The sequence below is a fragment of the Ruegeria halocynthiae genome (assembly GCF_900106805.1).
GTDB classification, from domain to species: Bacteria; Pseudomonadota; Alphaproteobacteria; order Rhodobacterales; family Rhodobacteraceae; genus Ruegeria; species Ruegeria halocynthiae.
The window spans coordinates 56982-110985 of sequence record NZ_FNNP01000001.1 but is presented as its reverse complement, the minus strand read 5'-3'; the positions used below and the strand labels follow the sequence as shown (position 1 = coordinate 110985).

Here is a 54004-nt window from a genome sequence, read left to right as displayed (position 1 = left end):
CTGGAGGTCGTACTGGCCAGGAACGCCTGCCCCTCGCTGGCAGGCAGCGCCGGGGTTAGTCGCTGTTCGTTGATCCGAACCGCCCGCATTCCCCCGCATTGCCCCAAACGTCCAATGGCCGTGCGGGCGCGGTCAATAGCCAGAACTTCGACCCGGTCCACCCGCGCATCCTGCAGCGGCAGAACATCCCCCACCGAAAGCTCTGAAAGCGCGGTCAGCGGCAACGACATGCGGCTGATCACTGTGTTCAGTTCGGCACGTATCACGCCCGATGCCTGATCCAGATTCATCCCGGGTTGAGTGATCTCCGCCGCCTGTTCTTCGTCAGACAGCGGACGCTCGGGCAACAGGATACAGACCTCACCCTGTCGGGCACCGCAGGCAAGCTCGACCGTCAGATCGAACATACGATAGGCTTCATCCACCAGCGCAAGGATCAAAGAGCGCCGGTCCTCGGCGCGAGAGGCGAACTCGAACCCAGACAGGCTGGTCATATCGGCGGATGACTCGACCAGTTTCTGCGCCCGGCTAAGCGTATCCTCGACCAGAGGCGCAACCATCGCCGCGTCGGTATCCGTAAAGACCCGTTCGGGCGGCGGATCAGAGGTGACCATGGCAATCGTCTGCTGCTGCACAATGGCTGATACGCATCCAGGGTCCAGGCAGGCTGCGGCGATGCCGCCCTGATCCGAGGAAAACAGCAACAGTAACCAACCGCCTTTCAGCCGCCCGGCCATGTCTTCCTGCGTACGCACGGCCTGTTTGGCGCCAATAACCGACAGCGCCAGCCCCATGCCTTCGCCTGCGGCCCGAGCCAACCCCAGCCGCAGGGCGCGCAATATGGATCGGGGCGTTTCGGCGCCACCTTGTGCCGCCGAAAGCTTTCGTGCCAGTGCTGATACCGTCATGGCCCCATACCGCCGTTCTTCGATGTTATGACGATTGATCTAACCCGGCGGGGGTTACGAATGTCTTTATGACATCTTCATTGTGCGGCCTGACGGTAGGCCAGTGGCAGGCTGACGCGAAACGCAGCGCCCCCCTGGCCCGGCAAATAGGCAACCTCGCCACCGAGGCGCTGCATGATCTCGCGGCAGATCGCCAGCCCCAGCCCGGCCCCGCCCGCCTTGTCCGATCCGACCCGAGCGAATTTCTCGAACACCATCGATTGCGCCTCGGGCGGGATGCCACCACCATTGTCGATGAAATCAATCACCACCTGCCCGCCGACATCATGGGCGGAAATCGTCAGCGCGGGGTCATCCGCATCGCAGTATTTCTGGGCATTCGAGATCAGGTTGATGAACACCTGCCCCAGCCGGTCCAGATCGGTATGCAGAGGAATGCGTTCGCTGGCACGGACCCGCCGCACGCTGAGCTTGCGGTCCCCGCCCGCCAGCGCGCTTGAAACTGCGCGATCCAGCACCTCGGTCAGGGTCGCGTCACCCATGTTCAGACTAACCTGCCCGCTTTCCAAAACGCTCAGGTCCAACAGATCGTCCAGCAGCCGCGTCAGACGAAGCGCTTCGTCGTGAATGATCGCGGAATAGCGGGTCTGCTCATCCGCGCTCAGACCTTCAGTATCCCGCAGGATTTCCGAGAATGCCCGGATCGAGGTCATAGGCGTGCGCAACTCGTGGCTGACCTGACTGAGAAACGCGTCTTTCTGCATCGAGACCTGTGTCAGCTTTGCATTCGCTTCGCGCAACTGGCGCGCGGTGCGGCTGAGCTCGGTCGATTTCACCTCGAGCTGGCTGGAATATTCCAGCATCTGCGCGGATTCGTCGGCCACGGCCAGCAGATCCTCGACCGAGACAGACGCCCCGCCCACGATCTGGCCGATCATCGCATGGGCAGTCGCGGCACCGACCGAGCCGCTGAGTTCGCGTTCCAGCCGTTCCAGAAACTGCGGTGTGGGCTCGGGCAGACGTCCGGGGCGGCCATTCTGGCGCTCGGCTTCGGCCTGAAAGAATTCCTGCGCGGGAATGGTGCCCAGAATTCGCTGGGTCATGATCATCAGGTCTTCGCTTTGCGCCACCGAACCGGTCCAGCCACGCGCCGAGACCGAATGGTCAAAGACATTGACAAATTGCGCGCCTTGCAGGCGTTCCAGCGGGCTTGGGAAGCTGAGCATCGAGACCACGCAGAAGGCGACTGTGTTCAAAGACAGCGACCACATGACCGTGTGCACCATCGGGTCGATCCCTTCGATCCCAAACAGCGCCTGCGGGCGTAGCCACCCCCAGCCGAAGGGGCCGTGTTCGATCACCGAGGCGGGGATAATGCCGCCCTCCATTCCGGGGAGTAGCAAGGTGTAAATCCAAAGGACAAACCCCACGCTGAGCCCCACCAGCGCCCCTGTGCGCGTGGCACCGCGCCAGAACAGGCCGCCGACAAGCGCGGGCAGAATTTGGGAAATCCCGGCAAAAGCCACCAGCCCGATCGAGGTCAGAGCGGCGCCACCGCCCGAGAGCTGAAAGTAGAAATACCCCAGCGCCATGATCACCGCGATCGAGACTCGCCGTGCCATCAGAACGATGGTTCGGACATCACCGGATACCGACGCGGTGCCCTCCTGCGTGTTCAGCCAGATCGGCATGACCACATGGTTCGACACCATGGTCGACAGCGCCATGGCCGTGACGATCACCATCGACGTGGCAGACGAGAATCCGCCGATGAACGACAGCATCGCAAGCCAGTCATTGCCCTGTGACAGCGGAACCGTCAGCACGAACAGGTCGGGGTTCGACCCTTCGGGCATCAGATCCAGACCGACCACCGCAATGGGCACCACAAACAGGCTCATGAGCAGAAGATAGAGTGGGAAGGCCCAGGCAGCGGTGCGCAGGTGGCTTTCGTCATCATTCTCGACCACCATGACCTGAAACATCCGGGGTAGGCAGACAAAAGCCGCTGCCGAAAGGAAGATGAAGGTGGTCCAGCGCCCAGCATCCACGTGCCACTGCCCGATCTCGGAGGCGTCGATCTGGTCCATCATCGGCCCCAGACCACCCGCGACGCCCCAGACGACAAAGACGCCAACGGCCAGAAGGGCGAAGAGTTTCACCACAGATTCCAATGCAATAGCGGTGACAACACCGTGGTGGCGTTCATTGGCATCCAGATTGCGCGTGCCGAAGAGGATTGCAAAAACAGCCAATCCTGCAGCCACCCAGAACACGCTGGAGCCTTCGCGGTAGAGACCAGTCGGGTCAGCCTCGGCAAAGATCGAAAAGGACAGGGTGATCGACTGCAATTGCAGCGCGATATAGGGCGTGCCGCCCAGCACGGCCAAAATAGTCACGCAAACTGCCAGCGTGTTGGACTTGCCATAGCGCGACGAAATCAGGTCAGCGATTGACGTCACCCGCTGGCTGCGCCCGATGCGCACCAATTTGCGCAGGCCCCACCACCAGCTGACCATGACCAGCGTTGGGCCCAGATAGATGGTCACGAATTCCAACCCAGAACGCGCGGCGTTGCCGACGGCGCCATAGAAGGTCCAGGCGGTGCAATAGATCGACAGCGACAGGGTGTAGATCAGGGGTGAACGCAGCCACTTACCACCTCCGCGTGCTGCGAGACGATCAGCCGCAAAGGCGACCCCGAACAACAGCACCACATAGCCCAGACAGACCAGTATCAGGACGTTTAGCGTCGCCATGTCTCGGCCTCGGGTTCGGCGTTCTCGCGCGCGGCCATGCGTCGAGCAGCAATGCCAAAGATCACACTGATCAGGATCAGAACGCCCCAGCAGGCAAAGATGTAGAATATGGCTGAGGATAGCGGCAGCGCTTGGGCCCCTTCGCTTTCATCTGGCCACAGAAGCGGCAAAGCAAGCATCGCTGCGCCCAGAAAAGGCAGCAGCCGCGCTGCATCTGCAAGTCTGCGGCGACGGTAGCTTTGCCGTTCCAAGAATAGCGAGGGCCGAACCGGCGACGGCCGGTCTTTGCCTTCGCCCGGAGAGCTCATGACTGCGATGCCTGCGCGTGCAGGTCGCGCACCGCTGTCAGAACCTCGGTGTTTGAAAAGGGTTTGGTCATGAAACGGCTGACGCCGGCCTGTTCGGCCATCTCGCGGTCGCGGGATTGCCCGCGCGCGGTCAGCATTAGAACCGGCAGTGCCTTCATCTCATCATGTTCGCGCAGATCACGCAGCACATCCATCCCGCTTTTGCCCGGCAGCATCACATCCAGAATCACCAGATCGGGCCGGGCGGACAGAATTACCTGTACTGCATCCGTACCCTCGGCATGGGTATCCACCTGCCACCCTTCGCGCGTCAGCAGAAAACGGATCGCCTCGGTGATATTGGGCTCATCCTCGATCAACAGAACCTTACGGCTCATATTTGCATGTCCTCCCCATGACCGGTTGCGCGTTCGGCCACCCGTCCGGCCCAGCTTAAGCGCTGCGTCACGAAACTGTCAAAACCCTTCGCTCAGGATCGATGGTTCCCGCCGTGCGCTGCAATCGCGTTTTGGACATATGCGGCAACTGGCCCCGGCCTGCGCCGTATTCTCCGCTGGTCGCACCATGCCGTCGACCGGCGCCACCAGCATGGTCGACCGGTATACCGGTTCGGCCCCGAAGGCCTTTACCGGTTGCGGGGTCGCGATGGCGAAACATTCGAATTCGGCCGCTGTTCGGCCAAGTTGAACGATACGCTGGCGGATCGGCACCAATGGCCGGTTCAACGCCGTAAATAGTGGCCAGAGTGGACAGGCCTCACCATGGCGCGGCAGGGCAAACCCCGGCGCAGGTTTGTAAAACAGAACACTACCTGAGGCGTCGCAGATCACCAGCCCCGCCGGGCGCGCCAGCGTTCCCTCGGGCAGAAAGGCCAGCCGACGCAGTACCGTGGCCAGATCCACCGAAAAGGCTGCGGCCAGCGCCAGCGGGTCGGGGTCGGCCGCGTCAAGCGCGGCGCGCACCTGATCCAGCGGCATGGCCTGCGCGTCGGCAGCATAGAGGTCCAGCAACCCCAAGGCGACGGTTCTGGCAGCTGCGGAATCGAGCCCATCCAGCGGGGTTTCAGTCGCCGGATCACCAGATTCGAGTGCGGGGAAATGAAATCCCTGATTGGCAAAAAACGCCTCAACCGCGTCCAGAGGAATACCGCGCAGATCGCGCCGTCCGTCACTGTCATCCAGATAGGTCACCAGCGCCTTAGAGCTTTCCGCCAACCGTTCGGCATCCTGATGCAAGTTGCGATGGAAGCGGTCGCGCCATTCGGCTTCGATCTCTCCTGGTTCGGCCAGAATTGCGGCGGTCGAGCGGATGGCGGCGGCGGTTGACAGCACCTCGTGCATCGAGGCCGCCAAGTGCGGGTCATGGGTCAACCGGTCGGAAATGATTTCGACGGTGCGTTCCAAGGACACGACGCGGCGGTGCATCTGAGCCAGAACCCCGGACCAGCCGGGAAAGCGGCCGGCGAATTCCTCGAGCCCGTCCACCTCGGCCTTTTGACCCACCGCATCGGCCGCGGCCTCGCGCAGGGCCGAGATGAGCGTTTCTTCAATCCCCTGCGTCAGCAGCGACGGTTCTACCGACAAGGCACTTGCGATGTCGACCAGAAGCTTGCCGCCGATGCGCCGCCTATTGTGTTCGATCAGGTTCAGATACGAGGCCGAAATCCCCACCTGCCGCGCCAGTTCAGCCTGACGCAGCCCAGAGATTTGCCGCCTTTCGCGTATCCGGCTGCCGGTCAGGGTGTCGCGCATTGCGTCGGTATCCTTGGCTACTGCGACTGGATTTGCAGATTAACTGTGTATTTATTATCTGTTGCTGACAGGTTTTCAAAGAAGATTTACAACCTTAACAAACCCTGCCGCAAGAAACCCTTGCTTTCCAGCCCTGCGCCCTTCTCTTTCGGCACAATACCCGTCACCATAGGTATATGAGCGATCCCGCCTTCGAATACGCACCCATCGGGCTTGTCGAGCTTGAAAATCGGATTATCCGCCGCTGCAATCTGCAATTTGCACGCACTTTCGGCGGTGATGAGATTGATTACCGCAACATGCCCCTGCTGCATCTTTACCCATCAGTCGCCGATTGGGAGCGGATCGGTGCGCGCAGTCTGCAGGTGATGCGCGATACCGGGTGCTATACCGACGAACGGGTCATGCGGAGGCGCGACGGAGACCTTTTCTGGTGCCGCGCACGCGGTCGGTCGCTAACACCCGACGACCCGTTTCGTCACGGTATCTGGAGCTTTTCGGACATTTCGGAAGAACGCCCGCTTGTCGAATTGACCCCGCGCGAGCGCGAAGTGGCCATTCTGTCCTGCCGGGGCCTGTCCGCGAAAGAGATTGGCGCTGAACTAGGGCTGAGTTACCGCACGATCGAGGCCTATCGCGCCCGCCTGCTGGAGAAATACGGCGCCCGAAAGTTGCCCGAACTGGTGGCGAAACTATCGGGAACACCTCTTTAATCGCAACGGCACTCGAAATTAACGCAAAAACCCCCATTTAACAGGCTCAGTCGGCGCTTTTCATGACCGACCGCATAGCTTATAACCCTGCGTAATCAGACCAAGCCCGCAGGGAACAGACGGGCCAAAGGGGAACCTTCGAGGACACTCATGACAGATACCAAACACGAAGCGGATGTCGCGTTTATCAAGGCACTGGCTGAACTGCTGCGCGAAAATGACCTGACCGAACTGGAAGTCATGCGCGAATACGGCGACGACGACAGTCTGAATATCCGCGTGAGCCGTATGTCGCAGGCGGTTGCGGCACCGGTTCAGGTTGCCGTTCCTGCGGCGGCACCGATGGCAGCGCCTGCGGCAACCGTTGCCGAATCCCCCGCTGCGCAGGACGATCCGGCCAGCCATCCCGGCGCCGTGACCTCGCCCATGGTTGGCACCGTTTATATGCAGCCCGAACCGGGCGCGCCCTCATTCATCTCGGTCGGTGCATCGGTGTCCGAAGGCGATACGCTGCTGATCGTCGAAGCGATGAAGACCATGAACCACATCCACGCGCCCAAATCGGGCACCATCAAGCGCATTCTGGTGGGCGATGGTGACGCTGTTGAATTCGGCACGCCTCTGGTCATTGTTGAGTAAGGCGGGCCCATGTTCGACAAAATCCTGATTGCCAACCGAGGCGAGATCGCCCTGCGCGTGATCCGCGCCGCGCGCGAGATGGGCGTCAAGACGGTTGCTGTCCACTCCACCGCTGACAGCGACGCCATGCATGTACGCATGGCCGACGAATCGGTCTGCATCGGCCCTCCGCCCAGCCCGCAAAGCTATCTGTCTGTCCCCGCGATCATATCGGCCTGTGAAATCACCGGCGCGCAGGCAATCCATCCGGGCTATGGCTTTCTGTCCGAGAATGCCGAGTTCGTGCAGATTGTCGAAGATCACGGTATCACATTCATCGGCCCCACCGCCGAACATATCCGCGTGATGGGTGACAAGATCACTGCCAAGGACACGATGAAGGAACTGGGTGTTCCTTGCGTCCCCGGATCTGATGGCGGTGTTCCCACTCTGGCCGACGCCAAGCGTATCGGTGAGGAATTTGGCTATCCCGTCATCATCAAAGCCACCGCTGGCGGTGGCGGTCGCGGCATGAAGGTTGCAATGAGCGCTGACGAGATGGAAAGCGCCTTCATGACTGCGCGCGCCGAGGGCAAAGCTGCCTTTGGCAATGACGAGGTCTATATTGAGAAATATCTGACCACGCCGCGCCATATCGAGATTCAGGTCTTTGGCGATGGTAAGGGCAAAGCGGTGCATCTGGGCGAACGCGACTGTTCCCTGCAGCGCCGACACCAGAAGGTATTTGAAGAGGCTCCCGGTCCCTGCATCACCCCGGAAGAACGCGCCAGAATCGGTAAGGTCTGCGCCGACGCGGTGGCCAAGATCAACTATATCGGTGCAGGCACGATCGAGTTCCTGTATGAAAACGGCGAGTTCTATTTCATCGAAATGAACACCCGCCTGCAGGTGGAACACCCGGTGACCGAGGCCATCTTCGGTGTCGATCTGGTGCGCGAACAAATCCTTGTCGCTGCTGGTGAGCCGATGTCGTTCGGTCAGGACGATCTGGTTATCAACGGTCACGCCATCGAGGTTCGGATCAACGCGGAAAAGCTGCCCAATTTCTCGCCCTGCCCGGGCAAGATCTCGGCCTATCACGCGCCAGGTGGTCTGGGTGTTCGGATGGATTCGGCGCTCTATGATGGGTACTCGATCCCGCCTTATTATGACTCGCTGATCGGCAAGCTGATTGTGCAGGGCCGCGACCGGGATGAGGCGCTGGCGCGTTTGAACCGCGCGCTGGGTGAGTTGATCGTCGACGGCATCGATACCACTGTGCCGCTATTCCACGCGCTGCTGCAGGAACCTGACCTGCATAGCGGTGAATACAACATCCACTGGCTGGAGCACTGGCTTGCGGAGAACATGGCCCAATAAGAACACGGGATCGGAGGGCTGCGGCCTTCCGGTTCCGGGGCACCCGGCATGAGCCTTTCCCCTGAACTTTTGCTACACGGTTACTCCATCGGGATTTTCCCGATGGCCGAACACCGCGACGACCCGGAACTGTTCTGGGTCGATCCAAAGTTTCGCGGCGTGTTCCCGCTGGATGAGTTCCACATCTCACGCAGTCTGGCGCGGCGCATCCGGACCTGCGGATTCACCGTCACCATCAACAGCGACTTTGCGGGCGTCGTGGATGGTTGCGCCGACCGCGCAGATACCTGGATCAACCCCGAACTGCGCCGCCTGTATCAGCAGTTGCACGGGATCGACCGTGCGCACTCACTTGAAGTCTGGGATGGTGCCTCACTGATCGGTGGTGTCTATGGCGTGGTTCTGGGTGCCGCGTTTTTTGGCGAAAGCATGTTCTCTCGTCGAACGGATGCATCGAAGATCGCGCTTGCTTATCTCGTCGATCGATTGCGCCAAACTGGATTTACCCTGTTTGACACGCAGTTCCTGACAGCGCATCTGGCCTCACTGGGGGCCGTTGAAGTCCCGCGGGCGGTCTATCATGGCGCGTTGAAACAAGCACTTGAGGTCGATGCGGATTTCACTGCCGATCTGCAGCAGACCCCTCAGGGGGTTATACAGCGGATCACCCAGACGTCGTAACGCGCGTGGTCCAATGCATTCAGTGCCGGCGAGGTTGCAATCATCCAGCCATCAAACAGCTGCTGCGCCTTGCCCTGTTCCCAGATGGTCAGATAGGCGAAGGCATCACCTGTCGGGTTCTCGGCCGGATACCGGCAGTCGCCCATAGCGACATCGAGGCCAAACACCGTTGCGGTTTGACCGTTCTGCACCTCGATATCCACAGTCTGCCCATTGACCTTATCGAGCCCGCGCAACATGGCGCCGGGGCCGGACACGACCTTCTGCTGCGCTGATACTCCGGTCGCGGTGACCAGCAGCGCCACAAGAGCCGCGCGGATCATTCGCTGCCGTCCCCGGCCACAAACTTGACCAGCAACGAGATCAGGCTGACCGCACCCTGCGTATCCTCGATTTGATCCCCCGCCTCGAAGTAGAATGGCGAACCGCCGGGCATCAGTTCTACAAAGTTGCCGCCCAGCAGCCCTTCGGACGAGATCACGGCAGCACTGTCATCCGGGATAAGGATCCCATCTGCCACCGAGAACTGGGTATCCGCGCGATAGGTGTCAGAGTTCAGGGTGACATTCGTCACGGCCCCGATCTTGACGCCCGCCAGTCGTACATCAGTGCCGACGCCGACACCTTCCAACGAGCGGAAAGACGCGCCGAGTTCATATCCAGCACTGGATTGCGACAGGCCGGTGGACTGGCTTGCATAAACGCCAAACGCAATGGCGCAGGCCAGTACGGCCCCGCCGACAATGACTTCGGTCTTGGTGTGAGCAGACATCTATTCTTCGCCTATTCCGGGCTCCACGCCTCGTAATCTGTGCGTTCGACCGGATCGGCGCGACGCAGAGATCCCGCTGGTGCGTAGGCGAGCGCGGTTCCTGTCAGGTTTTCCTGATGTGGTTTTTCCCAAGACTTGTGGGCCAGGGGTTTATCGGTTGGAGGCTCGTCCCATGTACGGTGCAGCCAGCCATGCCAATCCGGATCGATCCGGCTGGCCTCGGCCTCGCCATTGAAAATCACCCAACGCTTGCTGTCGTCGGCAGTGCGGTAGAATACGTTGCCTTCGTCGTCTTCACCGACCTTGACGCCCTTGCGCGCGGTGAAAATCTGCGTGTTCAGGGTAGCTCCGTTCCACCAGGTTACGGCCCGCAAAAGACTGTTCAGGATTCCCATCGGCTGCCTCCGGCATTTCTATCCCCGCAGATATGGACCAAAGGCACGCCAAGGTCCAGTACTGCCGGCGCTGCCTGCGTCATTCCGGCAGAATAGCGGTAACTTCGATTTCGATCCGGTACTTCGGATCGATCAATCCGCATTCGATCATCGTCGCGGCAGGTGGATTGGCGCCAAAGGTCTCGGCCAGAACTGGCCAGCAGGGGTCGAATTCGGCGCGATCCGGCAGCATGTATGTGACGCGGACAACATCCGAGAACGATACACCCGCCTCGGCCAGCGCGTTCTCGATAATCGACAGTGCTGAACGGCATTGATCGACAACCGTTGCGCCCTGCCCGACGGTCCCTGCAACATGTACCCAGCCCCCGGCCACAACCGCGCGGCAGTAACCCACCTTGGCTTCGAATTCTCCACCTGACGAAATACGTTTTATTGTCATCGAGTCCTCAAACAAAAACGGCGCGGACAATGCCGCGCCGTGTGTGCATCAAACAATGCGGCTTACCCGGCCGAAGCCGATTCCGCCGCGTCCGCATATATGATCAGCGGCTGAGAATCCGAAAGCACGGCCTCTTCGTTGACCACAACTTCGGTCACATTCTTCATACCCGGCAGTTCGAACATCGTATCCAGCAGGATGTCTTCCAGAATCGAACGCAGCCCGCGTGCACCGGTCTTACGTTCGATGGCTTTCTTGGCGATCGCTTTCAGCGCATCCTCGGTAAAGGCAAGCTCAGCATCTTCCAGTTCGAACAGGCGCTGATACTGCTTGACCAAAGCGTTCTTGGGGCTGGTCAGAATGGTGACCAGCGCGTCTTCGTCCAAATCTTCGAGCGTTGCCAGAACCGGCAGGCGGCCAACAAACTCTGGGATCAGGCCGAATTTCAGAAGATCTTCTGGTTCCAGTTCCTGAAATATCTCGCCGACGCCACGCTCGTCATTACCCCGCACATCAGCCCCAAAGCCCATCGCCGAGCCCTTGCCGCGCTGTGCGATAATCTTGTCGAGACCTGCGAATGCGCCGCCACAGATGAACAGAATGTTGGTCGTATCGACCTGCAGGAATTCCTGCTGCGGATGCTTGCGCCCACCTTGCGGCGGAACGCTGGCCACAGTGCCTTCCATCAGCTTCAGCAGAGCCTGCTGCACACCCTCACCCGATACATCGCGCGTGATCGAGGGGTTTTCAGACTTACGCGTAATCTTGTCGACCTCATCAATATAGACGATGCCGCGCTGCGCACGCTCGACATTGTATTCACTGGACTGCAGCAGCTTGAGGATGATGTTTTCCACATCCTCGCCCACGTAACCGGCTTCGGTCAGCGTGGTCGCATCCGCCATCGTGAACGGCACATCAAGAATTCGCGCCAGCGTTTGCGCCAACAAGGTCTTGCCGCAACCGGTGGGGCCGATCAGCAGGATGTTGGACTTCGCCAGCTCAATATCACTGCCCGCTTTCTGGGCGTGGTTCAAACGCTTGTAGTGGTTGTGCACCGCAACTGACAGGACCCGCTTGGCGGTGGCCTGGCCGATCACGTAATCGTCCAAAACCTCGCAGATATCCTTGGGTGTTGGCACCCCATCCGAGGATTTCAGACCGCTGGCCTTGGTCTCTTCACGGATGATGTCCATGCAGAGTTCGACACATTCGTCGCAGATGAACACGGTCGGGCCTGCGATCAGCTTACGCACCTCATGCTGGCTTTTGCCGCAAAAGCTGCAGTAGAGCGTGTTCTTGCCGTCACCGCCTGAATTCGTCGCCATGCTTTACCCCTCGGGCTCCGTCTCAGCGGCCCCTCTTAGGACCGCGCTTGCCGTATATGCCTGCAGCTTAGGCCAGCACCCTGGCAGCTACAATCTCAAAATCGATCCCCACGCCTGACGCGCGAGGATTTGAACCTAGGCCTCGTCGCCATCCATCTTGGCGCGGTTCTCGACGATCTCGTCGATGTGACCCCATTCCTTGGCTTCTTCCGGGCTCATGAAATTGTCACGATCCAGCGCCTTTTCAACCGCTTTTTTGGTCTGTCCGGTATGACGTACATAGATGTCATACAGGCGATCCTTGAGTTTTTGCGTCTCGGCCGCATGAATCATGATGTCGCTGGCCTGACCCTGATACCCGCCGCTGGGCTGGTGAACCATGATCCGGCTGTTGGGCAGCGAGAAACGCATCCCCTTCTCGCCTCCGGCCAGCAGAACCGACCCCATCGAGGCCGCCTGACCGATCACCAATGTGGAACATTTCGGCTTGATATACTGCATTGTATCGTAAATCGACAAACCGCTGGTGACCACGCCACCCGGCGAGTTGATGTAGATCGAGATTTCCTTGTTCGGATTGTCCGCCTCAAGGTGCAGCAACTGGGCCACAACCAGATGGCTCATCCCGTCGTGGATCGGGCCGTTGATGAAAATGATCCGCTCTTTCAGAAGGCGCGAGAAAATATCATATGCGCGCTCGCCCCGGCTGGTCTGCTCGACGACCATGGGGACGAGAGTGTTCATATATGTATCAACTGGATCGAACATTCGGAACCTGCCTGTTTTGCAATGGATCGGGACATTACCCGAAGAGTAGTTACCCGAGTCTTAGTGCCGCCACTGGGGGGCTGCAAGGGGGGCCGCGCGATCCTGTACTTTCAAACGACCCGCGCCGGTCGATTGTGTCCTCTGAGGCGGTGCGAAAATCAGATTGCGCGGTTCATGGCCGTCGCATCACGCTATTTTGATCCATGCATATGGAAATACATGCATGAAAATTGTACGAAGGGCTCCCGCTTCAAGATGGCTTCAGGCTAATTCGGGATTCGGCGACAGTAACGAGGGTGTAAGATCATGGCTTTTCCGCAAATGACCGGGGATATGTCTCCTGGCGAACTTGACCGAATGGTCGAAAACGCAACACGGGCCTCGAACTTCCTCAAGGCCATCAGCCACGAAGGGCGCCTGATGATCCTGTGTCACCTCGTCTCTGGCGAGAAATCCGTGACCGAGCTGGAGCGGTTGCTGTCGGCGCGCCAGGCCGCCGTATCGCAGCAACTGTCGCGCCTCAGGCTTGAAGGGTTGGTTGTTCCCCGCCGCGAGGGCAAAGCGATCTACTACAGGCTGGCCGATGATCGGCCCGCCCGAATACTGGAAGTTGTTTACGAACTTTTCTGCGCCCAGGACCAAAGCTGATTGTTACCTTCGATCCTGAATACATGGGTCGCGCAAAACCTGTAGCTCTGCCCTGTGAAAGCTGCTAGTCAATTTGAAACAAGTACTTATGGAGCAAACGATGATCCGCACAATTCTGATTGGCCTGGCCCTGTTCACTCTGACCGCCTGCGAAACTGCAAAGGGCGCCGGCAAAGACATCGAAAACGCAGGCGACGCCATCCAGGGTGCTGCTGAGGACGTTCAGGAAAATATCTGAATGTAACGGGATATTGCGGCTGCGCAGCGCCCACCCGCAATATATAGTTGCCTCATGCACCCGGCACGCGTAATGTTGACGTACAGGTGCATAGACGCGGCATTGCATTTCTGACACTTAGACGGGGTTCTTTTGCGCAAGCGAAAGAACCCCGTTCTGGTCCGGAGGGTGGTGCGTGGTAGCCTGTATGAGCCTAGTGTTCTCAAAAGGAAAAGGCGTCAGGTGCTCAGACGCGGTCTTTGCATGCATCCTTGCGGACACTCCTGACGCCTTGCCGGTCCGATCCGCCCGAGGGACGTTTCAATCCAGTTGCCCGGCCCCCGAAGGAACCGGACGACTGCCACACGCGCTATGTCGCGTCGCAGCCCGCTCAGACCTTCTGAGAGGTTGATCATCTGCCTCGGACCGAAGCCCAAGCCACCTGATCCACCACCGGTAAGCCATTGCAACCAAGTACAAATCCTAAAATCTGCCTTCGTCGCCGCGACCCCCTTGGCCTTTGCGTACCGCCCCTGTTCCTAAGAACCGAAGCAGTGAAAGAACTTTTGCATCAGCGCCCTCATCCGGCAAGAAAATAGCACTGCAGCATGAAAATTTGACGGGGATAAGCTGTTGATATCCACCGGGAGAGCAATGTGGATAACCCGAGTTTTCGCGGCATCCCGCAGGCTTGAAAGAAGAAAAGTTCAAACCTCGATCGCAGGCTGAAATCCGCCCGGTTTCTGCACCCGCAAAGGCCGCGCACGCTGTGTTAGGGGTGCATTGTCCGGATCGTATGACACTCGGACCCGAGATCTTACGAATCGCATAACCGGAGATTCGCTGATGCGCTGTTCCATTTCCCAGGCCCGCGATCGCTTGGGTGAGCTGGTCACCCTCTCGCAAGACCCCCGTCAGGTGATCGTGCTGACCCGCTATGGCAAACCGCTGGCCGCGCTGGTTTCGATGGCCGAGGCAGAACGGATCTGGGATCTGCACAATGACGATCAGATCGGACGCAAACACCCGCTCAGCGGGCTGCGCGGGTGGTGGTCGAAGGGACAGGGCATTCCCGGAATGGAACCTGGGCCGGACGGCACCTATGGCACCGCGCGCGACGCCGCGCTGAAGGTCCGCGAGATCCAGATGACCCGTGCCGAGGAACGCCGCATCCTGAAACGCGGGGGTCTGGACCCTGTCGCGGGCGGTGAGATCGCCGCCCGGCCCGTCGCCTCCGTTTGGAGACGATTATTCATGAGAAGCGCTCCGACCCGAGCGGGGTAACCTACTACTCCTTGCCGCAGTCACAAATTCAGCGACAATCGTACCCCCTTAACATCCCTGCCCGGGCCGGAGACGCTTCAGTTCACCTGACGTTCCAGAACGGTGCTATAGGTCGTTCCGTTCCGCAGGCTACGGAAATCGGCAAATATCTTGCCGTCCTCGTACCGCGCATCGATCAACGCATTCGCGCCGATCACCAGCGGGGATGTCTCAACAATGCCAATCGAACCTGATCCATCGCGGCTGATGGCTCCGGTGACCTCGTATTCGTTCCATTCGGTATCACCCTCGCGGCGCCATTTGCTGGGGCCCCAGAAAACATTGTCTTCCTGCATCTGGACGTCGAGCATCCATTCGGCCTGATTAAAGCGGGGCTGATCACCCTTGTAGAAATGGCTGGGCTGCACGGTCGTATAGGTCCCCAACCATGTGCCGCGCAGGTCCGGCGTATCGGCCATTGCGGCGGTCCCGAGGGTGAGGCCGGTGGCCAGAGCGGCTGCGCCGGCAGTCATGTATCTGGTCATTGGAATATCCTCCCGTATGCGACCCTTTAGAGTTCAAAAACGAACATCGTTGCTGTGGGATAAGAGATTGGGAGGAGGTGCGCGGCTTACAAGTTACCTAAGGGAAAGTTCACAATCGCTTAATGTTCGCCTTACGCCCAGGCAAGCGCGGTGCCGAGGATGACGAGGCCAATGCCAGCCGCCTCGCGATACGAGAAGTTCTCGCCGAATAGAAAGAACGAGGCGATGGCGATCAGAACAACCTCGGCCCCCAGAATGCCGGTATAGATGATGCCCAGCCGTTCGTCGCGCAGCGCGGCGAGTTCCAGCGTCGCCCCGGCCAGCAGGGTCGCGACGATCAGCAGGCCAAGGCCCACGCCGGGGAGCTTCCACCAGAACTTCATCGCGATCATGGCCACAGAATAGAGACCCGCCGACCCGAGGGCGATAAGGGGGATCATGGATGTGGACATCTGCGCCTCCTGCCGAGGGTTCCGTTGGGTCAAGTGTAGCAGGAGGGTGCGGTTGGGGCTGTGAGGTGGGTCACAGTGGGATGACGGGTTAAAAACCCATCCTACGTAGGGTGGGTTTTCAACCCACCATTCCATCCCCGTAGGGCGGGCTTCAGCCCGCCACCAAACCCACCCGATCCACGCGCGTTGAGTTTGGATCAGGTGAATGGCGGGCTGAAGCCCGCCCTACAGTTGTTCAACAGAACTAAGGGCAGCGCCGGCCCGAGGGGAGGCGCAAACGCGCCGCCCCATGGGGGCGGGTCGGCGGTGCCGCCGGGCGCGTGGAATAATAAAGCTTGGCACCCAATTGCTCAACTACTAGAAGGGCCTGTTCACGACCTCAGTCTAAACCAATCGCGAACCGTTAGTTCCAGACGTTCCTTTTCGTCTTCAGCCAAAGGACAACAATGAGCAATTGGGTTACGCAACATATTAAGCTGGTTCATGATCCTTGAAACCGCACTTTTTGAAGAAAGCGATGCACCAAACAAATCAAAGTTGGATGTAATCAGCTGCCCAAGTTGACCAAAAGTCAGATAATCCAGAGCATTTTCTGATCTTGGCGTGATCCCACTATCTTCATCCTTCTTCTTGAGATTTGAAACCTCGGTTCTGAAACCTTCAGGAACTCTTCCTGAGTTCCACCACATTGCGCCTTCAGATTCTGAAAGAGTGTTTTCCACCAACTGACGAATAGAAACTTCCAGACAATAAAATATCTCGTAGTACTGAGACATTTCTGAGGACTGGTGGCGAACCTCAGCTTCAAATTGGTCGTATCCCGCGAGCTTACGTTTTTTTTCTGACCGTTTTCGAGGAAGAACTTCTACATCAAAGGTCTCTTCAACTTCTTCGACTTCTGACACTGCTTGAACACCGCTCACTCCGAACGCACGGAGGAGAATGTCAATTTCCGCTTTCTTAACCATCTTCAGTCAAAAGGTGTTCTTTAAGGGACTTAAAAATCGCATTAAAAACAGCGATATCACTGGTGGCCGGCAGATTTAGATTGATCGTATAGCCTATGTTTAAACCAACCGTTTCTGATCTCTGTTTGTTTTGCGGTTCTGGCAAACTTTCTCTTATCTGATCTCTTACGGATTCAACTGAATTACCGTCATCACCAGCAAGCTGATCCACCGCTTCCTGGGCAGAAAAGTCAGCAAACTCTTTCATGTTGTTGAACGTCGAAAGTGTTAAAGTTACGTTTCTCGCGTCAGCCGCACTTCCTGTTATTTCAACAATATGTCCTTTCAGTTCTTCGTCTGACAACAGGTTGGCAAATTCGTTCCTACGAAAGATCTCCGAATATGCACTCCGCATCGCTTCAGCAACGGCTGCACCCGATGTTTGTTGGTTTCGAAACTTCCTGTAGATTTCAGTGGGCAATCCATCACTTGAAGCGAAACCTATGCGCTTCAGAAACGTCGTCATGTTGTCGCCGCTGCCGCCGCGAATACCTAATACGGTTTTGACAAAATCACCGGATACTTTGGGAGGCGTCGCCGCTGATTGAATCGCGTTGAACGCTTTTGCAAGCCCCCCTGGGGAAGTGAGGTAAGGAAGTGTAGCCAAAGCAAAGGTCTCCAATCAATTTTGGACAACCTTACTAATACGCTCCACTTATGCAAGAAGCCTCAACTATCCATCTTCAACGCCGAGATGAATGCCTCCTGCGGGATATCGACCTTCCCGAACTGACGCATCTTCTTTTTCCCCGCCTTCTGCTTGTCCAGCAATTTGCGTTTCCGCGTGGCGTCGCCTCCGTAGCATTTTGCAGTCACGTCCTTGCGCAGCGCCGAGAGGGTCTCGCGCGCGATGACCTTGCCTCCGATGGCGGCCTGGATCGGGATTTTGAACATGTGGCGCGGGATTAGGTCCTTGAGCTTTTCGCACATCGCCCGGCCCCGCATCTCGGCCCGGTCGCGGTGAACCATGGTCGACAGCGCATCAACCGGCTCGTCATTCACCAGCACCGACATCTTGACCAGCGCGTCCTCGGTATAGCCGGTCATCTGATAATCAAACGAGGCATAGCCCTTGGTCACCGATTTCAGGCGGTCGTAGAAGTCAAAGACGACCTCGTTCAGCGGCAGGTCATAGACGACCATGGCGCGGCTGCCCGCATAGGTCAGGTCCATCTGGATGCCACGGCGGTCCTGGCACAGTTTCAGCACGTCGCCGAGGAATTCATCCGGCACCAGAATGGTCGCCTTGATGCGCGGCTCCTCAATATGGTCGACCTTGGACGGGTCGGGCATGTCGGCGGGGTTGTGCAGCTCGATCATCTCGCCGTCTTTCATATAGACGTGATAGATCACCGACGGCGCGGTGGTGATGAGCTCGATATCATATTCGCGTTCGATGCGGTCGCGGATGACCTCAAGGTGCAAAAGCCCGAGGAAGCCGCAGCGGAAGCCAAAGCCCAGCGCTGCGGATGTTTCCATTTCAAAGCTGAAGCTGGCGTCGTTCAGGGCCAGTTTGTCGATCGCATCGCGCAGGTCTTCGAATTCGGAACTGTCGACAGGGAAGAAGCCACAGAACACCACCGGCTGCGCGGGCTTGAAGCCGTCCAGCGCGATTTCGGTGCCGTTGCGGTCATTGGTGATGGTATCACCGACACGGGTGTCGCGGACCTGTTTGATCGAGGCCGTCAGAAAGCCGATCTCACCGGGGCCAAGGCTGTCCACCATCTCCATCTCGGGGCGGAATACACCAACGCGGTCAACATGGTGCAGGGTGTTGTTCGACATGAACTTGACCCGCATCCCCTTTTTCAGCGTGCCGTCCATGATGCGGACCAGAACGATGACGCCGAGATAGGCGTCGTACCATGAATCCACCAGCATCGCCTTGAGCGGCGCGTCGAGGGTACCTTGGGGCGCGGGCAGATGGGTGACGATGGATTCCAGCGTCTCGTGAATGCCCTGCCCGGTCTTGGCGCTGACCTGAATCGCCTCAGACGCGTCGATGCCGATCACATCCTCGATCTGTTCGGCCACGCGGTCACAATCGGACGCGGGCAGGTCGATCTTGTTCAGCACGGGCACGATGTCATGATCGGCGTCGATGGCCTGATACACATTCGCCAGCGTCTGGGCCTCGACCCCTTGGGTCGAGTCCACAACCAGCAGTGAGCCTTCGACCGCGCGCATCGACCGGCTGACCTCATAGGCAAAGTCCACGTGGCCGGGGGTGTCGATCAGGTTCAGCACATATGCCTCACCATTATCGGCGGTATAGTCGATGCGGACAGTGTTGGCCTTGATGGTGATGCCGCGTTCCCGCTCGATATCCATGCTGTCGAGCAGCTGTTCCTTCATGTCGCGATCCTTGACTGTCCCGGTCTCTTGGATGAGCCGGTCAGCAAGGGTGGATTTGCCATGGTCGATATGCGCGACGATGGAGAAATTGCGGATGTGAGCGAGGTCTGTCATGGGTTGGGGATATGTAGAGGAATCGTGGGTTGGTCAAGGTGGATTAGATGGATGGAGCAAGCGAGAAAATCGAGAAGTTCGTGAATGAACTTTCACGCCGCAGAGAAACGAAGGTGCACCTCGCCGCTCTCGCGCGCATCATACTTAGAAGCCTTTCCTACCCAGTCCAACTTAATCAGTTTTCGCAACAACAAAGGGAGTTCTATCTCCTTCAGTGCTTTCGCGCCGCTCTATTGGCCAAACAGTACGGCAATCATCGAAGTACAATCACTACTCTAGTGGACAAGCAGGGTACAAAACTCTGGTTGATGGCCGGTAACTTTCAGTTCCACCATAACCTGGGCGTAAACCTAACCAATCTCTCGCGCCCTCGAACCGGCATCGCGATAAGCTTCAGATACGGCCCCGGTCAATCTTATGTCCCTTTCTCCAAAGAAGCAGACGACTGGTATCCTGCGAGCCCCGAAAACACGTTTTACGCTGGGCATAGCCTAGGAGCATCGTTGCAGAAGCAATTCATTGCTGATTTAGACGCTGAACTGGCCAATCTTTCACACAGCGGCAATACGCAAGGCCTGATGTCAAATCCGCTCAGCGACAGAAAAGACAAACGGTCCATAAGATTCCAAAAACTGTTTGGCTTCTTGTTCGACGACGGGCGGAAGGAGTGGAGCTATTGGCGTCCGTGGTATGAAAGCCATCTATTAGGCGACATCGCTGATGCGGAACTCGAAAAACGGATAGCCAATATTCGCGAAGAGATTTGGAATATGGGACCCAAGGCCGTTGCATCCGAAATAGAACGCATTCAATCACGGCGTGACGTCGAAGTCGCACATGCTGACCTCAAAGAAAGTTTGAACACTCGAACCTCTGCCCGCCATGGTATTGGGGGGAACTACCCTCCTGAAAGCATTGACGACAAGCGTTTGTCCGGTGCGACTGCATTAATTTGGGAAGCAGAAGAAGAACTCTCGACCGCATTAGAAGCGGAATATCCAGAGCGTGAGCGGATTGAGGCAATCGTAGCTAAGCTCAAAACCGGACTGGCCAGCTTTCTCAAGTGGTGCGCAAGCAAAGGTGATCTTGCCGTCGATACTTTGATCAAGTGGGGTATTCCTGCGACCGGGGCTGGATATGCTGCCAAGTATCCAGAGAAAATTGAGGCTTTGATTGAAGCAATAGAGCGGTGGCTACCGTTTCTATCGTAGCCAGTGCCGGGCTGAAGCCCGGCCTACGGGGTGGGATGTTTCCGACTCGTGTATTCACTTTTTCGAACCACCCAATTGATCCCGAATCCAGTTTGATTCATACTGCCGCGCAGACCGAGAGGGGCAACAGACCCGTCCGGGCAGGCAAAAAACGAGGCTCGAGTATGAAACAGTTCCTCCTTATCGCATTTTGTGCGGCATCGCTGACGGCGGTGGCTCCGGTTGCGGACGCGGCGCAGATCAAACGGGCGTGTATGGCGTCGGACCGGTCGGCGGCGACGCGGGATCGGTGCAGTTGCATTCAACGGGTGGCCAATCAGGCGCTGACGCGCAGCGATCAGAAGACCGTGGCCAAATGGTTCACTGACCCCCATCAGGCGCAGGAGTTGAAGATGTCGCAGACTTCGCGCGATGATGCGCTGTGGGATCGGTATCAGAACTTTGGCCAGATGGCGCAGGCGATCTGTAGCTAACCCCTGTCAATCCTTGACCTGATGCACGCTGCGCCCCAGAAAGGCGCAGCGAAAGGTATGTTGCATGGTAATGAAAGGGCTGACCCTGCGGGGCCTTGAAGTGTTCGAGGCACTGGCACGGACGGGATCGGTGGCGCAGGCCGCCGAGATCACCGGGCTCAGCCAGCCCTCGGTGAGCCAGCAGTTGCGCAATCTGGAAAAGGCTTTGGGCACCGAACTGGTGGATCACGGGCGGCGGCCAATGCGGCTAACGCAGGCCGGGCGCAGCTTTCTGGCGCGGGCCGAGGCGGCGTTGGCCGAGTTGCAGTTGGCACAGAGCGAACTGGCGGTGATGGATCTGGGCCATCTGACCACCCTGTCCATCGGGTTGATCGACGATTTTGACAATGACCTAACGCCCCGGCTGGCCACGTTGCTGGCCGACAGTCTGACCCGGTCGAAGTTCAAGCTGATCACCCTGTCGAGCCTTGATCTGTTCGAAGCGTTGGCGGCACAGCGGCTGCACATGGCCGTCTCAGCCCATACCGGCGAAGTGCTGGAGGGCGTGGTCGAATACCCTCTGGTGCAGGATCCGTTCATTCTGGTTGCGCCCAAAGGGGCCGAACAGCCCATACAGCATCTTCCGTTTCTACGCTATGCGCGCGAGCAGTTGATCAGCCGTCAGATCGAGGGCCACCTGGCCCGGCAGCAATTGGAGTTCGAGGAACGGTTCGAAATCGGCTCCCACCTCGCGTTGATGGCGATGGTTGCGCGGGGTCTCGGATGGGCGATCACCACGCCGCTGGGCTATATGCGCGCAGCGAGGTTCCATGACGGAATGGAGGCGCACCCGGCCCCATTTGGAGAATTCGCGCGTACAATCTCACTTTTTACACGCAACGACTGGTCGGATCAGGTGCCGCAGGAGATTGCAGACATGATCCGCCGGCTGATGCAGAGCCAGATCGTTGATCCAGCGGTCGCGCAGGTGCCGTGGCTAAGTGGGCAGTTGAAGGTGATGGGGTGAATTGAAGCTCTTCGAACTGAGAAAGGTAATTTTGTAAGCTGGATGGCTATTTTATTGATACTCGGCATAGTCTTCGGACTTGCATCGGTACCTTTCATTGTTAAGCGAAAACGCTCTAAATCAGAAGCAAAGTGCAGAGCGCTTCGGAGAAGCACGGGCCTCATGAATTCTGAAATAAGACCTTCACTCCCCCCTGAAGATCGATCAGGGATGTTAGAGTTCTTGGCTTATACAATGAGTAGCCCCGTGCTGTGGGCTTCTCTTGATGATGACATCGCAAGCCTAAGCGCCCAAGCGGACCGGGATAAGTACAGTGTCGAGCAAATTATTGCCGTGCATTTGGCATCAAATTTCTTCGCCTGGCGTGACCTGCAAAACGACGAGAGCATCATCAACGATATCTCGACGCTCGGTGATCTGATTAGAAATATGCTTCACACTATATTGCCAGAGAAATGGAGCTCGGGGCCGGCCAAGACGAGTAAGTTATCTCCGTTGACTGATGACGAAATTCGCTCGCTTTATCAACTCAAGATGTTTGGAAGTCACTTTGAGAGAGAAAGTAAAATATCTGAAAGATCTAAATGGCTCAAAGGGATCGCGATAGTTAAGTCTTTTGCAAATTTGGGGGCTGTTCTAGAGCAAAGAAAAGCATCGATCGGGGTTAAAGCAAAAGCGTCTTCGGACTGGCTCCAACGGGTCGGAGGAAGCAATTCCGCACAGCACCTTTTAGCGAACGGATGGCTGCCTTTCCTCAGATCATTAGAACACCCTGATATCAAGCTCTGGAATGATATTGCAACCGAATTCGAAGAATATGTGAGCGACCGCTTAGAAGCAGCTTTCTGGATTTTGGAACAACCGGAATGCGATCGTTTAACCGCGTGGCACTTTATAGTTGGAATGATCTCTTGGGAAGTTCTGGACTGGGAACTGAAGATGCAAAAGGAGCGAGGAGAAACAACGCTCCGAGATGCGTTCGAAGCGGTATTGCAAAGATGGAATACCGGATTTTATCAATACCACTCGCTCTCGTATCCGCAGAAAGAGGAGGATGAAGGTCATCACGGCTTTGCTAGCAACACCATTTTAAATCTCCTCACTGCCTTGGAGCAAAAGCTGGACCTTCCTCCATTTACACGCCCGAGCCACTTAGATCGGGATTTAAGCCGACCGACCGACGATCTTTCCAGGTCGGTCTCGGTTGGGCTTTCTTATTATCATCAAGAAGGGCTATGTCTTCAGCGCGGTTATGACTGGCATATCCCCGCTTGGCATCCAGCATACACGGTTGAGAAGTAGATCCTTGAACCACTTTAACACTTTGTATTCGCTCAACGGTGCCGCCCACAGCCCAAATGAGTCCGCATTATTTTGAACCTAATTGTAAACATATGCGGTTGTGCCAGACTAAGGCGCTTAACCCCGCTAAGGTCGTTGATCCTTGTTCAATTTCTGAATTTGAGTGAATTTGGTTATTGAACTTATGTGCGAAGACGCGCCTCAAGCCCCTTCACCGATTCTTCAATTAAGTCCAGCGCTCCGTCGAAATCACGGGTGTAGTACGGGTCTGGGACGTGATCGGCCCCGGTATGGGGTGCGAAATCGGTCAGCAGACGAACCGGGGTCTCTGCTCCATCGGGGCGCAGGTTTTCGATATTAGTGATATTCTCGGCATCCATCCCAATAATCAGATCAAACCGGTCAAAATCCTCGGCCACAAACTGGCGCGCCCGCAGGTCGCTGAGGTCGATGTCGCGGGCGCGGGCGGCCTTTTGCATCGGGCCATAGGGCGGGTCTCCGATATGCCAGCCCGAGGTTCCGGCGCTGTCGGTTGTGTGATGCGGCGCGCGGGCGCGAAAGGCGCCCTCGGCAGCTGGCGAACGGCAGATATTGCCCAGGCAGACGAAAAGGATACGGTGTGTCATGGGAACGGGTGTAGCGCGAGAGGCGGGTATGGAAAAGATCGTCATTCTGACCGGGGCCGGGATTTCGGCCGAAAGCGGGCTGGGCACGTTTCGCGACGAAGGGGAACTTTGGGCGCAGCACCGGATCGAGGATGTGGCCACGCCCGAGGGCTTTGCCCGCAACCCGGCGCTGGTGCACAGGTTTTATAACGCGCGCCGGGTGCAAGCCGCCAAGGCGCAGCCCAACGCCGCCCATCAGGCGCTGGCCCGGTTGCAGAAGGACTGGCCCGGTGAGGTGATCATCGTCACTCAGAACGTCGATGGCCTGCACGAAGCCGGAGGTGCGAGGCATGTCATCCACATGCACGGGACGTTGGCAGGCGCCCTATGTGGCGCTTGCGAACACCGCTGGACCTCGCCGCCCGAGATGAAGGTGCGCGAGCCCTGCCCTGCCTGTCATCAACCTTCGGCCCGGCCTGATGTCGTCTGGTTTGGCGAGATGCCATACTTTATGGATGAGATTTTTGACCATTTGGCGGGCGCAGCGCTGTTTGCCTCAATCGGCACCTCGGGTCAGGTCTATCCGGCCGCGGGTTTTGTGCAGCAGGCGCAGGCCGTAGGCGCGCGGACGGTTGAGCTGAACCTGGAGCCATCCGCCGGGGCGTCGGAGTTTGACGAGACATACCTGGGTCCTGCGTCCGAAGCAGTGCCCCGCTGGGTAGACGCGGTGTTGGCCAAAGCCGGCAGCCGATAGGGGAAGACATCGGGTGGAAACCTCGTCTATGCTGTTGAAAACCCAACTACCCGCGAGAATCCGATGACCGATCAGCCCCCCCGACAAGGTGAAATCCTCGACGACGAGACCGTCAATGCCCGTGACACGCTGAGCACCAATCTAGCCAGCCTGTGGTGGACCTTTTTGCTGCGCGGGGTGCTGGCCGGGCTGGTCGGCATCGCGGCGCTGTTCTGGCCGACCGGCAGCATCTCACTCCTGCTGCGGCTGGTGGGTGTGCTGCTGATATTGGACGGGGCGCTGACATGGCTGGGCTTTGGGCGGCGCGGAGTGATGGGCGGCTTCGGGATCGGCGCTGCGATCATCGGGCTGGTGCTGCTGATCTGGCCGCAGGGCGTCGCCTGGCTGGCCTTTACGCTGATGGGGGCAATGGCGCTGTTTGTGGCCATCGGCTCATTCATGGCGCTGCCTCAGATGCACCCGCAAGACCCCGAGCGTGCGACAGTGCGCAACTCGGGCATCTTCGCCCTGATCATCGGCTTGATCCTGATCTTCTGGCCCGGCAGCGGAATGGTGGCGCTGGGCTGGGCAATCGCATTCTTCGCATTGACCTCGGCGGTCGCGATGTTCTTTCTGGCCGCCCGGTTCAAACGGGCGGGGGACCGGTTGGATATGCGGGTCATCAACCGCTGATGCAAAAGGCCGGGCATTGCCCGGCCTGATGCGTGATTGAAGGCTGCGCGACTAACTTGCGGTTTGCTCGCGGTTCTCCGATCGGGGCGCGTTGTGGGCGGCCCGAAAACTGGCCTTAGTTCGAATGCCCGCCCGCGTCCTTACGCTCAAGATCGACGGGGACTTCGATCTCGACCTCACCGGCCTGTTCGAAGATCAGCGTTACCGGAACCATTGCGCCCTGTTCGAACGGAGCTTTGAGGCCCATGAACATGACGTGATCGCCACCACGCTTGAGCATGCGGGTATCGCCTGCAGGGATGGCAAAGCCTTCCTCGACATGCACCATCTTTGCCACGCCGTTTTCATCAATCTTGTGGGTGTGCAACTCGACGCGGCCCGCCGCATCCGAGGTCACGCCAATCAGCCGGTCATCCGTGTCACTGTGGTTCTCGATCATCATAAAGGCTGCACCGGCCTTGGCAGATTTGCCAGAGGACCGCGCATATGCATCGTCAACAACGATGACATCGGCAGCCCAAGCGCCCGAAGCCAAAGAAAGCGTAGTCAAAGTTGCAAGCAGAGTGGATTTGAGGGTCATTGCGCCTCTCCTGTGAATTCTGTCGGATTGTATTAGGGGTTGGATCAGGTCAACGCAGGGGGCGCGCGCGCGGGTCTCTTCGGCAATGGGGCCGCTATCTGGTTGTCGACGCGGCGCGGCAGCTCGGGCAGCACCCGCGGCGGAGCCGGAGGCACATCAGTCTGTGCCTGATGAACCGCTCCCAGCAGATTCAGCGCATAATCAGGGCAATAGTGCGGTGCGCGCGTCGGCTGACCGTCCTCGTCCATATACACAACGACAGGGCCAGTGCCGGTACACAGCACCATTTGGCCGACCGCCTGATCAACCCCTCGCGATTCGGCCACACCCTGCCCGGTGAGAACCACCAGCAGAGAGAGCGCGAAAGGCAGAAGGTTGCGGAAAACACCTATCATAACAAGCCGGATATACGCCCGGCCTCCGGCCTGCTTCAAGCGGAAAGGCAGGCCTGAGACAGTATGCCCGCATCAGGATCTGGGCGACTTGACCGCCCCCGCATTCATTCCGGTATGTAAGCGATTCACCCGGCGCTGCATCCGGGTGCAACGTATCAGAACGGCTGCGATCGAAGCGGGCAACAGGAACAGAAAACTCTTTAATTTTAATGGCATGAGGTCCATCTCCTCAATGAAATAAGCACAAACATATGTGGAGTTTTTCAATCTGTATGTGAACAATGTCACGAAAAATACGAATTAATATTCGAACTGAAAACAATCTGGGGAAATGCCTGCGTATCAGGTACAAAAAAAGCCCTGCACCGCAAGGTACAGGGCCGGAATTTCGAGCGTAAGAAAGGATTAGGCCGAAGCTTGTGCCTTGGCGATTTCTTTCTTCACTTTCAGCGCGTTGTTGGACAGCTCATCGTCCTTGGCTTTCGCCAGGAACGCGTCCAGACCACCGCGGTGATCGACCGAGCGCAGGGCAGCCGCCGAGATGCGCAGCTTGACGCCACGACCCAGAGTTTCGGACTGCAGGGTAACGTCGTTCAGGTTGGGCAGAAAACGACGACGAGTTCTGTTTTTGGCGTGGCTGACATTGTTGCCAGTCATCGGGCCTTTTCCGGTCAGTTCGCAACGGCGCGACATGGTTTCTTCCTTTGTTTCTGGAGGCCAGGCATATCGCCCTCGGCCAAATCACAAGGGGCACAACCCGAAGTCGCGCCCGAAAACTGGTTGGATGCGTTTAGTGGGAATCACGCGAAGGGTCAAGATGGGTGCGGCGAAATCTTTGCACCCTTTCAGAATTCATTTGTCGCGCAGCTCGGGACCGACTGCAACAGGGGTTTGTTATTCTTTAAATGCCGGGTGATCAGCTGCGCCTGCAGTCGTCCGCGCGGGATCGGACGGGCCGGATCGACACAGTAGTCGAGATCGGTCAGTTCGGGAAAAATCTCGAATATTTCGCGGCGCGATGCGGCGCTGAGGGATTTCAGCGCTTCGGGACCGGTATAAAGGCTTTCGGTGGGGGCTTCCTCGGCAAAGATTACCTGATGTTGATCGAACAGGAGGTGAAAATACTCAACGCTCTCGACACTTTCATCAACATAGATGCCCGGCATTGCAGTGAGTTTGATGGCCGGGATCAGAACCTCGGTCGCGCCGAACATCCGCTGGGCGATTCTGGACTGCACCAGCATCCGGTGCTGGCGTGAGACCAGCAGATCACGTTCAGGCAACCCGCCCCCCAGCGCCCCGGCAGAGATGCGGACAGGCCAGAGCCGGGGATTGTCCACCAACGCCTTTCGATCAAATTCGCGTTTCCCAATCCAGCGTATTGGGTGCAAGCCATGTCCAAGTGTGGGGATCAGATCTCCGGTACGCAGCGACTGGATCGCAATCGGCCCTTGCTGCGCCAAGATCAACGTATCGCGCGTGAAACAGGGCATACCAGAGCCGTTCTCAAACGCCGAATACGTGACAGTCGTTCCGGACGGCAGAGTGAACGTGCCGCTTGAGATCGAATATCCGACCCCGTCTTCAACCGTGATCACCCCAAATGTATCGTCGGTGATCACAGTGCCAACGGGCAGGTTCAGAGTGTCGGTTCCGCTGCCACCGCGAATGTCACCTGATACCGAAGTGCTGATGAAGTTCAGTGTGTCATCACCACCACCAAGCCTGATATTGCCCACAGTTGAACCGCTGATATCGACCGTATCGGCATCGGACCCGCTGGCAAGGCGCCCGCCGATCGTGCTGTTGGTAACAGTGATCGTGTCCGTGCCTGCGTTACCCAGAACGTTGTTGGCAATCGTACTGTCTGTGATGGTGATATCGTCATCGCCACCGCGTCCCCGGACATTATTAATCGGAGTTCCCTGCGGCGTGCCATTCAACGTACCGTTGTCATTTGTGACATCGATATTGTCGTCGCCGTTGGTTCCGTTGATATTGGGCATTCTAGAAGCGTCCCATCATCAGGCCATTCGGTCAAAAATCAGAGTATATCGTACTCTGCACCACCCAACTTCAAACTCAGCAACTCACCACATAATCATAGCAATAGGTGCATATAATACACACCATCGGATATGCTGTCACCAGCCGCGCCCTGACCAACCGACCAGGTTGTTATTGGTCGGAAAGCCCGGAAAGCATCTGCTCGGCAGCTGCAGTGGGGCTGAGCTTCCCCGCGCTGACCTGTGCACCAAGCTCACCCATTCTGCCGCGCATCCGGGGCGTTGACAGACGGGCCAGCAAGGCGTGCCGGACCTCTTGTTCGAACCAGTATTGCGCCTGCGTGGCCCGGTTCGTCACCCAGTGCCCGGCCTCGCGCCGCCAGGCAGTGAGGGCCTGCATCTCGTCCCAGGCTTGTTCCAGCCCGTGCTCTTCAACAGCCGAGACGGTCATGGCTTTGGGAAAGCCCTCGGGGTCCTGCGGGCGTTTGCGCAGAAGGCGTAGTGCGCCCGCGTAATCGGCGCAGGTGCGCGTGGCGGTCGCCTTCAGATCACCATCCGCCTTGTTGATCAGGATCATGTCGGCCATTTCCATGATGCCGCGCTTGACGCCTTGCAATTCATCCCCGCCTGCCGGGGCCAGAAGCAACAGGAACAGGTCTGACATTTCGGCCACCACGGTTTCGGACTGGCCGACGCCGACGGTTTCGATCAGCACCACGTCAAACCCGGCAGCCTCGCACAAGGCAATCGCCTCGCGGGTGCGGCGGGCAACGCCGCCCAGATGGCTTTGGCTGGGAGAGGGGCGGATAAAGGCGTTCTTGTCGCGGCTGAGGCGTTCCATCCGGGTCTTGTCACCCAGAATCGACCCCCCCGAACGCGCCGAACTGGGATCGACCGCCAGAACCGCCACGCGCAGGCCCTGCCCCGTCAGCATCATGCCAAAGCTCTCGATGAATGTGGATTTGCCTACGCCAGGCGTGCCCGACAGACCAATCCGCAAGGCTTGACGTCCGGCACCTGCCAACTCGTCCAGCAAGGCCGTCGCCTGCACGCGGTGATCGGCGCGACCGCTTTCAACCAACGTGATGGCGCGGGCCAGTGCCCGGCGGTCTCCGTTCAATATCCTGTCAGCAAGGCTGTCTGTCTGCATTCCGAAACCAATCCTCTGCGGCACGACTACTTGCCGCCCTCATGGGGGTTTTGTCCAGAGCCAAGCTGCATCGGGGAACTGGACCTCAGCCTGCGCTTCGCGGATAAAGCTCTGATGACAATACGCCTGCCCATAGACGACGCCCTTCCTGAACTGCTGCAGGCCCTGAAAGCCCATGGCCGGGCGGTGCTGCAGGCGCCTCCGGGTGCGGGCAAGACGACTCGGGTGCCGCTGGCAATACTGCAGGCCGGGCTGTGCCAAGGCCGTATCGTGATGCTGGAGCCGCGCCGACTGGCGGCGCGGGCAGCCGCCGAACGCATGGCTGAAACGCTGGGCGAGGTGGTGGGCCAAACCATCGGCTACCGCGTACGCGGTGACGTGAAAGTGTCAAAGACCACGCGGATCGAGGTCGTGACCGAGGGGATCCTGACCCGAGTGCTGCAATCCGAGCCTGATCTCCCAGGCGTAGGCGGGGTAATTTTCGATGAATTCCATGAACGATCTCTGAACGCCGATCTGGGGCTAGCGCTGTGCCTTGAGGTAACCGGCGCACTGCGCGACGATCTGGTCCTGCTGGCAATGTCGGCGACGCTGGATGCCGATCCGGTGGGGCGACTGATGGGCGCGCCGGTGGTCACCTCGGAAGGGCGCAGCTATCCGGTTGAGACGCGCTGGCTGGACCGACCGCTGGGTGCTCAGACACGGCGGTTGGATGCGCTGATCGATCTGGTGGTTCAGGCCGAACGGGAGACAAAAGGCGGTATGTTGGTGTTTCTACCCGGCGAGGGGGAAATCAGACGCACCGAGACCGCGTTGGCCAAACGCCTGCCTGCCGATTGCACGGTGCGGCCCCTGTTTGGCGCCCTGCCCTTCGCCACCCAACGCGCAGCGATTGCGCCAGTCAAACAAGGGCGCAAGGTGGTTTTGGCGACCTCAATTGCCGAGACCTCGCTGACTATCCCCGACATTCGTGTGGTGGTGGACATGGGGCAAGCCCGGCGGGCGCGGTTCGATCCGGGGTCAGGCATGTCGCGGCTGGTGACCGATAGGGTGACGCGGGCCGAGGCCACGCAACGCGCGGGTCGTGCGGGTCGAGTAGCGGAAGGTGTCTGCTACCGGCTGTGGGCCAAGGGCGAAGAGGGTGCATTGGCCGCCTATCCACCTGCCGAGATCGAAGCCGCCGACCTGACCGGGATGGCGCTGGAGCTGGCGTTGTGGGGGGCCGAGCCGGGGGATCTGTCGTTCCTGACACCTCCGCCCGAGGGCGCATTGGCCGGTGCGCGCGCCCTGCTGACGATGCTGGGTGCGCTGGATGGCAAAGGGCGGATCACCAAACACGGGCGGGCTCTGGCGGCGCTGCCGTTGCATCCGCGTCTGGGGCATATGCTGGTGCAGGCCGGACCTGACGCTGCACCATTGGCGGCGCTGATGGCGGAACGGGACCCGCTGAAGGGGGCTCCGGTCGATCTGTCGCTGCGGCTTGAAGCGCTGCGGGATACGCGCGCGTTTCAGCGCAACCGGGTCTGGCCGGTAAACATAGCCACGTTGGATCGGATCAAGGTCGAGACCAAACGACTGCGCGCGCAGTCAAAGCATCATAACGAGCTGAGCCCGGCCGCGATGGCAGCACTGGCCTATCCCGACCGGATCGGGCAACGACGCAAGGGCGATGTACCGCGCTATGTGCTGTCGGGCGGAAAAGGTGTGGTGCTGGAAAACGCCGATACGCTGGCAGCGGCCCCCTATCTGGTGGTGACCGATACCGACGGAAACCCGCGCGAAGCTCGGGTGCGCATGGCGGCGGAAATCTCGGAACGCGATATTCGCGATCGGTTCGGTGATCAGATCGAATGGGTCAACAGCTGTGCCTGGTCGAAACGCGAGCGCCGGGTTGTGGCCCGGCAGCAAGAGCGGTTCGGCGCCATCACGCTGGATGACCGTATCTGGAAAGACGCGCCCGAGGACACTGTGGCACGGGCCATGCTGGATGGGGTGCGCGATCTGGGTCTGCGCCTGGACGGGGCAGCCGCGCGACTGGCCTCTCGGGTTGAACTGGTGCGGGCCGAAGGGGCTGATCTGCCGGACTTCTCGGAACCGGGGCTGATGCAAACGCTTGAGGACTGGCTGCTTCCGATGCTGACCAAAGTGCGCTCTGGCGAAGACTGGAAACGGTTCGATCTGCTGCCCGCCCTGCGTGCCCGGCTGGACTGGAGCGCAACACAGGAGCTGGACCGGCGCGCTCCGGGGGCGTTCGTAACGCCGTTGGGCCGCAAGGTACCGATTGAATATGGCGGGGCGGCGCCTGAAATCTCTGTCCGCCTGCAGGAGCTTTTTGGCGTGACGCGACATCCGGTCGTTGGCGGTGAGCCTTTGAAGATCACCCTGCTGTCACCCGCCCAGCGCCCGATCCAGATCACCCGCGATCTGCCGGGCTTCTGGGCCGGATCTTATGCCGATGTGCGCAAGGATATGCGCGCGCAATATCCCAAACATCCCTGGCCCGAGGACCCGACGCTGGCCGACCCAACCTTGCGCGCAAAACGCCGCAAAAGTTGAACCCGGCCCCCATTGGCCGGTTGTATTCTGACTGACGACCATGGCACAAAGCGCCCTGTTTGCCGCGAAAACCAACAATTTTCGATGAAATCCAGCCATTTTCGCCGGTTATTTGGCGGGTGTATTGTTAACTCTGTAATTCATGATTATGTAACATCTTCCAACTAAAAAAAGATTTTTCGAGCAGGTTGAACATGACAAAGTGGATACGCAACATTTGGGAAGAGGTCGCGCGACCGCTGTTCCAGCGCCCCAGACGGGTGCAGGTGGCGGCTCTGTGCACCCGTAAGACGGGCCCGGGCGACGATGTATTATTGATCACCAGTCGCGGGACCGGGCGCTGGATTATTCCCAAAGGCTGGCCCATCGATGGGCTCAACGGACCTGAAAGCGCGCTGCAGGAGGCCTGGGAAGAGGCCGGAGTGCGGGCCGCTGGTGTGCCGAAAGAACCGGTTGGCCACTACTCTTATGACAAGAAGCTGGACGACGGGTCTGCACAGCAGGTTGTAACCAGCGTATACCACATTGAGGTGAGCGATCTGGCCGACGAGTATCCCGAGGCTGATCAGCGCACGCGCTGCTGGGTGTCACCCAAAGTGGCCGCAGAACGGGTACAAGAGCCTGAATTGCGTGATCTGCTGCTGCAGATGTAACAATTATGTAAAATTCTTATGACAAAGGTTGCCGCTTCCTGTGGAAAAGGGTAGCGGCGGGCGTCAAACAATACGGCGCCTGAGAACTGATGTCAGATCTACCCCCCAAAGCCCGTTGGCACGCGCTGGACAGCGACCTTCATCGCATCTCGCGCGTTGAATATGCCAATGCCCATGTGACGCGCCCGTTGCTGGCGCCCGGAATTGCGTTTGCCTTTATCGCGCTGGCGGGACTGGCCGCGGCCATTCTGTTCGGACGGGCCGATGGCGGGTTGATCGTGGTCGCAGCGGCCGCATTCGGGGCCTATATGGCGATCAATATCGGCGCCAATGACGTGGCCAACAATATGGGTCCGGCGGTGGGTGCAAAAGCGCTGACCATGGGCGGCGCCATCCTGATCGCCGCCATCGCTGAAAGCGCGGGGGCTTTGCTGGCAGGGGGCGATGTGGTCTCGACGATTTCGAAAGGGATCATCGACCCGGCGTCGGTCCAGAACGGCAACGTGTTCATCTGGGCGATGATGGCGGCGCTGATCTCATCGGCGTTGTGGGTCAATCTGGCCACATGGGTCGGGGCTCCGGTATCGACCACACATTCGGTTGTGGGCGGTGTGATGGGCGCGGGCATCGCGGCGGCGGGCCTAGGCGCAGTGAACTGGGGCACGATGAGCGCGATTGCCGCCAGCTGGGTGATTTCGCCCGTGCTGGGTGGTGTGATCGCGGCAGGATTTCTGGCGCTGATCAAGCACAGAATCCAGTATCAGGACGACAAGATTGCAGCCGCGCGGCGTTGGGTGCCCATTCTGGTTGCGGTGATGGCCGGTGCATTTGCCACCTATCTGTCGGTCAAGGGCCTGAAGCGGATTGTGAAGATCGATTTGGAATTCGCGCTGTTGATCGGACTGACCTCGGGCGGTCTGGTTTGGGCGGCAACCGTGCCGTGGGTTCGGCGCAAGTCCGAAGGGTTGGAGAACCGCACGCGGTCGCTGAAAACGCTGTTCGGATTGCCGCTGGTGATCTCGGCAGCGTTCCTGAGCTTTGCACATGGGGCCAATGACGTGGCCAATGCGGTAGGTCCTTTGGCCGCGATCGTACATGCGGCGGAGTTCGGCGATGTTGCCTCGAAAGTATCGATCCCGACATGGGTCATGGTGATCGGGGCGTTTGGCATCTCGTTTGGCCTGTTCCTGTTCGGACCCAAACTGATCCGTATGGTGGGCAGCCAGATCACCAAGCTGAACCCGATGCGGGCGTTCTGCGTGGCGCTGTCGGCGGCCATCACGGTGATCGTAGCCAGCTGGTTGGGTTTGCCGGTGAGTTCAACCCACATCGCGGTGGGTGCCGTTTTTGGTGTCGGGTTCTACCGGGAATGGCACGCTGAGCGGCGGTGGAAATACTCGAACCGTCAACGCCCTGCCGATCTGCGGCTGGCGCGCGAGGAGCGCCGGCGGCGCAAGCTGGTACGGCGTTCGCATTTCATGACCATCGTCGCAGCCTGGGTGATCACGGTTCCGGCGGCAGCGGTGATGTCAGCGGCCATCTTCTGGGTTTTGAACGCGTTCGGCTGATTAGTTTTTGCGAGGCTCTGCCTAGCGCTCCGAGGTATTTTTAGCCAGATGAAGGGCGGATCAAGGAGTGATCTGGTCGACCGTGAGCGGTGTGCGCGGGACTTGTTGGATCAGCTGCGAAATGCGGCTGTTGATCGGCGTTTTGATTGCGTGTTCGTGGCCGAGTTTGATGATTTCACCTTGCAGGCTTTCTATCTCTGTCGGGCGGCCTGCCAGCAAATCGTAGGCCATCGAGGTGCGCGCGCTGGGATCGATGGTCAACATCCGCGCCGCGATCCGCGAGAAGAGCGGTGTTGGCAGACGCAGTATATGCGGCGTCATCCAGGCCGGCAGCGGCGTGGTCGAGGCGACCTCGATACCAGCGGCTTTCAGTACGCGCAGCGCTTCGGCCATTTGATCGGCCATTAGCCGACGCCAGTTTCGGTCCAGCAATTGATTTTGAAGGGTCAGGCCCGATAGTGCATTCAATGCGTTGTTGAGGTTGATCACCAGCTTGCCCCACTGCACCGCCTCGATCCGATCGCTTTCAGTGACGGGAAACTCAGGCGTGGTGAGGTGTCTGGCAAGTTCACCCGGCCCGTGTTCGATGACGATCTCACCCGAGGTGGCGCGGTGATAGGTGGCCACGTCGGTTGGTACCACGTTGAAAGGTACCATCCCCGCCCGCACATCTCGGTCTGGAAGCGCGGTGCGCAGGGTACGGGCGTTTTCCATACCGTTTTGCAATGACAGGACCGCAGTCCCCAAAGGGGCATGAATGGCAATCAGCGCGGCCATCTCGGCTGTGGCGACGGATTTGACCGTGACGATGATCAGGTCAGCACCGTCAAGACAGGCCGGATCCTCACTGAGGTTCAGAAGCCCGGCGCCCGCCCTGTGGTGCAGGCCCGAGAAATCCGTAACTGTCAGCCCCTGCGTCCGGATGGGTTCTAACACGCGGGCGCGACCCAGCAGCGTGACGCCGTGGCCCGCCGCAGCCAGCAATGAGCCGCAATAGCACCCTATGCTGCCTGCACCGGCGATGACGATTTTCATGGCAACCCTCCGCTGTGACACAAAGGATCACCGGGATTGGCAGGCGCGGCCAGTGTGACGTCAGGTCATACGCGGGCCAGACGTGGGCGGGTGCGTTCAAGCTCGTCCGGGATGGGTATGAACTCCTGATCGTCGCCGGGCGGCAGATGGAATGCTCCGTTCGTCCAGTCTGCGGTATTCCATTCACGGGTGGCGCTTTCGATCTTTTCCTTCGAAGAGGAAACGAAATTCCACCAAATATAGCGATCCTCGTTCATGGTCGCACCGCCCAGTAGCATCAGCCGCGCACCAAGAGGCCCTGCCCTGACCGAGAGCTGATCGCCGGGCCGAAACACCATCATGCGCCCCTGGTCGAACGTGTCTCCTGCCACATCGACCGAACCTTGGGTGATATAGACGCCGCGATCTTCGTGATCGTCGGGTAAGGGAAATGACGCGCCGGGGGCGAGCTGCAAATCAAGATAGAAGGTCTCGGACAGCATCGACACCGGGCTGGTTTCGCCATAGGCCGAGCCGAGGATCAACCGGGCGCTGACGCCTTCATCTTCGATATGAGGCAACGCACTCTGCTTGTGGTGTTCGAAATCAGGGGGCAAATCCTCGTGCGTTTCTGGTAGCGCGAGCCAGGTCTGGACGCCAAACAGCTTGCTCTGCCGCGCGCGTGTTTCTTTGCTTGTCCGCTCGGAATGGGTCACGCCACGGCCCGCAACCATCCAATTGACCTCACCGGGATAGATCATCTGATGGGTGCCGAGGCTGTCGCGATGCTCGAACTCTCCCTGATACAGGTAGGTCACGGTACCAAGGCCGATATGAGGATGCGGGCGGATATCGATGCCGCCTTCGGTGATGAACTCTGCCGGACCCACTTGATCAAAAAAGATGAACGGACCGACCAATTGCCGTTTGACCGATGGCAGTGCGCGGCGCACTTCGAACCCTCCCAGATCGCGGGCGCGCGGAATAATCAACGTCTCAAGGGCGGTATTCTCGGACCTGCAATCGGGGCCTTGGGTGGGGTTCCAGCTCATCGCGTTTCTCCGTAGATCATCAAACGGGATCTGTTCACGGAAACAAGTTAGAACAGTAACATCACAAGACAAAGTGCGCACACGCACAGATCAGGTGTGCCGACCCGAAGCGAGCGCCCGTCAACCCGAGAGGCGTTTGGCGTAAGAGGCACGGTTCATCTCGACCTCTTGCACCGTGATGCTGCCAACCTCGGGCATCGCTGCGCTCAGAACGTCCAGTATAATGGTGTTGAGCTGTGTGCGCGTGACCTCATCCCGGCCCTGCATCAACAACAGTGTGGCGTGCACAAACGTCTGAGGGTCAGTCCCGATACGATAATACTGGACCGGAGTGGCACGAATTTTCAACGCCGAGGCGTCGAACTCTTCATGCTTGGCCAGAACCGAGAAAAGCTGTTCGCAGATGGCCTGAAAATCATGAGCCTGATCCAGACCCTGAGAGAATTCGAGAGTGACGTGAGGCATTGTTCGCTCCGGTTTTTATGAGAGAGCCTGATGGCTCTCTCTAAACGCCTTTTGGTTCAAACGCCCAGACACCAGCGCATGACCGCCTTTTGCGCGTGCAGACGGTTTTCGGCCTCATCGAAGACGACCGAGTTGGGGCCATCCATCACCTCAGAGGTTGCTTCTTCCTCACGGTGAGCCGGCAGGCAATGCATGAACAGCGCATCGGGTTTGGCATGAGACATCAGATCGGTGTTGACCTGATAGGGCCGCAACAAGTTGTGCCGCCGTTCTTTGGCCGACTGAGAATCGTGCATCGAAACCCAGGTGTCCGCAACTACAAGATCTGCCCCTTCGACGGCCTTGTAAGCATCCCGCTCAACCACGATTTTTGAACCCTTCTGGCGGGCAAAGCCCATGAACTCTTCTTCCGGGTCGAACTGGGCCGGGCCGGTGAAAGTCATGTCGAACCCGAACTGACCGGCGGCGTGCAGGAACGAGGCACAGACATTATTGCCGTCGCCCGTCCAGACCACTTTTTTGCCTTTGATCGGGCCGCGGTGCTCTTCGAAAGTCAGCACGTCGGCCATGATCTGGCAGGGGTGCGTGCGATCGGTCAGGCCGTTGATCACCGGCACGTCCGAGTATTCGGCCATCTCGGTCAGGATGGTTTCATCAAAGGTGCGGATCATGATCATATCAACATAACGCGAGAGTACCCGGGCCGTATCGGCTATGGTTTCGCCGTGACCCAGTTGCATATCCTTGCCCGACAACACCATAGTCTGCCCGCCCATCTGGCGCACGCCCACATCAAATGACACACGTGTCCGGGTCGAGGGCTTTTCGAAGATCAGCGCAACCATGCGTCCCGCCAGCGGCTGGCCATCATCCGGCGCGGCCTTGGGGCGGCCATGGCGAGCCTGTTTCATGGCGCTGGCCTGATCGATCATGCCCCGCAGTTCAGTTGCGTCAGTTTTGTGGATATCTAGGAAGTGGTTCATATCGTGTCACTTTTGGATGTCGACGATCCGGGGCGCTGCCCCGAAACATCTGAGAAAAGATAAAGATCAGGCGGTCGCGAGATGCATTTCGATCTGACTTGCAGCTTTGTCGAGGCGGATCATCGCCTGCGCAATGTCATCCTCGGTCAGGGTGAGCGGCGGCAGCAGCCGGATCACGTTGTCTGCGGCAGGAACGGTGATGACCTCGTTGTCATATCCCGCGTTCACCACGTCGATATTGCTGGCCTTGCATTTCAGACCCAGCATCAGGCCGGCACCGCGGACCTCTTCGAACACCTCGGGGTGCTCAGCAATCAGGCCTTCAAGCTTCTGACGCAGCAGACCGGCCTTGCGGTTGACGCCTTCAAGGAAGGCCGGAGTGGCGACCTGATCGATCACCGCACAACCCACGGCGCAGCCGAGCGGGTTGCCGCCATAGGTCGAACCATGGGTGCCTGCAGTCATGCCGCTGGCAGCATCCTCGGTGGCCAGCACTGCACCCAGCGGGAAGCCACCGCCGATACCTTTGGCGACCATCATAATATCGGGGGTGATTCCTGCCCACTCATGCGCAAACAATCTGCCTGTCCGACCAACGCCGCATTGCACCTCGTCAAGGATCAACAGCAACCCGTTGTCGTCGCAAATCTGGCGCAGGGCCTTGAGTTCCGCGTCGGGGACAGGACGGATGCCGCCTTCGCCCTGCACCGGTTCGATCAGGATCGCCGCCGTCTTATCGGTGATGGCATTGGTAACACCGTCAAGGTCTCCGAACATGAGATGCACGAAACCGGACAACAGCGGGCCGAAGCCTTTGGTCATTTTCTCGGACCCGGCAGCGGCGATTCCGGCGGAAGACCGGCCATGAAAAGAGCCATCAAAGGTGATGATCTCAACCCGCTCGGGCTGACCTTTGTCATAGAAATACTTGCGGGCCATTTTCACGGCCAGCTCGCAGGATTCGGTGCCCGAGTTGGTGAAGAACACTGTGTCCGCAAAGGTGTGTTCCACAAGCTTATCAGCCAGCGCCTGCTGCTGCGGGATATTGTAGAGGTTTGAGACATGCCAAAGCGCGTGCGCCTGTTCCGTCAGAGCAGCCACCAGCGCCGGGTGCGCGTGGCCCAATGCGTTCACCGCGATCCCCGCGCCGAGGTCCAGAAAACGTCGGCCATCCGCCTCGGTCAGCCAGGCGCCTTCGCCCTTCACGAAAGTCAGGGGCGCACGGTTATAGGTCGGCAGAACGGACGGGATCATCGGATCATCCTTTTCGAAAGATTAGGCCTCGTGAGTGAAACACGAAGTGCGGGTTCGTCAACTGATTTGGTGGGATTTGCGCCGATTTGCACAGCGCGATGGATCAAACGGGCCGGTTACGCGGTCAGGCGTCGGCGTCGAAGGCGCAGGGTATGTGCGTGTTTGATCATGCTTTGCCGTATAGCGGCACATGTCGCATCTGAAAAGACCGAATATGAACAGGGGTGAAATTTCGTTCTGATCGCTGCCACTTGCGCATTTCACGCTTGCTATTCCCTGCCCGCTGCCGCACCGCTGAGCCATGTTCATTGCCAAGCCCCATAACCCGCCGCTGGCTGCGTTGCTGATCTTTGTCGCAAGCGCGTTTCTGGCAGCCACCACCCTGCTGGCCAAAGCGCTGGGCACCGACGCGCTGGGGCCGCCACTACATCCGATGCAGATCAGCCACGGGCGGTTTCTGTTTGCCTTTCTGGTGATTGTAAGCGCGGTCGGCATCCTGCGCCCGCGCCTGCGCCGCCCCCATTGGGGGCTTCACATCGGCCGGACAAGTTTCGGATGGCTGGGGATTACGCTGATGTTCGCCTCGGTTGCGTTCATCCCCATGGCGGACGCGACGGCAATTTCCTTTCTAAATCCGGTGTTTGCGATGGTCCTTGCGATCCCGTTGCTGAAAGAGGGCGTCGGACCTTGGCGATGGCTGGCCGCCGCTGTCGCGCTGATCGGAGCATTGATCCTGTTGCGGCCAACGCCCGATAGCTTTCAGCCCGCCGCATTGCTTGCCCTGAGCGCAGCCGTAGTGATCGGATTGGAGCTGATTTTCATCAAAAAGCTTTCAGGCCGAGAGAGTCCGATCCAGATACTGCTGGTCAACAATGCAATGGGGCTGACCATCGCCTCGGTCGCGGTAAGCTTTGTGTTCCAGATGCCAACCCACACGCAATGGGCCGCATTGGCGGGGATCGGAGTGCTGATGGCCTGCGCACAAGCCTGTTTCGTCAACGGAATGGCGCGGGCGGATGCTTCGTTTGTGGCACCGATCAGCTATGCAACACTGATCTTTGCAGCGTTCTACGACTTTGCGGTATTCGATGTGATCCCGGATCGTGTCAGTCTGATCGGCTCGGCGATCATCTTGACGGGTGGGCTGATTCTGGTCTGGCGCGAGGCCCGAACAAGGAAAGCACAGTAGCGGACCAAAACCCTACTGGCTGGTGATCTTCACATTCTCGATCTGCGTCTCGGTGGAGCGCATCCACTGTGCGATCTTGTGAGGGTGGATAGGGTCGAGAGTGTTCACGACGTACTGGCCGGGCTGCGCATCCGGGCGGGATCTTCGTAGATCGTCAACCGCCACCTCTCGCTGGGCGTTTCGCATCACTTCAACCGCCTTCAGAACCTGCGCAAGCTGAACCGTTCCATCTTCTTTCACCTGCGCCCAGAACTCATACTCCGGGCCATACTCGGCCTCGGCAGCGCGCACGTACGAGGCTTCGATGTCCTGAATCGCGGCCTTGAGGGGAACTCCTTGTTCTTTCGCCAGGGCCCGTGCCAGCGCCTGCAGGCTTCGGTCGCCCTTCAGAACAAAACCTTCAGCGACTTCAAGAAGATGATTATCGCTCATACCGAAAGCTCGACCGCTGGCTTGCTGTTCTGAATGAGGCGATCGCACAGGCGGTCGATGTGTTTGCGATGGGAATGCATGGCTCGGGCAGGCATCGGGCTGGCTTGTTCGATGAAATGCTCGGGGAACAGGAAGGTCAACTCTTCCACTGCATCGGCATCCAGCATTTTCAGGGCTTCAGGACCAAAATAGAGGGACTCGGTGTAGGCCCGATGTGCCACCACGATTGAATGCTGTTCCAGCGCAAAATGGAAATACTCTACTTCATCGCAGGTATCGACGACTTCGACACCAGGCAACCGCGTCAGCTTTCGGGCCGGAATCAGGGCTTCGAAATCCCCCAGAACCCTCTGCGCCACTTTCGAGCGCACCATCAACCTGTGTTGTGGTGACACCAGAAGATCCGCCTTTGGTATCCCCGGGCCAAGCGCATCCTGACGCACCATAACCGGGCGCATTTTCGGATTGGCCCGCAAACCGGAGCGGCGCAACTTTTTTGAACCGATCCATTGGATCACCTGTGGCTCTCCGTCCAGTGTAATTACCAGGTCCCCGACCTTAAGATCATCTATGTCGACTTCACCTTCGGGTGTAAGGATTTTGGTTCCCGAGGTGAAACAAACCATCAGCGAAATATTATCGAGGATCGTACCCAGACTGTTATTGCTGCCCTGCTCGGTGAATCGCAGGGTATAGGTGCCCTCGTCTCCGAAATCGAAATCGAATTCAACCCTGCTGAAGCTACCCACAGAGGTCGGCGTCACCGTTTGTGTAAATATGACGTTGTTGCTGGAATCCAGCACCTCAACCAACACAGGGTCAGCGGTGATCCCGCCTGTATTTCGCGCGCCCAAATCAAAACTCAGCGTGGCGGATCTGTTGTCCCCCGAGACAGAAAAGCTCTGTTGAACAACTGAAGTAACACCGGCATTACCGTCGAGTTCGATTGCGAGATTGGATGTGTCCCCGCCCGAAAAGTAGAGCGATTCTTGGCCAACTTCGACTTCGGTGCCCGACCATGCGCCATACGAATTTGTGACAATAAACCCACCCGGTGTTCCAGGTGTCTGGAAATCACCACCAACTATAAGTTCCACCGCAGGCATGTGTCAGTCCTTCGATCACTGCACTCGTTAAGAACTCTGGATTATAACCCTGCCAGGGGCAGCGCAATAATTGTTTCAAGCAAGAACGTTAACGTGCCTTTACAGTCTCAGGCCTTGAGCCTGTAGCCCGTTCGCAGCATCTGCCAAGTCACCACGCAAACCAGTACCGTCGCGGCGCCACAGATCGCCAATCCCAGCAACGGGGCGCTGTCGGATACACCGATCATGCCGTAACGCAGCCCGTCGATCAGATAGAATACCGGGTTTACATGGCTTATTCGGTTCAGCAGCGGCGGCAGCGCCTCGACCGAGTAGAACGTGCCGGACAGGAACGCCAGCGGAGTCACGATGAAGTTTGTGATGGCCGCCATCTGGTCGAACTTGTTGGCGAATATCCCGGCCAGCAGGCCCAGCGCCCCCAAGAACGCGCCCCCCATGATCACAAACACCAGCGCAACCAAAGGGTTCTGAGGCACAAGGCCCAATACCAGCGCCAGGGCCACAGCGACCACCAGGGCGATCAGGATTCCCCGGACGATGCCACCGGCCAAATAGCCCATCAGGATTTCCAGCGGTGACAGCGGCGGCATCAGCGTGTCCACGATATTGCCCTGCACCTTGGCGATGATCATCGAGGACGACGTGTTGGCAAAGGCATTCTGAATCACCGTCATCATCATGATGCCCGGGGCCAGAAACGTCAGGAACGGCACGCCCATCACATCCGGCCGGCTTGGGCCGATGGCAATGTTGAAGATCAGCAGGAACAGGCCTGCGGTCACCAGAGGGGCCAGCAAGGTCTGAGTCCACACAGCCAGAAAGCGTAGTGTCTCGCGCTGCGCCAGCGTATAGAGGCCCATCCAATTCACCGCGCCAAAGCGGCGCGCGTCCTGATCCAAGAGATTCTGCATGTCTGTCCCATACCTGATTCGAAGACCGCTTGTAACTCGGGCCGCAGTGATTAAAATAGGGGGCTGAGACGATTTCCCAAGGCGGCCCGAATCCGGGGCCGCTTTCCGCTTTTGAAAGGCAAATGATGTCCTGGACTGACGAGCGTGTAGAGCTGCTGAAAAAGATGTGGGGCGAGGGCCAGTCGGCCAGTCAGATCGCCAAGGAACTGGGCGGTGTCACCCGCAACGCGGTGATCGGCAAGGTGCACCGTCTGGGCCTGTCGAACCGCGCCACCGGTGCCAGCTCGGCCAAGGCCGAGCCGAAGGAAAAGCCAGCCCCCGCGCCCAAGGCCGCGGCCAAGCCCAAACCTGCGCCTAAAACCGAACCGGCGCGGCCTGCGCCTGCTCCGGCGGCAAAACCCGCCATCCCTGCCCGCCGTCAGATCATTCCGGCCGGCCAGCCTCTGCCGCCGCAACCTTCGGCCAATGAGATCAGCCCCGAGGCGCTAGCCAAGGTCAACGAGATCGAGAAGAAGGCCAAGAAGCTGACGCTGATGGAACTGACCGAGAAAACCTGCAAATGGCCCGTGGGCGACCCTGCGACCGAGGATTTCTGGTTCTGCGGCCTGCCGGTTGAGGCGGGTAAGCCGTACTGCGAGGCGCATGTGGGCGTGGCGTTCCAGCCGATGAGCTCGCGCCGAGATCGTCGGCGGTAAGGCACTTCTCCGACCAGCACTGCGTCCGCGAAGTGCGGGCGGCTTGGTTCGAAGGTCTGTCCACGCATAAGGGAATCCTAATGTGATCTGGAATCTTCTGACGCAACCGACCGGAACCTATCCGGTCGAAATAGATCTGCTGAACGGTGATTGGGACAAGAACCAGCTAGAGGATATGTCGGTTGATATCGGCCGAAAACCACTCACGCGCGCTGACTTTTTTCAGTCTGGGCGGCGTATGAGGACGGATTTTTTGCCGACCATAGCAAAACGTAGCGGAGCTGGAACACAGCCGATAGAAGACTATAAGGATGTCCGTTTGGCTCAGATTTGCTCTGGCGCGTTTCGTGAATTGGTTGAGCAGTTTGATCCAGGAGTTCATCAGTTTGAAGCGTTGGAAATACTGGATCGCAACGGCCAGCCAGAGAAGCGCGATTTTTTTTGGTTTTTTCCAGGCGTTAGGCTTCATGCATTGGACCCAGACCGTGTCATTCCTCCTTTGAGTGGTCCAGGTTATTACGATCAAACAATCCCGCCTGCTGATTGGCATTTTGTTTTCCAACAAGCCATTGTGAGTTCACATGATGTATTTTGCACCGCTGAAGTCTTTAACTTGATCTTTGTTTCTGACCGACTAAAGCAAGCGATTGAGATTGCAGGTTTCTCAGGCATTAGATTCGCCGGTCCCTACGACCTGTCCTGAGCTCACTGCGCCGGATGCGACGGCAAGTCCGGCATCGGCACCCAGCCGGGCAACTCGTCCGGCGCGATTGAGACGTGCAGACGCTCGGACCTGTCCCGCCCGACCTTCCGATGCTTGCGCAGCAGGAAAATCTTGCCCCAACCGCGCCAAGTACCCACCGAACGAGCATGTGGATCAGCGGGGAAGCGATCGCGCCAGCCTTCAGGTAATGGCAGGCCGTGCAGTTCAGCCTTATCCAGCATCCAGATCAGGGAGATGTTGCTGAGGGCGCGCGCCTCCTCGAACCCATTGAGCTGACCGCCCACATCGCCATGGGTGCCACGGAACCAGACCTGCTCGACATGGCCCTTGAATTCAGGCGTACATTTCCACAGCACCGGCTCGAACACTTCGCGGGTCTCGTCCAGCGCCATGGCATGATAGCCGTGGCGGGTGGCGGGGCCAAGCTGGTGGCTGTGAAACGCGTGGCGTTCCTCGGCCCAGCGCCAGAGCAGCGGCAGGCGCAGGCCCAGTGCTTTGACCGTATCCCAGACACCTACCATTTCGATGGCGACATCCTCATGACAAAACGCCTGCCGGAACTCAGCCGCTGCCTTGCCATTCGCAGTACATTCATAGTGGCGATAGGCTTGTTTGATGTTGCGGACGGTGGCGTGTTCGGCCTTGAGCAGCCCGATCGCATCAATCACGCCCGCAAGGCTGCGCACCCCGTAGGCGCCGCGCGAATAGCCGATGAAGAAGATCTTGTCGCCGGGCTTGTAGCGCGAGGCGAGGTAGCCATAAGCGCGACGAATCTGCCGGTTGATGCCCCGGCCCATCATCACATCCATGGTGGACTTCCAGCTTTCCCACTGCACACCTGCTTCGTAGAAAACCGAAACCTTGCTGCCCATTTCGCAACACAGTTGCAGAGTCTGGCCTGCGTGGGTTTCCCGGCCTTTTTCGAGCGTCGACATTGTACCATCAAGAATTATGACATGGCTGATCGGTTCGCGGTGGCGCGTCTCGGCCGAGTGCTCGGACCGTAAGGGCCGTCCGAGCCATCCCAGTACCTTTCTACTCAGCCGCGACAGAACCATGCGTCAACAATTCCCATACTTTGTGAGGTGTGAACGGCATATCGGCCTGCCACACCCCGTGATCCCAGAGCGCATCCTGTACCGTGCTTGCCACTGCGGCCAGTGCGCCCACTGAGCCAGCCTCGCCGCAGCCTTTCATCCCCATCGGATTGGCGACTGAAGGAACCGGCGCTGAGGTAAATTCAATCATGGGTATCCCGGCGGCGCGGGGCAAGGCGTAATCTATGAACGATGCCGTGAGCAGTTGCCCCTCGGCATCATGTGCGACGTGTTCGCCAAGGGCCTGACCTATGCCTGGCACCATCTCGCCATGCACCTGTCCTTCGGCCAGCATGAGGTTGATAAGATTACCGAAATCATCGGCCTCCGAATAGCGCTGAATCCATGTTTCGCCGCTGTAAGAAACGATAACGACTTTGGCAACATGTGCGCCATTGGGATGGCTGCGCGCCTCGATCCTGGCGCGGGCCACCTCGGCGGTATTGGTCAGCGTGGGGGCTTGGTTGTGCCCCGCAGCGCAGCAGGTTTCATGGTCGAAGGTCACATCGATTTCCTCAACACCGATCATATCCGCAAGATAGGGCGTGATTACGGCAATCATCGTATCAACCATTACCAGCGTGGCATTGCCTCACGCCGCGACAGAGCGTGACCTGCCGGTCCCCTGCGTCAGCCTGTCAGTGCCGCCCTGAACCACGTTAATCAGATGTGCGGGAATGCCCGCCTGATCGGACAGAAACTGTGCATAGGCTGCTTCACGCCCCTGCCCCCGGATCGGGCTGTTTTCGGCATCCAGTGCACGGGCTCTTTCACGAAGCACACGCGATTCTTTGCCAGCATGTTGCGCTCAGACGTGGCACCCTAGCTTCTGTCGCGGTTTGCGATCGTAGTGGCAGCCATCACCGTATCTAACCCGAAGGTCAATTCATCCAACGCCATGACCAGATACACTCTCGTCAACGGCGCGTGAGTCTTCAAGGCCCAGCGCAGTTATCGTAGCAGGCACTACAGGGTTGCAAAAAAGCAGTGCGAACCGGACATTATCCAGCACATCATCATCCATGTACTGTCCCTGTCTGATCAGAAACCGTTGATCCTCGGTCCGTTTGATCGGGTGGCTTGTTCCAAGCTTTTCCGCGAGATGATCCATTGGATGGTATCAGGGGCGATGATTGGGCTGCTCTTGTTCATTGTCCAGATCATATGCAGGCCCTTCCCCTTCTCTCATGCATTCGTTATTGCAGGCGCTGACCCTCAATTTGTTGACGCAGGACGCATCCCATGGCGATGGAAAAGACCTTCAACGCGGCCGAGGCCGAGGCCCGCATTTACGAGGCCTGGGAACAGGCCGGAGCCTTCAAGGCAGGCGCGAACCGTTCGCGCGACGAAAGCTTTACCATCATGATCCCGCCGCCCAACGTGACGGGCGCTTTGCATGTGGGCCATGCATTCAACAACACGCTGCAGGATATTCTTATCCGCTGGCACCGGATGCGCGGGTTCGACACGCTGTGGCAGCCCGGACAGGACCATGCGGGCATCGCGACGCAGATGCAGGTGGAAAAAATGCTGGCCGCCACCCAACAGCCTAGCCGAAACGAACTGGGACGTGAGGCGTTTCTGGACAAAGTCTGGGAATGGAAGGGCGAATACGGCGGCACCATCATTGAGCAGTTGAAGCGTCTGGGCTCGTCCTGTGACTGGTCGCGCAACGCCTTTACTATGGCAGGCGCGCCACGCGACCCGCGCACGGGCCACGAAAATTCTGCGAATTTTCACGACGCGGTGATCAAGGTCTTCGTTGATATGTACGAAAAGGGCCTGATCTATCGCGGCAAGCGACTGGTCAACTGGGACCCGCATTTTGAAACCGCGATCTCGGACCTTGAGGTCGAGAATATCGAAGTCGCAGGCCACATGTGGCACTTCAAGTATCCGCTGGCGGGCGGTGATACATATACTTACGTCGAGAAGGACGAGGATGGGAACATCGTCCTTGAGGAAGAACGTGATTATATCTCGATCGCCACGACTCGCCCCGAGACCATGCTGGGCGACGGCGCGGTCGCGGTTCATCCGTCGGATGAACGTTATGCGTCAATTGTCGGGAAACTCTGTGAAATCCCGGTTGGACCAAAAGAGCATCGCCGCCAGATTCCGATCATCACAGATGACTATCCCGACCCCGATTTCGGCTCGGGCGCGGTGAAGATCACCGGCGCGCATGATTTCAACGACAATATGGTGGCCAAGCGCGGCGGTATTCCGATGTATCGCCTGATGGACACCAAAGGCGCGATGCGGGCTGATGGTGCGCCCTACGCTGATGAGGCAGGCAAGGCGCAGGAATACGCGCGTGGGCGTGAGTTCACCGAGAACGAGATCGACGCCATCAATCTGGTCCCCGATCACCTGCGCGGCCTCGACCGGTTTGAGGCGCGGGCGAAGGTGGTGGAAGAAATCACTGCCGATGGGTTGGCCGTCATGACCCGCGCCGACAATCCGATTCTGGGCACCAAGCTGGGCGAAGATGACGATCCGGCGGCGTTGGTGCCGCTGGTCGAGAGCAAACCGATCATGCAGCCCTTTGGCGACCGCTCGAAAGTCGTGATCGAACCGATGTTCACCGACCAGTGGTTCGTCGACGCCGAAAAGGTCGTCGGTCCCGCGTTGGATGCGGTCAAAGACGGCACCGTCAAGATCATCCCCGAGTCGGGTGAAAAGACCTATTATCACTGGCTGGAAAACATCGAGCCCTGGTGTATCTCGCGCCAGCTGTGGTGGGGACATCAGATTCCGGTTTGGTATGGTCTCGATCTGTCGGCCGAAAACTTCAAAGATGACGAGAACGATGGCGACCTTGATCTGGTCGAATTGGGTCGTTTGCTGAACCAAGGCGGTATGCTGCACCGTGGCAATGTCATGGAATGCGCGGCGAGCCTGGAAGCCGTCACTGAAAAATTCCTCGACGACAACGCAAACATTCCCAGCCCGCTGAGCCACGCGACGGTCATCGAAGTCGCCGACAAACAGGAAGCGATCCATCAATTCGCTGAAAGCCTTGCTCAGTACGCAATCGAACAAGACCCGACCAAGCTGGTCTACCCAGTCTGGCGCGACCCCGACGTGCTCGACACGTGGTTCTCCTCGGGCCTCTGGCCCATCGGCACGCTGGGCTGGCCCGATCAAACCGAGGAGCTGGAGCGCTACTTCCCCACCGACGTTCTGATCACCGGTGCGGATATTTTATTCTTCTGGGTCGCCCGGATGATGATGATGCAACTGGCCGTGGTGAATGAAATCCCGTTCCATACCGTCTACCTGCACACCCTCGTCCGTGACGAGAAGGGCAAGAAGATGTCCAAGACCACCGGCAATGTCATCGACCCGCTGGAAATCGTGGACGAATTCGGCGCCGACGCGCTGCGGTTTACCAACGCCTCGATGGCGGCGATTGGCGGCGTGCTGAAGCTGTCGCGCGAACGCATCACCGGTTATCGCAACTTCGGCACCAAGCTTTGGAACGCCGTCCGCTTTGCCGAGATGAACGAGGTCTTTACCGACGCCGTTCCGCGCGCTGACGTGGCCGATCTGAATCCCAAGGCCGCCGTGAACCGCTGGATCATCGGCGAAACTGCCCGTGTACGGGAAGAGGTCGACGCGGCGCTGGAAAGCTATCGTTTCAACGATGCGGCGAACGGGCTTTATGCGTTTGTCTGGGGCAAGGTTTGCGACTGGTATGTGGAACTGTCGAAACCGCTGCTGCAAGGCGATGACGCCGAGGCACAGGCCGAAACCCGCGCCACAATGCGCTGGGTTCTGGATCAGTGCATGGTCCTGCTGCACCCGATCATGCCGTTTGTGACCGAAGAGCTGTGGGGACTGACCGGCACGCGTCCCAAGATGGTCGTCCACGCCGATTGGCCAACTTACACCGCCGCTGACCTGATCGACGCGGATGCGGACCGTGAGATGAACTGGGTGATCTCGGTGATCGAAAACACCCGCTCGGCTCGTGCGCAAATGCGGGTTCCGGCTGGTCTTTATGTGCCGATGCTGGTGACTGAGATCGACGCCAACGGACAGGCCGCATGGGACCGCAACGAGGCGCTGATCAAGCGTCTGGCGCGGATCGATAGCCTGACATCGGCGGATGAGTTGCCCAAGGGCACCATCTCGATCGCCGCTCCGGGCGCGTCCTTTGGTCTGCCGCTGGCGGATATCATCGATATCGGCGCCGAAAAGGAACGGCTGGAGAAGGCAATGGGCAAGCTGGCCAAAGAGCTGGGCGGGCTGCGCGGACGGCTGAACAACCCCAAATTCGTGGCCTCGGCCCCGGAAGAGGTTGTTGCAGAAGCCAAAGCCAACCTTGCTGCCCGAGAGGAAGAAGAGGCCAAGCTGAACGAGGCCCTTGCCCGCCTGGCTGAAATCGCCTGATCTTCATCTTTTCTCAACTATTCAAAGTCTCAAACCCCGTCGCTCACCCGGCGGGATTTTCGGTTCGTGCCCGGGATTTCGCCCTGTTCACCGCCGCTTGCGATTGCTAGCAAGTGCGCAAGGCAAAGGCGGAGAACAGGATGACACGTGCAATTCCCCCGATGCAGACCGTTTCAACCGGGCTGGTGGTGGCAATCGTCGGGTTTTTCAGTTCGTTCCCGATTGTGTTGCAGGGTCTGAACGCAATGGGAGCCTCGGCGCAGGAAGCGGCTTCGGGATTGATGAGCGCCGCGATCGCCATGGGGCTTGCCGCCATCGTGCTAAGTCTGCTCCACAAGCTACCGATCAGCGTTGCCTGGTCCACGCCGGGCGTCGCGCTGCTGGCTGTTTCTGCCGCTCCGGTCGAGGGGTTTTCAGGCGCAATCGGCGCGTTCCTGTGCGCCGGAGCCCTGACCGTTCTGGCGGGACTATGGAAACCGCTTGGTCGATTGGCGGCAGCGATCCCCATTACACTGGCGCAAGCGATGCTGGCAGGAGTTCTCTTGCCGCTGTGTCTTGTGCCCTTCAAGGCGGCGGTCGAGATTCCATGGCAGGCGCTGCCGGTGATCCTGACATGGTTCGTTGCGGGTCGCTTCAATCGGTTGGTCGCCGTCCCGGCAGCCGTGGTAGCAGCAGCTATAATTGTATCGCTGAACGCCGGCGATGCCCAATTGATGCCGGATCGTCTGATTGCTGCTCCGGTCTGGACCATGCCCACATTCTCGGTCGCGTCTGCCATCGGGATCGGTGTACCGCTTTTTATCGTGACGATGGCAACACAGAACATCCCCGGCGTCGCGGTGATGCGCAGCTTTGGCTTCGATCCTGTTCCCGGTCGGTTGTTCTCATCCGTCGGAGGCGCAAGCATGCTCTCGGCCCCTTTCGGTGCGCCTGCGACCTGTCTGGCTGCGATCACCGCCGCGATGTGTTCCAATGAGGACAGCCACCCCGACCCGGCGCAGCGCTACTGGTCCGCCGTCATGGGCGGCGTGTTCTATTGCCTGTTCGGAGTCTTTGCGGTGGCCATCACAAGTTTCGCGGCCCATGCCAATCCTTTGCTGATGGGAACCCTGGCCGGTGTTGCGCTGATCGGGGTAATGGCCAATTCCTTGCACGCTGCGCTGGACGTCCCTGCCGAACGCGAGGCGGCCATCTTGACGTTGGTCATCACCGCCTCTGGCATCACGGTCTTTGGATTGGGTGCGGCGGTCTGGGGGCTATTGGCGGGTGGTATCGTGTATGTTGTGACAAACAAGGTGCGGTGAACCCATTCGCAGGGCCAGCACAGGCGGTATGATACCCATATGTTCGGATCGCTCGCAAAACTGGTGGAACGCCAGATCAAAAAGGCGCAGGCCGAGGGCCAGTTGCAGGGGCTTGAAGGCGAAGGTGCGCCGCTGCCCGACCGCTCGTCCGAGGCGCAAAGCGATCCTGCCATTGCCGCAGGGCATCGGATCATGGCGCAGGCCGGGGTTCTGCCGGAAGAATTCAATATCAAGAAACAACTGGACGCGGCGCGCAAGGATTACGCTGTTCCGACTGATCCCGAGGAACGCAAGGCGTCAATGTCCCGCATCGCCGATCTGGAGATGCGATACAATATGGCCCGCGACGCGCGGCGCAGTTTTATGCGGTGATCACTTGAACTCGGGCTTTCGCCCCTGCATCTGCGCCATGACAACTTCCATCTGATCCGGTTTTCCAATCAGGTCCACCTGCTCTGAAGATTCAGCCAGAAGTACTTGGGCGCGGTCTCGGGTTACGGCCACATCGATCAGACGTTTGGCGGCGCGTATGGCCGAGGGACTTTTGCCAGCGATGTCTTCGGCCAGTGCCAATGCCTCGGTCAGCGGGTCATCAGAGAGTTTCGTGACCAGCCCCCAATCTGCCGCCTGCGGCGCAGCAATGGGGCGTGCGGTATAGGTCAGCAGGCGCAACACATCCGAGCGGACAAGTTCGGGCAACAGAACCATGCCGCCCATGTCGGGGATGATGCCCCATTTCATCTCCATCACCGCCAATTTCGCCTCGGGGTGGGCGATGCGGATATCGGCGCCCAGCGCGATTTGCAGCCCACCGCCATAGGCCACACCCTGAATGGCACAGATTACCGGAACCGGGACACGCCGCCAGATCAGGGCAAGCTCCTGCATCTCATTGGCATCCTCGTGGCTGCGGGTCATCAGCCATTCGGTCGGGTCTTTGTGGGCCATGCTGGCAAAGCTGGCCATATCGAGCCCGGCGCAAAAGCCTTTGCCCTCACCCGACAGAACCACAGCGCGGATATCGGCGGCGGCGACCTCCTGCCCGGCAGCAAGGATCGCCTTGATCATCGCATCGTCCAAAGCATTCATCTTGTCACCACGGGTCAGCGTAACATGGGCGATGTGGTTCTTATATTCTATGGAAACGCGAGACATTGGCACCTCCGGAAATCAGCGTTGCGTCAACCATGCCAGCAAGATGCGAGTAGTGCCACTGCGACGTCAGGGCAAATCAGCGATGGGCATCCGGCCAAACCACGGCGAATCCAGCGTCATTACATAGAACTGGTCGCCAACGACCCGACCGGCCGTAGTAATTCCCAACCGCCCATCCGGATCCTGCAGAGTGCGCAGGATGTTGCCGTCGCCGTCAAACTGCACCATCATGCCGCGATGGATGGGGGCGGGGCGCACCATGGGACCCAGCCGCCAGATCACCTTGCGCAGAAACGGATAGGGCATCAGCTTTTCCGCAGGCACGCGCGGGCTGGCGAAGGCCATCCAATAAGTCCCGTCGCCCTGCGCCTTGATGTTGTCGGGATAGCCCGGCAGGTTGTCCAGCAGAACTTCCTGCACTCCGGCCTTCGGCCCAGTCAGCCAGAGCCTGTGGACCCGCGCCCGTCCGGTTTCGGCGATCAGTATGAAATCCTCTTCGGGTGACAGGGCGATCCCGTTGGCAAAAACAAATCCAGTAGCGATTTTCTCAGCTCCGCTTTCCGGCGAATAGCGTGCGACATAACCGGTCGGGGACTGCTCCCAGATGGTCAGAACCGAGGTGGGTTTGGTGCCGCCCATCGTCTCAGGGTCGAACCGGTCCGAAGAGTTCGAGAAATAAACTGTGCCGTCGCGCGCTACATCCAGATTATTGGCATAGATTACGGGTGCGCCTTCGATTTCGGACACCAGTGTTTCCAGCGCCCCCGGGCCAGTCCAGCGCATCAGTCCGCGAAAGCTGTCAGCGATATACAGCGCACCGTCCGGCCCTGTCTGCAGGCCAAGCGGGCGCCCGCCCAACTGGTCGACCTGAATCGGTTGAGCTCCGTCAATCCGATAGAGAATGCCGGACATGCTGGTGGTGTAGACCGTACCGTCGGGCAGAATGGCGATATCTTCCGGGCCGGACTGATCATCCGGCAAATTGGTAAGTTCCAGCTTATCCAACACGGAATTCTCAGCAAAATCACCGATGAAACCCTGCGATTCCGGTGGTGAATAGGCGACCGGATCAACCGGGACGGGCCAGAACAGAAGATAAGCAAGACCGACCAAGACAAGACCCAGAAAATAGCGCATGACACCTCTCAACCCGGTTGTCGGCAGACTGGCCGTGATCGCCATGGTATGCAAGGCTTGCCGTGTGCCCGAGGTTTCGCTTATCTGCCATCATGACCGATCCTCGTTACACTCCGCTTGCGCAATCCCTGCCTGCAACCGTGCCGTTCGTCGGCCCCGAAACCCAGGAACGCCAACGCGGCGCGCCTTTTGCCGCGCGTTTGGGGGCGAATGAGAGCGTGTTCGGGCCTTCTCCGCGTGCAGTCGAAGCGATGCAGCGGGCGGCGGGTGACGTCTGGATGTACGGCGACCCCGAAAGCCATGATTTGCGCCATGCGCTAGCCGTGCACCACGCGGTCGCACCCGAAAATATCGTAGTGGGCGAAGGCATCGACGGGCTCTTGGGCTATCTGGTGCGGCTGCTGGTCGGTTCCGGGGATACAGTTGTAACATCGGATGGGGCCTATCCTACCTTCAACTACCACGTGGCCGGGTTTGGAGGCATTTTGCACACGGTTCCCTACCGCGACGATCACGAAGACCCCGCAGCCTTGTTTGCCAAAGCCGCAGAGGTGAATGCCAAGCTGGTATATCTGGCCAATCCCGACAACCCGATGGGTAGTTGGCATTCAGGGCACGACATCGTTGCGGCGATGGATGCCCTGCCCGAGGGTTGCCTGCTGGTTCTGGACGAGGCCTATGTGGAATGCGCGCCGGAAGGGACTGCGGCACCCGTAGCAGCGGATGATCCGCG

Annotated in this window: 57 protein-coding genes and 1 pseudogene (2 of these 58 only partly in view); 23 read left to right on the top strand and 35 right to left on the bottom strand. The window is 58.8% G+C overall.

All coding sequences use genetic code 11. The annotated features are described in order from the left end of the window. The 5 genes from BLU89_RS00570 to BLU89_RS00550 form a co-directional block, all read right to left on the bottom strand. Positions 1 to 908, bottom strand: the 5' portion of a protein-coding gene (locus tag BLU89_RS00570; protein WP_074733604.1) for a FliM/FliN family flagellar motor C-terminal domain-containing protein. The gene continues 178 nt to the left of window position 1, outside the view; the window shows 908 of its 1086 coding nt (coding positions 1-908); it begins with the start codon at positions 906 to 908; its stop codon lies off the left edge, out of view. Between the two features lie 77 nt (positions 909 to 985). Then, complete coding sequence (locus BLU89_RS00565) at positions 986 to 3667, bottom strand: ATP-binding protein (protein ID WP_074733602.1); 2682 nt, start codon at positions 3665 to 3667, stop codon at positions 986 to 988. Beyond that, positions 3655 to 3975 (bottom strand): hypothetical protein, encoded by a 321-nt coding sequence (locus BLU89_RS00560; protein ID WP_074733601.1) that lies wholly within the window; start codon positions 3973 to 3975, stop codon positions 3655 to 3657. Before BLU89_RS00560 ends, BLU89_RS00565 begins: the two co-directional genes overlap by 13 nt. Then, positions 3972 to 4352, bottom strand: coding sequence for a response regulator transcription factor (locus tag BLU89_RS00555; protein WP_074733599.1), 381 nt, complete (start codon positions 4350 to 4352; stop codon positions 3972 to 3974). Before BLU89_RS00555 ends, BLU89_RS00560 begins: the two co-directional genes overlap by 4 nt. Before the next feature lie 78 nt (positions 4353 to 4430). After that, on the bottom strand, positions 4431 to 5726 hold the full coding sequence (locus BLU89_RS00550) for a helix-turn-helix domain-containing protein (RefSeq protein ID WP_074733597.1): 1296 nt from the start codon (positions 5724 to 5726) through the stop codon (positions 4431 to 4433). A gap of 176 nt (positions 5727 to 5902) precedes the next feature. On the opposite strand from BLU89_RS00550, the gene BLU89_RS00545 reads away from it, so the two are divergent. The 4 genes from BLU89_RS00545 to aat all read left to right on the top strand — a co-directional run bounded on the left by BLU89_RS00545 (position 5903) and on the right by aat (position 9118). Continuing rightward, entirely contained in the window at positions 5903 to 6439 is a 537-nt protein-coding gene (locus tag BLU89_RS00545) for a helix-turn-helix domain-containing protein (protein ID WP_074733596.1), read from the top strand. A gap of 150 nt (positions 6440 to 6589) precedes the next feature. After that, on the top strand, positions 6590 to 7078 hold the full coding sequence (accB, locus tag BLU89_RS00540) for an acetyl-CoA carboxylase biotin carboxyl carrier protein (RefSeq protein WP_074733594.1): 489 nt from the start codon (positions 6590 to 6592) through the stop codon (positions 7076 to 7078). 9 nt (positions 7079 to 7087) lie between these two features. Further along, positions 7088 to 8437 (top strand): acetyl-CoA carboxylase biotin carboxylase subunit, encoded by a 1350-nt coding sequence (gene accC / locus BLU89_RS00535; RefSeq protein WP_074733593.1) that lies wholly within the window; start codon positions 7088 to 7090, stop codon positions 8435 to 8437. Between the two features lie 48 nt (positions 8438 to 8485). Further along, positions 8486 to 9118, top strand: a complete 633-nt coding sequence (gene aat / locus BLU89_RS00530; RefSeq protein WP_074733591.1) for a leucyl/phenylalanyl-tRNA--protein transferase — start codon at positions 8486 to 8488, stop codon at positions 9116 to 9118. On the opposite strand, the gene BLU89_RS00525 is transcribed toward aat, so the two are convergent. The 6 genes from BLU89_RS00525 to BLU89_RS00500 all read right to left on the bottom strand — a co-directional run bounded on the left by BLU89_RS00525 (position 9082) and on the right by BLU89_RS00500 (position 12823). Continuing rightward, positions 9082 to 9441, bottom strand: a complete 360-nt coding sequence (locus BLU89_RS00525; RefSeq protein ID WP_074733590.1) for a DUF2155 domain-containing protein — start codon at positions 9439 to 9441, stop codon at positions 9082 to 9084. The two genes, aat and BLU89_RS00525, sit on opposite strands and share 37 nt — an antisense overlap. Further along, the gene (mlaD, locus tag BLU89_RS00520) at positions 9438 to 9890 is read right to left on the bottom strand and encodes an outer membrane lipid asymmetry maintenance protein MlaD (protein WP_074733588.1); all 453 of its coding nucleotides are present in this window, start codon (positions 9888 to 9890) and stop codon (positions 9438 to 9440) included. The genes BLU89_RS00525 and mlaD overlap by 4 nt, the downstream gene beginning before the upstream one ends. A gap of 11 nt (positions 9891 to 9901) precedes the next feature. Then, positions 9902 to 10285, bottom strand: coding sequence for an NADH:ubiquinone oxidoreductase subunit NDUFA12 (locus tag BLU89_RS00515; protein WP_074733587.1), 384 nt, complete (start codon positions 10283 to 10285; stop codon positions 9902 to 9904). A 79-nt stretch (positions 10286 to 10364) separates the two neighbouring features. Then, entirely contained in the window at positions 10365 to 10727 is a 363-nt protein-coding gene (locus tag BLU89_RS00510; protein WP_074733585.1) for a RidA family protein, read from the bottom strand. 62 nt (positions 10728 to 10789) lie between these two features. Continuing rightward, positions 10790 to 12055 (bottom strand): ATP-dependent Clp protease ATP-binding subunit ClpX, encoded by a 1266-nt coding sequence (gene clpX / locus BLU89_RS00505; RefSeq protein ID WP_074733583.1) that lies wholly within the window; start codon positions 12053 to 12055, stop codon positions 10790 to 10792. Positions 12056 to 12190: 135 nt separating this feature from the next. Further along, complete coding sequence (locus BLU89_RS00500) at positions 12191 to 12823, bottom strand: ATP-dependent Clp protease proteolytic subunit (protein WP_074733582.1); 633 nt, start codon at positions 12821 to 12823, stop codon at positions 12191 to 12193. 306 nt (positions 12824 to 13129) lie between these two features. Between BLU89_RS00500 and BLU89_RS00495 the strand changes: the two genes are divergently transcribed. From BLU89_RS00495 to BLU89_RS00485, 3 genes are all read left to right on the top strand, one after another. Further along, positions 13130 to 13471, top strand: a complete 342-nt coding sequence (locus BLU89_RS00495; RefSeq protein WP_074733580.1) for an ArsR/SmtB family transcription factor — start codon at positions 13130 to 13132, stop codon at positions 13469 to 13471. Between the two features lie 100 nt (positions 13472 to 13571). Next, positions 13572 to 13709 carry an entericidin A/B family lipoprotein gene (locus BLU89_RS00490; RefSeq protein ID WP_074736250.1) on the top strand — a complete coding sequence of 46 codons (138 nt, stop codon included), beginning with the start codon at positions 13572 to 13574 and terminating at the stop codon, positions 13707 to 13709. 825 nt (positions 13710 to 14534) lie between these two features. After that, positions 14535 to 14972: a type II toxin-antitoxin system Phd/YefM family antitoxin gene (locus BLU89_RS00485; protein ID WP_074733579.1), complete on the top strand. Its 438-nt coding sequence runs from the start codon at positions 14535 to 14537 to the stop codon at positions 14970 to 14972. 77 nt (positions 14973 to 15049) lie between these two features. On the opposite strand, the gene BLU89_RS00480 is transcribed toward BLU89_RS00485, so the two are convergent. The 5 genes from BLU89_RS00480 to lepA form a co-directional block, all read right to left on the bottom strand. Further along, complete coding sequence (locus BLU89_RS00480) at positions 15050 to 15496, bottom strand: hypothetical protein (protein WP_074733577.1); 447 nt, start codon at positions 15494 to 15496, stop codon at positions 15050 to 15052. A 131-nt stretch (positions 15497 to 15627) separates the two neighbouring features. Further along, positions 15628 to 15948, bottom strand: a complete 321-nt coding sequence (locus BLU89_RS00475) for a hypothetical protein (RefSeq protein WP_074733576.1) — start codon at positions 15946 to 15948, stop codon at positions 15628 to 15630. Between the two features lie 371 nt (positions 15949 to 16319). Beyond that, complete coding sequence (locus BLU89_RS00470) at positions 16320 to 16916, bottom strand: Swt1 family HEPN domain-containing protein (RefSeq protein ID WP_074733574.1); 597 nt, start codon at positions 16914 to 16916, stop codon at positions 16320 to 16322. Beyond that, a complete protein-coding gene (locus tag BLU89_RS00465; protein ID WP_074736248.1) occupies positions 16909 to 17562 on the bottom strand; it encodes a DUF5343 domain-containing protein in 654 nt (217 codons plus the stop codon). Before BLU89_RS00465 ends, BLU89_RS00470 begins: the two co-directional genes overlap by 8 nt. A gap of 62 nt (positions 17563 to 17624) precedes the next feature. Further along, on the bottom strand, positions 17625 to 19424 hold the full coding sequence (gene lepA / locus BLU89_RS00460; protein ID WP_074733573.1) for a translation elongation factor 4: 1800 nt from the start codon (positions 19422 to 19424) through the stop codon (positions 17625 to 17627). 47 nt (positions 19425 to 19471) lie between these two features. Here lepA and BLU89_RS00455 point away from each other — a divergent pair, with 47 nt between their 5' ends. From BLU89_RS00455 to BLU89_RS00440, 4 genes are all read left to right on the top strand, one after another. Continuing rightward, a complete protein-coding gene (locus BLU89_RS00455) occupies positions 19472 to 20635 on the top strand; it encodes a hypothetical protein (protein WP_074733571.1) in 1164 nt (387 codons plus the stop codon). 164 nt (positions 20636 to 20799) lie between these two features. Continuing rightward, the gene (locus BLU89_RS00450; protein WP_074733570.1) at positions 20800 to 21108 is read left to right on the top strand and encodes a hypothetical protein; all 309 of its coding nucleotides are present in this window, start codon (positions 20800 to 20802) and stop codon (positions 21106 to 21108) included. Positions 21109 to 21172: 64 nt separating this feature from the next. Beyond that, a complete protein-coding gene (locus BLU89_RS00445) occupies positions 21173 to 22114 on the top strand; it encodes a LysR family transcriptional regulator (protein WP_074733568.1) in 942 nt (313 codons plus the stop codon). Positions 22115 to 22276: 162 nt separating this feature from the next. Then, entirely contained in the window at positions 22277 to 23416 is a 1140-nt protein-coding gene (locus BLU89_RS00440; protein WP_143030498.1) for a hypothetical protein, read from the top strand. A 182-nt stretch (positions 23417 to 23598) separates the two neighbouring features. Here BLU89_RS00440 and BLU89_RS00435 read toward each other — a convergent pair whose 3' ends face one another. Next, positions 23599 to 24042, bottom strand: a complete 444-nt coding sequence (locus BLU89_RS00435; RefSeq protein WP_074733565.1) for a low molecular weight protein-tyrosine-phosphatase — start codon at positions 24040 to 24042, stop codon at positions 23599 to 23601. Between the two features lie 28 nt (positions 24043 to 24070). Here BLU89_RS00435 and BLU89_RS00430 point away from each other — a divergent pair, with 28 nt between their 5' ends. Continuing rightward, positions 24071 to 24775: an NAD-dependent deacylase gene (locus BLU89_RS00430; protein ID WP_074736246.1), complete on the top strand. Its 705-nt coding sequence runs from the start codon at positions 24071 to 24073 to the stop codon at positions 24773 to 24775. A 63-nt stretch (positions 24776 to 24838) separates the two neighbouring features. Then, the gene (locus tag BLU89_RS00425; protein WP_074733563.1) at positions 24839 to 25447 is read left to right on the top strand and encodes an HdeD family acid-resistance protein; all 609 of its coding nucleotides are present in this window, start codon (positions 24839 to 24841) and stop codon (positions 25445 to 25447) included. 115 nt (positions 25448 to 25562) lie between these two features. On the opposite strand, the gene BLU89_RS00420 is transcribed toward BLU89_RS00425, so the two are convergent. From BLU89_RS00420 to meaB, 5 genes are all read right to left on the bottom strand, one after another. Further along, a complete protein-coding gene (locus BLU89_RS00420; RefSeq protein ID WP_074733561.1) occupies positions 25563 to 26027 on the bottom strand; it encodes a copper chaperone PCu(A)C in 465 nt (154 codons plus the stop codon). 44 nt (positions 26028 to 26071) lie between these two features. Beyond that, positions 26072 to 26461, bottom strand: coding sequence for a hypothetical protein (locus BLU89_RS00415; RefSeq protein WP_245709629.1), 390 nt, complete (start codon positions 26459 to 26461; stop codon positions 26072 to 26074). A 366-nt stretch (positions 26462 to 26827) separates the two neighbouring features. Beyond that, positions 26828 to 27115: a 50S ribosomal protein L28 gene (gene rpmB, locus BLU89_RS00410; RefSeq protein ID WP_058272217.1), complete on the bottom strand. Its 288-nt coding sequence runs from the start codon at positions 27113 to 27115 to the stop codon at positions 26828 to 26830. 152 nt (positions 27116 to 27267) lie between these two features. Then, entirely contained in the window at positions 27268 to 28428 is a 1161-nt protein-coding gene (locus tag BLU89_RS00405; RefSeq protein ID WP_074733557.1) for a Hint domain-containing protein, read from the bottom strand. 172 nt (positions 28429 to 28600) lie between these two features. Beyond that, positions 28601 to 29578, bottom strand: a complete 978-nt coding sequence (gene meaB / locus BLU89_RS00400) for a methylmalonyl Co-A mutase-associated GTPase MeaB (protein WP_074733555.1) — start codon at positions 29576 to 29578, stop codon at positions 28601 to 28603. Between the two features lie 114 nt (positions 29579 to 29692). Here meaB and hrpB point away from each other — a divergent pair, with 114 nt between their 5' ends. From hrpB to BLU89_RS00385, 3 genes are all read left to right on the top strand, one after another. Beyond that, complete coding sequence (gene hrpB / locus BLU89_RS00395; RefSeq protein ID WP_074733553.1) at positions 29693 to 32134, top strand: ATP-dependent helicase HrpB; 2442 nt, start codon at positions 29693 to 29695, stop codon at positions 32132 to 32134. 194 nt (positions 32135 to 32328) lie between these two features. Then, a complete protein-coding gene (locus tag BLU89_RS00390) occupies positions 32329 to 32787 on the top strand; it encodes an NUDIX hydrolase (RefSeq protein WP_074733551.1) in 459 nt (152 codons plus the stop codon). A gap of 89 nt (positions 32788 to 32876) precedes the next feature. Continuing rightward, positions 32877 to 34355 (top strand): inorganic phosphate transporter, encoded by a 1479-nt coding sequence (locus BLU89_RS00385; RefSeq protein WP_074733549.1) that lies wholly within the window; start codon positions 32877 to 32879, stop codon positions 34353 to 34355. 60 nt (positions 34356 to 34415) lie between these two features. Here the strand turns inward: BLU89_RS00385 and BLU89_RS00380 are convergent, their stop codons facing one another. The 5 genes from BLU89_RS00380 to BLU89_RS00360 form a co-directional block, all read right to left on the bottom strand. Beyond that, positions 34416 to 35390, bottom strand: a complete 975-nt coding sequence (locus tag BLU89_RS00380; RefSeq protein WP_143030497.1) for a 2-dehydropantoate 2-reductase — start codon at positions 35388 to 35390, stop codon at positions 34416 to 34418. 65 nt (positions 35391 to 35455) lie between these two features. Continuing rightward, a complete protein-coding gene (locus BLU89_RS00375; RefSeq protein ID WP_074733545.1) occupies positions 35456 to 36421 on the bottom strand; it encodes a pirin family protein in 966 nt (321 codons plus the stop codon). A gap of 120 nt (positions 36422 to 36541) precedes the next feature. Continuing rightward, on the bottom strand, positions 36542 to 36886 hold the full coding sequence (locus tag BLU89_RS00370) for a 5-carboxymethyl-2-hydroxymuconate Delta-isomerase (protein ID WP_074733543.1): 345 nt from the start codon (positions 36884 to 36886) through the stop codon (positions 36542 to 36544). A gap of 56 nt (positions 36887 to 36942) precedes the next feature. Further along, entirely contained in the window at positions 36943 to 37869 is a 927-nt protein-coding gene (gene argF, locus BLU89_RS00365; protein WP_074733542.1) for an ornithine carbamoyltransferase, read from the bottom strand. A gap of 66 nt (positions 37870 to 37935) precedes the next feature. Further along, on the bottom strand, positions 37936 to 39123 hold the full coding sequence (locus tag BLU89_RS00360; protein WP_074733540.1) for an aspartate aminotransferase family protein: 1188 nt from the start codon (positions 39121 to 39123) through the stop codon (positions 37936 to 37938). 301 nt (positions 39124 to 39424) lie between these two features. On the opposite strand from BLU89_RS00360, the gene BLU89_RS00355 reads away from it, so the two are divergent. Next, positions 39425 to 40312, top strand: coding sequence for a DMT family transporter (locus BLU89_RS00355; RefSeq protein ID WP_074733538.1), 888 nt, complete (start codon positions 39425 to 39427; stop codon positions 40310 to 40312). Between the two features lie 12 nt (positions 40313 to 40324). Here the strand turns inward: BLU89_RS00355 and BLU89_RS00350 are convergent, their stop codons facing one another. The 3 genes from BLU89_RS00350 to BLU89_RS00340 all read right to left on the bottom strand — a co-directional run bounded on the left by BLU89_RS00350 (position 40325) and on the right by BLU89_RS00340 (position 42761). After that, complete coding sequence (locus BLU89_RS00350; protein WP_074733536.1) at positions 40325 to 40744, bottom strand: NusA N-terminal domain-containing protein; 420 nt, start codon at positions 40742 to 40744, stop codon at positions 40325 to 40327. After that, positions 40741 to 41850, bottom strand: a complete 1110-nt coding sequence (locus tag BLU89_RS21060; protein ID WP_083347655.1) for a Hint domain-containing protein — start codon at positions 41848 to 41850, stop codon at positions 40741 to 40743. The genes BLU89_RS00350 and BLU89_RS21060 overlap by 4 nt, the downstream gene beginning before the upstream one ends. A 107-nt stretch (positions 41851 to 41957) precedes the next feature. After that, positions 41958 to 42761, bottom strand: coding sequence for an ABC transporter permease (locus tag BLU89_RS00340; protein WP_074733534.1), 804 nt, complete (start codon positions 42759 to 42761; stop codon positions 41958 to 41960). A 125-nt stretch (positions 42762 to 42886) separates the two neighbouring features. Here BLU89_RS00340 and BLU89_RS00335 point away from each other — a divergent pair, with 125 nt between their 5' ends. Both BLU89_RS00335 and BLU89_RS00330 read left to right on the top strand, forming a co-directional pair. Then, on the top strand, positions 42887 to 43456 hold the full coding sequence (locus tag BLU89_RS00335; RefSeq protein ID WP_074736242.1) for a GcrA family cell cycle regulator: 570 nt from the start codon (positions 42887 to 42889) through the stop codon (positions 43454 to 43456). A gap of 82 nt (positions 43457 to 43538) precedes the next feature. Next, positions 43539 to 44159 carry an imm11 family protein gene (locus BLU89_RS00330; protein ID WP_074733532.1) on the top strand — a complete coding sequence of 207 codons (621 nt, stop codon included), beginning with the start codon at positions 43539 to 43541 and terminating at the stop codon, positions 44157 to 44159. A 2-nt stretch (positions 44160 to 44161) separates the two neighbouring features. Here BLU89_RS00330 and BLU89_RS00325 read toward each other — a convergent pair whose 3' ends face one another. From BLU89_RS00325 to BLU89_RS00315, 3 genes and pseudogenes are all read right to left on the bottom strand, one after another. Then, positions 44162 to 45238, bottom strand: coding sequence for a DUF2235 domain-containing protein (locus BLU89_RS00325; RefSeq protein ID WP_074733530.1), 1077 nt, complete (start codon positions 45236 to 45238; stop codon positions 44162 to 44164). After that, a pseudogene (locus tag BLU89_RS00320) lies at positions 45216 to 46007 on the bottom strand (xanthine dehydrogenase family protein molybdopterin-binding subunit); the annotation flags it as partial. The pseudogene BLU89_RS00320 and the gene BLU89_RS00325, both read right to left, overlap by 23 nt. Positions 46008 to 46163: 156 nt before the next feature. Beyond that, a complete protein-coding gene (locus tag BLU89_RS00315; RefSeq protein ID WP_074733528.1) occupies positions 46164 to 46388 on the bottom strand; it encodes a hypothetical protein in 225 nt (74 codons plus the stop codon). Positions 46389 to 46519: 131 nt separating this feature from the next. Here BLU89_RS00315 and BLU89_RS00310 point away from each other — a divergent pair, with 131 nt between their 5' ends. The 3 genes from BLU89_RS00310 (at position 46520) to BLU89_RS00300 (ending at position 51351) form a co-directional block, all read left to right on the top strand. Continuing rightward, on the top strand, positions 46520 to 49675 hold the full coding sequence (locus BLU89_RS00310) for a valine--tRNA ligase (protein WP_143030496.1): 3156 nt from the start codon (positions 46520 to 46522) through the stop codon (positions 49673 to 49675). A 140-nt stretch (positions 49676 to 49815) separates the two neighbouring features. Continuing rightward, complete coding sequence (locus BLU89_RS00305) at positions 49816 to 50979, top strand: benzoate/H(+) symporter BenE family transporter (RefSeq protein WP_074733526.1); 1164 nt, start codon at positions 49816 to 49818, stop codon at positions 50977 to 50979. 39 nt (positions 50980 to 51018) lie between these two features. After that, complete coding sequence (locus BLU89_RS00300) at positions 51019 to 51351, top strand: DnaJ family domain-containing protein (RefSeq protein WP_074733524.1); 333 nt, start codon at positions 51019 to 51021, stop codon at positions 51349 to 51351. Here BLU89_RS00300 and BLU89_RS00295 read toward each other — a convergent pair whose 3' ends face one another. Both BLU89_RS00295 and BLU89_RS00290 read right to left on the bottom strand, forming a co-directional pair. Beyond that, a complete protein-coding gene (locus BLU89_RS00295) occupies positions 51352 to 52134 on the bottom strand; it encodes a crotonase/enoyl-CoA hydratase family protein (protein ID WP_074733523.1) in 783 nt (260 codons plus the stop codon). It abuts the gene before it with no gap. A gap of 66 nt (positions 52135 to 52200) precedes the next feature. Further along, a complete protein-coding gene (locus BLU89_RS00290) occupies positions 52201 to 53271 on the bottom strand; it encodes an SMP-30/gluconolactonase/LRE family protein (protein ID WP_074736238.1) in 1071 nt (356 codons plus the stop codon). Between the two features lie 92 nt (positions 53272 to 53363). Here BLU89_RS00290 and BLU89_RS00285 point away from each other — a divergent pair, with 92 nt between their 5' ends. Beyond that, positions 53364 to 54004, top strand: the 5' portion of a protein-coding gene (locus BLU89_RS00285) for a pyridoxal phosphate-dependent aminotransferase (protein WP_074733521.1). Its footprint extends 469 nt past the window's final position; only the first 641 of its 1110 coding nucleotides appear in the window; the start codon lies at positions 53364 to 53366; its stop codon lies beyond the right edge, outside the window.

Bases quoted from the DNA above. Each gene is read 5' to 3' on its own strand.
- BLU89_RS00545 (WP_074733596.1), top strand. From the start codon at position 5,903: ATGAGCGATCCCGCCTTCGAATACGCACCCATCGGGCTTGTCGAGCTT.
- BLU89_RS00295 (WP_074733523.1), bottom strand. From the start codon at position 52,134: ATGTCTCGCGTTTCCATAGAATATAAGAACCACATCGCCCATGTTACG.
- BLU89_RS00380 (WP_143030497.1), bottom strand. From the start codon at position 35,390: ATGAAAATCGTCATCGCCGGTGCAGGCAGCATAGGGTGCTATTGCGGC.
- BLU89_RS00525 (WP_074733590.1), bottom strand. From the start codon at position 9,441: ATGATCCGCGCGGCTCTTGTGGCGCTGCTGGTCACCGCGACCGGAGTA.
- BLU89_RS00565 (WP_074733602.1), bottom strand. From the start codon at position 3,667: ATGGCGACGCTAAACGTCCTGATACTGGTCTGTCTGGGCTATGTGGTG.
- clpX (WP_074733583.1), bottom strand. From the start codon at position 12,055: ATGGCGACGAATTCAGGCGGTGACGGCAAGAACACGCTCTACTGCAGC.
- hrpB (WP_074733553.1), top strand. From the start codon at position 29,693: ATGACAATACGCCTGCCCATAGACGACGCCCTTCCTGAACTGCTGCAG.
- BLU89_RS00440 (WP_143030498.1), top strand. From the start codon at position 22,277: ATGAATTCTGAAATAAGACCTTCACTCCCCCCTGAAGATCGATCAGGG.
- BLU89_RS00475 (WP_074733576.1), bottom strand. From the start codon at position 15,948: ATGTCCACATCCATGATCCCCCTTATCGCCCTCGGGTCGGCGGGTCTC.
- BLU89_RS00495 (WP_074733580.1), top strand. From the start codon at position 13,130: ATGGCTTTTCCGCAAATGACCGGGGATATGTCTCCTGGCGAACTTGAC.
- BLU89_RS00450 (WP_074733570.1), top strand. From the start codon at position 20,800: ATGAAACAGTTCCTCCTTATCGCATTTTGTGCGGCATCGCTGACGGCG.
- lepA (WP_074733573.1), bottom strand. From the start codon at position 19,424: ATGACAGACCTCGCTCACATCCGCAATTTCTCCATCGTCGCGCATATC.
- BLU89_RS00405 (WP_074733557.1), bottom strand. From the start codon at position 28,428: ATGCCCAATATCAACGGAACCAACGGCGACGACAATATCGATGTCACA.
- BLU89_RS00335 (WP_074736242.1), top strand. From the start codon at position 42,887: ATGTCCTGGACTGACGAGCGTGTAGAGCTGCTGAAAAAGATGTGGGGC.
- BLU89_RS00455 (WP_074733571.1), top strand. From the start codon at position 19,472: ATGGATGGAGCAAGCGAGAAAATCGAGAAGTTCGTGAATGAACTTTCA.
- meaB (WP_074733555.1), bottom strand. From the start codon at position 29,578: ATGCAGACAGACAGCCTTGCTGACAGGATATTGAACGGAGACCGCCGG.
- BLU89_RS00555 (WP_074733599.1), bottom strand. From the start codon at position 4,352: ATGAGCCGTAAGGTTCTGTTGATCGAGGATGAGCCCAATATCACCGAG.
- argF (WP_074733542.1), bottom strand. From the start codon at position 37,869: ATGAACCACTTCCTAGATATCCACAAAACTGACGCAACTGAACTGCGG.
- mlaD (WP_074733588.1), bottom strand. From the start codon at position 9,890: ATGTCTGCTCACACCAAGACCGAAGTCATTGTCGGCGGGGCCGTACTG.
- BLU89_RS00515 (WP_074733587.1), bottom strand. From the start codon at position 10,285: ATGGGAATCCTGAACAGTCTTTTGCGGGCCGTAACCTGGTGGAACGGA.
- BLU89_RS00490 (WP_074736250.1), top strand. From the start codon at position 13,572: ATGATCCGCACAATTCTGATTGGCCTGGCCCTGTTCACTCTGACCGCC.
- BLU89_RS00560 (WP_074733601.1), bottom strand. From the start codon at position 3,975: ATGAGCTCTCCGGGCGAAGGCAAAGACCGGCCGTCGCCGGTTCGGCCC.
- BLU89_RS00305 (WP_074733526.1), top strand. From the start codon at position 49,816: ATGACACGTGCAATTCCCCCGATGCAGACCGTTTCAACCGGGCTGGTG.
- BLU89_RS00470 (WP_074733574.1), bottom strand. From the start codon at position 16,916: ATGGTTAAGAAAGCGGAAATTGACATTCTCCTCCGTGCGTTCGGAGTG.
- BLU89_RS00360 (WP_074733540.1), bottom strand. From the start codon at position 39,123: ATGATCCCGTCCGTTCTGCCGACCTATAACCGTGCGCCCCTGACTTTC.
- BLU89_RS00340 (WP_074733534.1), bottom strand. From the start codon at position 42,761: ATGCAGAATCTCTTGGATCAGGACGCGCGCCGCTTTGGCGCGGTGAAT.
- BLU89_RS00550 (WP_074733597.1), bottom strand. From the start codon at position 5,726: ATGCGCGACACCCTGACCGGCAGCCGGATACGCGAAAGGCGGCAAATC.
- BLU89_RS00290 (WP_074736238.1), bottom strand. From the start codon at position 53,271: ATGCGCTATTTTCTGGGTCTTGTCTTGGTCGGTCTTGCTTATCTTCTG.
- BLU89_RS00370 (WP_074733543.1), bottom strand. From the start codon at position 36,886: ATGCCTCACGTCACTCTCGAATTCTCTCAGGGTCTGGATCAGGCTCAT.
- BLU89_RS00425 (WP_074733563.1), top strand. From the start codon at position 24,839: ATGACCGATCAGCCCCCCCGACAAGGTGAAATCCTCGACGACGAGACC.
- BLU89_RS00500 (WP_074733582.1), bottom strand. From the start codon at position 12,823: ATGTTCGATCCAGTTGATACATATATGAACACTCTCGTCCCCATGGTC.
- BLU89_RS00445 (WP_074733568.1), top strand. From the start codon at position 21,173: ATGGTAATGAAAGGGCTGACCCTGCGGGGCCTTGAAGTGTTCGAGGCA.
- BLU89_RS21060 (WP_083347655.1), bottom strand. From the start codon at position 41,850: ATGCCTGCGGTGGAACTTATAGTTGGTGGTGATTTCCAGACACCTGGA.
- BLU89_RS00300 (WP_074733524.1), top strand. From the start codon at position 51,019: ATGTTCGGATCGCTCGCAAAACTGGTGGAACGCCAGATCAAAAAGGCG.
- accB (WP_074733594.1), top strand. From the start codon at position 6,590: ATGACAGATACCAAACACGAAGCGGATGTCGCGTTTATCAAGGCACTG.
- BLU89_RS00510 (WP_074733585.1), bottom strand. From the start codon at position 10,727: ATGACAATAAAACGTATTTCGTCAGGTGGAGAATTCGAAGCCAAGGTG.
- BLU89_RS00485 (WP_074733579.1), top strand. From the start codon at position 14,535: ATGCGCTGTTCCATTTCCCAGGCCCGCGATCGCTTGGGTGAGCTGGTC.
- accC (WP_074733593.1), top strand. From the start codon at position 7,088: ATGTTCGACAAAATCCTGATTGCCAACCGAGGCGAGATCGCCCTGCGC.
- BLU89_RS00435 (WP_074733565.1), bottom strand. From the start codon at position 24,042: ATGACACACCGTATCCTTTTCGTCTGCCTGGGCAATATCTGCCGTTCG.
- BLU89_RS00310 (WP_143030496.1), top strand. From the start codon at position 46,520: ATGGCGATGGAAAAGACCTTCAACGCGGCCGAGGCCGAGGCCCGCATT.
- BLU89_RS00385 (WP_074733549.1), top strand. From the start codon at position 32,877: ATGTCAGATCTACCCCCCAAAGCCCGTTGGCACGCGCTGGACAGCGAC.
- BLU89_RS00325 (WP_074733530.1), bottom strand. From the start codon at position 45,238: ATGGTTCTGTCGCGGCTGAGTAGAAAGGTACTGGGATGGCTCGGACGG.
- BLU89_RS00355 (WP_074733538.1), top strand. From the start codon at position 39,425: ATGTTCATTGCCAAGCCCCATAACCCGCCGCTGGCTGCGTTGCTGATC.
- aat (WP_074733591.1), top strand. From the start codon at position 8,486: ATGAGCCTTTCCCCTGAACTTTTGCTACACGGTTACTCCATCGGGATT.
- BLU89_RS00390 (WP_074733551.1), top strand. From the start codon at position 32,329: ATGACAAAGTGGATACGCAACATTTGGGAAGAGGTCGCGCGACCGCTG.
- BLU89_RS00420 (WP_074733561.1), bottom strand. From the start codon at position 26,027: ATGACCCTCAAATCCACTCTGCTTGCAACTTTGACTACGCTTTCTTTG.
- BLU89_RS00430 (WP_074736246.1), top strand. From the start codon at position 24,071: ATGGAAAAGATCGTCATTCTGACCGGGGCCGGGATTTCGGCCGAAAGC.
- BLU89_RS00375 (WP_074733545.1), bottom strand. From the start codon at position 36,421: ATGAGCTGGAACCCCACCCAAGGCCCCGATTGCAGGTCCGAGAATACC.
- BLU89_RS00315 (WP_074733528.1), bottom strand. From the start codon at position 46,388: ATGGATCATCTCGCGGAAAAGCTTGGAACAAGCCACCCGATCAAACGG.
- rpmB (WP_058272217.1), bottom strand. From the start codon at position 27,115: ATGTCGCGCCGTTGCGAACTGACCGGAAAAGGCCCGATGACTGGCAAC.
- BLU89_RS00350 (WP_074733536.1), bottom strand. From the start codon at position 40,744: ATGAGCGATAATCATCTTCTTGAAGTCGCTGAAGGTTTTGTTCTGAAG.
- BLU89_RS00480 (WP_074733577.1), bottom strand. From the start codon at position 15,496: ATGACCAGATACATGACTGCCGGCGCAGCCGCTCTGGCCACCGGCCTC.